Below are 45,396 nucleotides of genomic sequence, written 5' to 3'. Positions count from 1 at the left end.
GTTATCGGCTTATCAGGTAGGGCAACTACATTTCAAATCCTCTGCCTTGTATAAAGAACCCACAAACTGCTGCAAAAATCAGCTCAAAAGGTCAACAGACCCTAGTACCCTTGTGCCTTCGCCATCTTGATTGCGATTTGTGGCGCATTCCAAAGTGATGGCAACAGTATCAATGACACCGGAACCGCAGTAATCACGATAAAAGACTGCAATGCGGAGATCCCGCCAGAACCCAGTGAAATCAGAATCAGCGCCGTCACACCCATGGCGACACCCCAGAATGTACGCACGATGGCATTGGGCTCAGTTTCTCCGCTGATCACCACGCTGATGGTGTACGTCATGGAGTCACCGGTTGTAACGATGAAAATCGTTGTCAGGATAAGAAACAGCACCGACACCACCATAGGTAGCGGTAGTTGTTGAGTGACCGCCAAAAGTGCACCTGGCAGGTTGAAACCTTCGAAGGCTTTACTGACACTGCCCGGCTCGGCAATTTCAAATGCCAGACCTGTACCACCAACAATGGTGAACCAGAAACAAGTCGCCAGTGGTGCCACAATGCTAATGGTCGAGATTAACTGGCGGATACTGCGACCGCGGGAAATGCGCGCAATAAAGATCGCCATCATAGGTCCATAGCCAAGGAACCAGCCCCAGAAAAAGACCGTCCACCAGCTAAGCCAGCCTTCATCCCCACGATAGGTCGCCATTGGGATGAAGTTATCGAGCATGCTGCCCACACCCTGAATGTAGCCGTTGAAGATAAAGTTCGTTGGGCCAAATAGAAGAATGTAGATCATCAGAGCGATAGCCAAAATTACGTTGTAACGGCTAAGCATCTGCATTCCACGATTCAGACCACTCAGAGCGGACAAAGTATAAAGTGCGATGGCAAACAGAATAATGATTAGCTGAGTGGTAAAGCCGTCAGGAATATCAAACAATGCGTTTAACGCATAGCTAACCTGTAGACCTAGGAAGCCGATTGGGCCTATCGTCCCTGCAGCAACCGCGATGATGCAGCACGCATCAATGATCGCACCCGTATGACCTTTCAATGCACGTTCACCAAGAACCGGATAGAGAAGAATACGAGGTTTCAGCGGCAGACCTTTATCGTAATGCAGATGCATCACCACAATAGCGGTAAGGCTGCCAACAATGGCCCATGCAAGGAATCCCCAGTGCATAAAGGATTGCGACAGTGAGTTGACGGCTAACTGTTGAGGGTTATCTTGTGGGCCGTAGAGCGGTGGTGGGCTAACGTAATGAGCAATTGGCTCTGCCGCAGCCCAGAACACACCACCACCAGCGAGTAAGGTACAGAAGATGATCGCCGTCCAGCGGAAAGTGTCCATTTCGGGTTTGGTTGTGCCACCGAGTATCACCTTACCTGTTCGCCCTGCAGCGAGCCCAAGGCCAATAAGAAAGGTGAGAAGCAGTAGCAACTGCCAATAGGGACCAAACACTTTCACTGACCAGCCAAATCCTGCATTGACCAGATTAGACAGCAACTCGCCATCATAGAGCGCTAAAGCAACAAACAGAGCGATGAACCCACCGCTATACCAGAAAGCGGGATTGCTCAGCCCAAGCTTGTCAGGCGAATTTTCATTGGCAGACGTATTGTGCTTAGCCTGTGATTTGTCAGATGCCATGTTCATTGCGGCAGCTTTCATGCTATTGGTTAAATCAGACATATGCTGACTCCAGAAGTTTTTCGGTAGTGGCCATCAGGCCAGCTACACGAGTGTATTCAACGACCCACCTTGTTTTAGTTGTAGTGGTGGGCTGCTCCATGTTTGGGTTAAGGTTTATGAAATAGGCTCAAGTCCTTCTTTCAGGAAGTTAAACCAGTTATCACCCAGTATTTGTCCCGCCTCGGACTCACTGAATCCATGGCGAATTAATCCGTTGTAGATGTTCTCCATCCCTTTGCTTCCGCTAAACCACGGCAGCGCATCTGGCCAACCCGAATTGCTTGCGGAACCTTCGCCATAATCCATCGCTTTAGACCAGCGTCCATTGCGCATCCACTCCAACACTTGTTGTGGTTGGTTAAGGCAAAGATCGCTGCCAATACCAAGGTGTTCAACACCAAACAGTTCAGCCGTCTTCGCTACCATCTGGCAGAAGTCTTCTAGTGAACATTGGCTGCCGTTTGGCAAGTGAAATGGGTAGAGACTGAAGCCAATTAGGCCACCACGCTCGGTCAGCGCTTTAATCACTGTGTTGGATTTGTTACGAAGCGCATCGTGAGCAAAGCTCGGGTTCGCATGGCTAATGCAAATCGGGCGAGAAGAAAGGTCAATCGCTTCCAGCGTCGAGCGTTCCGCGCTGTGGGACATATCAATGATCATCCCCACTCGGTTCATTTCTGCGATGGCTTGCTTACCAAAGCGAGTAATGCCCGTATCGTTTGCCTCATAACACCCGGTCGCAAGCAAACTTTGGTTGTTGTAGGTTAGCTGCATAATCAGCAAACCTTGGCGGCGCATCACCTCAATCAGGCCAATTTCATCGTCAATTGGCGAGCAGTTTTGCGCACCAAAGAAGATGCCGACCTTGCCTTGTTGCTTAGCGGTTTCCACATCGGCCATTGAGTAGATGGGCATGATGAGATCGGAGTTTTGTTCAAAACGTAAATTCCACTCAGCAAATCGGCTCAGGGTTTCACGTGCATTTTCGTGATAAACAATGGTCGCATGTACTGCGGTGATTCCACTGGCCTTGAGAGTTTGGAAATACTCTCTGTCCCAGTTGCAGTACTGAAGTCCATCAATGATGATTCGTTGTTGGTACATAACCATTCCTCAATAATTCTTAGAACCGCTCTATGTCGGGCAGCGCAGCGGCTGCCCAATGCAGACTTAGTACGGGCGTTGATAAGCCGTTTTCACTACGGTGTAGAACTCTTTGGCGTATTGACCCTGCTCACGAGGACCAAAGCTAGACTCTTTACGGCCACCAAATGGAACGTGGTAGTCTGTCCCTGCTGTTGGTAGGTTGACCATCACACAGCCGGTTTGCGCTTGTTGTTTGAAGATGGCACTCGTGCGCAGGCTTTGCGTCACAATCCCGCCAGTCAGACCAAAGCGAGTATCGTTGGTGACAGCAATCGCTTCATCCAAGTCAGCAACTCGAATCACGCTCGCCATTGGCGCAAACACTTCTTCCTGATTCACTTCCCAGCTGTTTTGCGTGTTGAGGAATAACGTTGGCGCCATGTAGTAGCCATCATGCTTGAGGTTCAAACGCTCGCCACCAAACGCTAGTTCAGCACCGCTTTGACGTGCTTTCTCAATCCACTCGAAGTTTGCCTCTAGCTGATTTCCATCGACGACAGGGCCCATAAAGATGCCCTCTTCCAACGCATGGCCTACCTTAAGTTCGCTCATGCGTTTGATCAGCGCTTCTACGTAAGCGTCATGGATCCCGTCCATCACCACTAAGCGTGAAGACGCAGTACACTTCTGACCCGCGCCGGAGAATGAACCCGCGATCGTTGCTTCGACTGCAATTTGAATGTCTGCATCATCGGCAACCACTAGGGCGTTTTTGCTGCCCATTTCAAGCTGGCAGCGAACAAAGTTTGGTGCTGTTGCCGCTGCCACTTTGCGCCCTGTATCGACGGAGCCAGTAAAGCTCACGCCATTCACGTCTGTCGAATTAATCAGTGTGTTACCGACTTGAGAGCCGCTACCCAATACCAAGTTAAATGTGCCTGCCGGCAGCCCTTGGCGATGAATAATTTCAGTCAGTGCCACGGCACTGGCAGGCGTCAAGTTGGCAGGTTTCCAAACTACGCTGTTACCAAACGCCAGCGCTGGCGCAATCTTCCAAGCAGCAGTGGCAGTCGGGAAGTTCCAAGGAGAAATAATGGCGATAACGCCTACGGCTTCGCGAGTCACTTCAACAGAGACCCCTGGACGGACGGAGGCAGCGTTATCGCCAATCTGACGCAACACTTCAGCAGCAAAATATTGGAAGAACTGGCCTGCACGGTAGATTTCACCGCGACCTTCAGCAAACGGCTTGCCTTCTTCACTCGACAGCAACCTTCCTAACTCATCGCAACGGGCAATCAGTTCATCACCAATCGCTTGCAGTACCGCCTGTTTGCGCTCGATGGGTGTTTTTTCCCACTCAGGTTGAGCCTGCTTGGCCGCCTGAATAGCTTGTTGAACCTGAGCTTCGCTTGCCTGAGCAAAATCACCCAGATTCTCGCTGATGTCGGATGGGTTAATGTTGGCAACGGTATTGATGCCTGATTGCCATTCGCCGCCAATGTAGAGCGATTTTTCGGCCTGAACGTTGTTTAATGATGTCATGATTGCTTCCTTTGTTCTTGCTGACGGCCTAACTCGCCATCAGACCGTTATTCGTAATAAGGGGTTACTGGGTTTGGTTCGCAGAAGCGTAAACGACAAACTCCACCAACATCTCTTCTCTTGCCAGGCCAGCAACGACCATGGCAGCGCGATTTGGGTACGGCGCGTCAAAGTACTCGGCGTAAACTTGGTTAACCGTTTTGAGGTATTCGCGGTCAGTCACGTAAATCAGCACTTGCAGAACAGAGTCCAGTGACTCGCCTGCGCATTCTAGGGTGTGCACCAAGTTGTTAAATGTCTGACGGGTTTGCGCTTCAATACCCCCTTCCACAACAGCACCAGTGGCATCAATCGGGATTTGCGCGGTGTACAGGGTGCCATTGTTAACAATCGCCCATTCCAGTGGAGCCTTTGAGGCGAACAGTGATGTTTTGACTGGGTGTTTTTGAGTTTGAGTATTCACGTGCCTTCAACCTTTTGTAACCAAATCGTTTCGGAATAGTTAAATCCTGCACTTTGACAGACGATAAATCGAACGGTAAATTTCTTACATTCGATAAAAAAAACTTATCACCCTACTGAGACTATGGTGAATAAAGGGATGGCGAGGAGTCCGACTTGAGCATCAAATTTCAACAATTAAAGCATTTTGTGATGGTGGTCGAAGAAGGCGGTTTTCGCGCGGCGTCACATCGCGCCAACCGCTCTCAGGCCGCATTATCCACATCAATAAAAGAGCTGGAAAAGATATTGGGACAAGCATTATTCGAAGCAGGTAACAAAGCCAAATTAACCCCATTTGGCGAAATCTGTTTGCCGAAGATCATTCAGTTTCTCAATATCTATACGGCGCTAGACAATGATTTGCGTGCTGCCGCAGCCGGCCAGCAAGGAAGGGTAAAAATTGCCAGTGTGCCCTCTGTCGCCGCTAAACTCATTCCGAGCGTTTTAGGGGCATTCTGCGAGCAGCACCCAAACGTAGAAGTCAGTTTGATCGATGACAATGCCGCAGGGGTCGAAGCGAGATTACTCTCTGGCGAAGTTGATTTAGCGTTGGGAAACCCGTCTCATCTCGATGATGACAACATGACATTCACGCCATTATTGTCCGACCCGATTGGTGTGGTGTGTTTGAGTGATAATCCGATTGCGACTAGCCGAGAAGGCATTGAGTGGCAAACACTGCTCAAGCAACCATTTATTCGTAACGGGACCTGCACTTTGCTTGACCCGACGCCTGCCCGCGCTCTAAGTCAGCAAGCCCTTTACTCGGTAGAGAACATTACCTCGCTGTTTTCCGTATTAGAACTGGGCATCGGTGTTACAACCCTGCCGAAATTGGCCTTCCCTACCAATGAAACCAGATTGGTGTGGATACCGCTTATCGATCCACCGTTGGAAAGGCAAATCGGTATCTTCACGCTCAGCGACCGCACCATTTCTCCGCAGGCACAAGCGTTTCACGATTTATGTGTGGAGTACTTAAACTATCAGGATGATGACAGTCGGAATTGATTGGTCGATAAAAGAAACCCCGCCAAAATCAGCGGGGCCAGGACTAAAACCATTGTGGCTGATTGAGTGCCAGCCAGTCGGATACGCGCCGCGCTACAGCGTCCGGCAGCTCCATACTGGAGAGATGACCGCAGTTTGCTAATACGTGCAGCGTCACATCTGGGATGTGCTTGGCCATCAGTAGGTGATTGTCGATAGGACACAACAAATCGTCTTTGCCGGTAATGACGAGGGTTGGCACCGAGATGTCTGCCAAAAGTGGCTGGGCGTCGGGCCTTGTCGCCAAAGCATCAGCATGAGCTTGAAAAGCTTCTAGACCGACATTGAGCGCCATTTGCTCGATTCTCGCCGTCAGATCCAGCTCGTTAACACGACTCGGATGAATCAACACTGACATCAACACCTCAGGCGTAATCTGATCAAATTCACCTTTTAACGCTCTATTAACCAGTGCGTAGCGTTTCTCTGAGACTTCCGGTTTTTCATCCGCCGAGTTGGTATCCATCAGAATCAAACCTTTGACTCGCTCCGGCGCCTGACGATACACCTCAAACGCCAAAATACCCCCCATGGATAAACCACCAAGCACAAACTCTTGTGGGGCTTTAGCCAACACATCAGCCGCTAGTTGTTCCATGGTAGGCAAAGCACTCAGTGAAACGCACTCAGGCGCTACCCATTGAGGCAGTGCCTGATTCACATCTTCAAACAGTGCACCATCACACAGTAACCCGGGTAACCAGATCAAAGGCAGTGGTTGTGTCATGTTGCACTCCTTACAGTTTGGCTGGCTTGTCAGAGCCGAGTACACAGTATGTGAAGCTGTTACCACGCATGTTCGTCAGTGAGTATGAGGCACCTTCCGGTACGCTAAACACATCACCTCGGGTCAGGATCAGGCTGGCTTGTTCGCCTTGATGGGTCACAACCACTTCGGTATCACCATCAAAGTTAATCAGTACCTGCTTATCATCACGGCTATGCTGAGGAATGGAGCCACCCTCTGTGAGTTCATACGCCATGATGCTGACCTCATCTTCACTTTTTACGTGGAAATCGTAATCAGCCAGCGGATGACCAGTTAGCGCGTACTGTTTGACGTTTGGCGCTGAAAAGTCACTTTCAATCGGGCGGTAGTCGTTCTTTAGCGCCACGAAAGGCATCATCTGCTCAGCGGTGTAGCTATCAAACGAAGCCATCTCTTCTTTGGTTAGCAATGGCATCAGTTCAGACTCTTGTGGAACCGCATCACCGTCAATGGTATCGACCAAAGTGCCGTCCGCTTTTAAGTACAAGCCATAGCCCTGACTGTCTTTGATAACGTTAGGGTGCCAAATCACACCACCGCCTGAATCATCGCCACCCAGTACCGAGTACATGAAACCATAATCGCGGCCGACAACTTCAAAGCCACGGAAAAGGTTGGTCGGAATTGAAATCACATCTCCATGAGAGAGCACCGCTTCATGTTCACCATCATTACCCCAGTAAAAGCGGAATTGACCTTTAAACACGACGAACAGCTCAGCAGTACGGTGTGAATGGAGTGAATTTTTAATACCCGGCGGCTGACCTGCTGCGCCGATATTGAAGCCTGCTGTTTCGCGGATGTGAACATGCTGACGGCTGCTTTCAGCGACGCCTGCGCCTATGATGCAGAAGTTGTCTTTCAGGTCACTGCCCGGAGTACGCGCATCGATAAACGCACTGGTTCCCGGTATCAGCTCCATGTAACGAACAAGATTGTCGTTAATTCGATTTTGTAGAGTCATAGATAATCCTAATTGTTCTTTCTTTTCTTGGGTCTAGCCATTGACTTTGTTAGCGCTTTGCTTAGCTGGCTCTCATATCAATGAGATCAGGAACCAAGAGGTCTGCCACCGTCGACGGCAATCGTGTTGCCCGTTGAGAACGTCAGCACTTCCGCAGCGGCATAGACTGCACTTGCCACCTCGTCATCACTGGCAAGACGTTTGAGCGGTGTCGATTGCTCCTGCTGATTGCGCCAGCTGTCATCGAGCCCTTTAACAAACTCGGTGTCCACCAGCCCCGGAGCAACCGCAAGGACGCGAATGTCCGGTGAAAGCGCTCTTGCCAATGAGCGAGTCATATTCTCTGCGGCGGATTTACTCGCACAGTAAGCAATATTGCTGCCCATCGCGGTTTGCGCGGCGATGGAAGTAATGTTCACCACGCAACCTTTGGCCTCACGCAGTAAAGATTCACAGGCGCGAACCATGGCAAACGGCGCGCGAACATTGACTTGGAAGATTTGGTCAAACAGCTCGTCGTTCAAACCGCTCAAATCTGAATGCGCGACAAACTTTGTCATACCGGCGCAATTGACCAGCAAATCCAGTTGGCCGTTAATTTCATTGACCTGACTGGCTAACGAGTATATTGCTTGCGAATCCGACACATTGAGCTGAAAAGCTAAGTGACCTTCACCAGACAACTCTGACAATACTTTGTGCGCCGACTGTTGATTGCTGTTGTACGTTAAGACAACTCGGTAGCCGGAATCGGCCAGCTTGTGACATATGGCGGCCCCTAGACCGCCACTGCCGCCTGTAACTAAGGCAAGTTTCGACATATTAAGCCTCTTCTACTTTGCCTTTGTAACGGCGTACACGAATATCCGCTTGCTCTTTGTGCCCAGCAAAACCTTCCAGTGCACACAAGCGAGAACAGTATTCGCCCACCTTCAGAGATGCCGCTTCAGTGACACGCTGATACGTACAAGTCTTAATGAATTTACCTACCCACAGACCACCGGTGTAGCGAGCCGCTTTCTTTGTCGGAAGCGTATGGTTCGTACCGATACATTTGTCACCGTAAGAAACGTTGGTCTCGCGACCTAAGAACAGCGCACCATAGTTGGACATGTTGTCGAGGAAATACTTTGGATCTTCCGTCATCACCTGAACGTGTTCTGAGGCGATGTCATCTGCAACTTCAACCATTTCTTCATAGCTGTCACACACGATCACCTGACCGTAATCTGCCCATGCTTTGCCTGCGACTTCCGCCGTTGGCAGAATCGTCAACTGGCGCTCAATCTCTTTGATCGTTTCCTCGGCAAACGTCTCGCTGTTTGTTAGAAGAACAGCCGGAGAGTTGTAGCCATGCTCAGCCTGACCCAATAAGTCTGCTGCTGCCAGTTCTGGGTCACAGCCCTTTTCATCAGCAATAACCAGCGTTTCCGTTGGACCAGCAAACAAATCGATACCCACGCGACCAAACAACTGACGCTTAGCTTCAGCAACAAACGCGTTACCTGGGCCAACAATCATATCTACAGGGGCAATTGTCTCAGTACCCAGTGCCATTGCGCCTACTGCCTGAACGCCACCAAAACAGTAAATCTCATCAGCGCCAGCCATCGCCATCGCCGCAACGATTGCCACATTTGGCTGGCCATTAAATGGCGGAGCACAAGCGATCACTCGTTTTACGCCTGCCACTTTTGCAGTGAGTACACTCATGTGAGCAGACGCGACTAGCGGGTACTTACCGCCTGGGATATAACAACCTACGCTATTAACCGGAATATTCTTATGACCCAGAACCACACCCGGCATAGTTTCAACTTCAACATCTTTCATTGAATCGCGCTGAATTTGAGCAAAGTTACGTACTTGCTCCTGAGCGAATTCAATATCGTGGCGAGTTGACTCATCTAACGCGTCAACACATGCCTGAATCTGGTCTGGTGTTAAACGAAACTGCTCTGGTGACCAGTTATCAAATTTTTCTGAAAGCTCGCGTACGGCGCTGTCACCTTTCGATTCAATATCAGCAAGAATGTTCTCTACGATCTGACGCACTTTCGCGTCATTTGATGCTGATGCTTCTTCAGTGATTCCGTTCTTTAAAATGCGTGCCATGCGATTTTCTCCTTGAGGGTTTAGACTGACAATTGCTTATTTGTAGTTTTGGATACGAATGCAAAATTAGATTAAACACAATTTTAACAACTTTCAAGATAATCGTACGCAAGCCCAAAAAACTCTCTAATTACTTGTTTTAATAAGATTAAAAGACAGAACAAAGCATCATAGACACAATCAATCGATGATTTAATAATCAAAAATGGTATTTAGATCACATAAAATTCACTGATCATTTACATTTGTTCGTGCTAATTTTTGCATACCTTTGCAATGGAGTGTTTTCATGACTAATTTCAAATCTACGCTAACCCAGCCTTCCTTACTGGGAACATTTGTTAAAACCCCTCACCCCCACATTATCGAAGTGCTAGCACTGTCTGAATTGTCCTTCATCATTCTCGATGCCGAGCACGCTCCGTTTGACCGTCAGTCTCTCGACCTGTGTATCCTTGCTGCCCGTGCTAATCAGTTACCCTGTCTGGTTCGAGTTCAAGACAGCCAGCCTGCCACCATTCTTAATGCTTTGGATTGTGGTGCGACAGGTGTTCAGATCCCACATGTCTGCAATGCAGAACAGGCAGAGAAAATCGTTAAGATATGTCACTACGGTGAAGGGGGGCGCGGCTATGCAAGCTCCAGCCGCGCTGCAAGCTACGCAACCAAGCCTATGGCTCAACATCTGGCTGACAGTAAAGCGAATACTGTGGTCGTGGCTCAGATAGAAGATCCCGAAGGCGTCGACAATGTGGAAGCCATCGCTCGCGTCGATGGTATAGATGCCCTGTTTATTGGTCAGGTCGACCTCACCGTGGCGTATGGCGCTAAAAGCGTAAACGACGATCAGGTGCGAGAAGCAAGCATCAGAATTATTGAAGCCGCCAAAGCCAGTGGCAAGCCCGTCGGTATGTTCGTTGCCACAGCGCAACAAGCAAAAGACTGGGGCGAGCTTGGCGTCAACTTCTTTGGCGTGGGCTCGGAGCACAAAATGATCATCGATGGCTTCAGGCAAGAAAGAAATGTGATGAATTCCTGAGTTTTATCCGATATTTAATCGCTATCAATGCACAGCGCTAGACAGAGAAATCCCCTAACCCATACACTCTGGCAGATAAAAGGGTCAGCAAACCCACGGAAAGGAGTATCACCATTAAAGCGAAAGTAACTTCGATAGACGTCGCGAAAATGCTCGGCGTCTCTCAGTCGACCGTATCAAGAGCGTTCAGCCCGACCGCTAGCATCAGCGAGAAGAAACGTAAGATGGTGATGGATGCCGCCGCTAAGCTCGGTTACACCCCCAACGCTATTGCTCGTAGCCTGATCTCAAATCGCTCTGGTCTTGTTGCCATCGCGTTAGACAGTGAGTCAAACCCAATGTATGACTTGCAATCACGTGCGTTAGCAATGGAAATCCAAAAACGTGGCGGTCAGGTGGTTCTGTGTCCAATCGATAAAGACGACCTTGATCTGGCGATTTCCCGTGCGATTGAGTATCAGGTTGATGGCCTGATCATCGCCACCAGCCGTCTGACTTCACGAGCTTTTGCCCAGTGCGAAAAATTTGGCGTTCACCTAAGTCTTATCAACCGTTATACCAATGGCATCAATGCTAACTGTGCCGGTGTCGACAACCGTCAAGCCGGCCAAGAAGCGGCCGAGTATCTGGTGAAAAAAGGCTATAAACAACTGGCGTATGTCAGTGGCGATTCAGGCTCAATGACCAGCGAAGAGCGCTGGCTTGGATTTTCGTCAAAGCTCAAAGAGTTAGGTGTTCCAACCCCTGTATTTATTCAAGCTAAATACTGCTTCGATGCGGGGATGGAAGCCGCAACAGAGATTCAGTCACACGCGGTGAAACCGGAAGCGATTTTCTGCGCCAACGACATCATCGCTCTGGGTTTAATGGATGGACTAAGAAAATCAGGCGCATCGATACCGGAAGATTATGCGGTAATGGGCGTTGATAACATCCCGATGTCTGGCTGGCCAGCTTACGACTTAACCACGGTCGCCCAACCTGTCGACAAGATCGTAAGCCGCGCTGTCGAAGATTTGATGGATCGTATCAACAACAATACCGACGCGTCTGGCGACTACCTACTGTTATCGGCTTATCAGGTAGGGCAACTACATTTCAAATCCTCTGCCTTGTATAAAGAACCCACAAACTGCTGCAAAAATCAGCTCAAAAGGTCAACAGACCCTATTCAACTCCACTAAGCCTTGTCTCCATGACGAGGCTTTTTTATGTGACCCCCACTGTATTTTCGTCAGTTTTTACTGAATTCCGTATCAAGTTACGCATCTTGTTATTGACTTGTTAACTGCATGTTTTATTTTTGGATTCGTATGCAAAAGGATATGAATTGCTCTATACGTTAATAAAACAAACAAGCCTGTATGATCTTAAAAATGAATGCTCAAAGGTCATACCAGATACAAGGAAGAACAATGAAAAAAGCAATCATCACATCATTAACCGCTTTTGGCCTAACCATTAGTGGCATGAATACGTTTGCAAGCAATGTCATCCGTCTCGGCCATGACAGCCAGGAAACGTCACCTGTTCACCAAGCAATGCTCTACTTCGAACAAGAGCTGGAGTCTCGCTCAAACGGTGAACTGGAAGTAGAGATTTACCCTGCGCGCCAACTTGGTGATGTACGCGAAACAACAGAACTGGTTCAGCAAGGTAACCTGCAAATGACGTTTGGAGCCTCAGTTCTCCTTGCGCCTTATGTACCAGAATTCAACGTTCTTGATACCTTCTACCTGTTTGACAGTGAAGAGCAGGCACACCGAGCGCTAGACAGCGATAAAATCGGCCAGCCTCTGCTGAAAGCAATGGAGTCAAAAGGCTTTCACGGTTTAGGCTTTATGGAGCTAGGCTTCCGTAATGTCACCAACAACAAAGCCCCAATCAACACACTCGACGATCTTCAGGGCCTGAAAATTCGTTCAGCACCTAATCCAAGTCAAATCAACGCTTGGAAATCCATCGGTTCAGCGCCAACGCCACTGTCTTGGGGTGAGATTTTCACCTCGCTACAGCAGGGTCTGATCAATGCTCAGGAAAGCTCTATTTACTCCATTTATGCCGAGCGTTTTTATGAAGCGCAAAACTACTTGTCGCTAACCAACCACATCTACAGCAACTATGTGTTGTTTATGAATAAGTCCTTCTGGGATTCACTACCTGCAGACCAGCAAGCACTCATCAATGACATCACCAAAGAAACCATCGCTAAACAACGTGTTTTGGCGGCGCAGCAGAATCAGGATGTGATTGAAGACCTGAAAGCGAAAGGCATGACAGTGAATGAAGTACCAGAAGCCGTGCGCGAGCAGATGAAGAACAAAATGAACGCAGCGGTTTACCAAGACTTGCGCAGCAAGACAGGTGAACAGTTGTTTGACAGCGTTATCGCTGAAATTGACCGCCTGTAATTCTCACCCTGTGTTTCCGGGGAGCCGAGGCTCTTCGGAAACGAACTGCTTTGGGAGGTGAACATGAAGTGGTTTCGCTTACTGGATAAATATTTTGAACCTAGCCTGATTGTCATTGCCATTTCGACCATGACGGCTCTTCTCTGCTTGCAAATCGCTTTGCGCCTGTTTGACGCCACAATTGCTTGGGCTGAAGAGCTGTCACGATACCTGTTTGTGTGGGCGATGTACCTCAGCATCAGCTACTGCATCAAACATGACCGACATATCCGAATTCGCGTATTCGTCGATAAATTACCCGGGGGTTTGCCCAAAATCAGCCTGATCATTTCAGACGTCATCTATCTGGTATTCAGCAGTGTCGTGGCCTGGTTTGGTTTTAAGGTCATTAACCGCAGCCTTCAGCTTGGGCAGATTGCGCCAGCAATGGAGATCCCCGTGGCCTGCTTGTATGCCTCAGTGCTGGTGTGTGCGATTCTCAGTATCCTGCGTTTAATCGTCAGTATTTATCAGCGCCTCTGCGGGCTGTCGGCACCCTCTCAGCCAACGCGCTTTTGCAGTGATAGGTATCGCCAGTTAAAAGCGAAATACAAAGCATCTAATCGAATGCAGGAGCTTAACGCATGACATCTGCACTCTTATTCGGCAGCTTCGGACTGCTACTTTTAATCGGCGTACCGGTCGGCATTGCACTGGCAACCGCCAGTATGATTGCGATCATGAGCCTGCCTTTCCTGAACGTAGAGTTCTTAGTTCAAGGATTGGTTACTGGCCTAGACTCTTTCCCCCTACTGGCAGTGGTTCTGTTCACTCTGGCGGGTAACCTGATGAGTCAGGGCGGTATATCCAAACGTCTTCTTCATGTCGCCGAAGTCTTTTTCGGTCACTTCACCGGCGGGCTGGGTATTGTTGCCATTGTTGCCTGTATGCTCTTCGCATCGATTTCAGGTACCGGTTCCGCTACCGTTGCCGCCATCGGCCTGACGATGATCCCATCGATGGTAAAAAAAGGCTATGACCGCAGCTTCGCTGGTGCTCTGATTGCGTCTTCAGGAGGAATCGGGGTGATCATTCCACCTTCGGTTGTGATGATTGTTTACGCGATTACCGCGGAAGTTTCTGTCACCAAAATGTTCATGGCGGGAATTATCCCAGGTTTGGTGGTCGGGCTGGTCTTGATTGGCTACTGTGTGATGGTATCCAAAGTGCGCGGCTATTCGGGGAATGATAAGAAAGCCAGCTGGAGTGAACGGTTGTCAGCACTCAAAGACGCAAGCTGGGCCATGTTACTGCCTGTGATCATTCTGGGTGGCATCTACTCAGGTATCTTCACACCCACCGAATCAGCCGCTATTGGCGTGTTGTATGGCTTGTTCTTCGGCATGTTTGTTTACAAAGAGCTGAACGTCAAACAGGTCGTCAAAATCATCTTGGAATCTTCTCTGTTAGTGGGAGCTGTGTTGGTGATCGTCGGCGCCTCAGTAACCTTTGGTCGAATTCTGACCTTGGAGCGCCTGCCCACAGAAATCGCTCAGTTCATTCTGACCATTACCGAGAACAAGCTACTGATTTTACTGTGTATCAACATCCTGTTGCTGTTGGTTGGCACCTTTATGGAGACATTAGCGGCCATCGTGATTCTGACCCCTATCCTGCTGCCGATAACCTCCGCACTGGGTATGGATCCTGTTCACTTTGGTATTGTGATGATCGTTAACCTAGCGATTGGGTTTGTCACGCCACCACTCGGAGCCAACCTATTTATGGCCAGTCAGGTCGGCAAAGTACCGATTGAATCGTTATCCAAAGCCATCATTGGCTGGATTGGCGCAATGATTGTTGCACTCATGCTGATCACTTTCATACCCGCCATTTCCTTATCCTTGCCGGAATTGTTGTCATAGCAGCAGAGACATATTAAGCCACCTCGTGTTACCACTGGGTGGCTTTCTCAGCCCTCAAGGCATTCGTATGCAAGCACAATTCAATAAAAGATAGCAGCTCGTCACAGTGCTGAATTATTCGCCTAATTAACCCATTTCTACAATATGGTGATAAGTTTCTCTCGCTGACTTTTGACATTTCAATCATTAAGTAGCAAAACAATCCACCGACCTGTTATTGGCGTGATCTATCGTTGAACACGAGCCAGCTACCTCCTTTTTCAATCGCCAAGTTGAAATCAAATTGGCGTATTTACTCTGAACGCTTTTCGAACACTTGTTAAAAACCCGATCTTAAGCACGATATTAAAACATCACAGGAACAATCTATTGACAAAATTGCAACACAACTTCATTTTGGATACGTAACCAAAAATAAAGTAAACAAGAATTCAACTCAGGAGGTGATTTATGGCTATGGTTGGCTTTGACGAAAAATGGCGTGATTTTCCCGATTATATTTTGGGAATTACAAAAGAGATTTGGGAAGACCGTGGCCTAAATACCCTTGAGCACTATTACTCACCCGATATTGTTGTGCGTACACCTTTGTCTATTGTGCAAGGTAACGACGACGTCATCAGCGCGACCATGGCTACACTGGCTGAGTTCCCGGATCGTACGCTTTACGGAGAAGATGTCATCTGGTCTGGCTCACCTGAGCAAGGCATGTTGTCCTCTCACCGTATCATTTCGACTGCCACACACAGCAGTGATGGGTTCTATGGCAAAGCAACGAACAGCAAGTTACGTTTTCGCATCATCGCCGACTGCCATGCGATCAACAATCAGATTAACGATGAGTGGCTAGTGCGCGACCAAGCAGACATTGCCAGACAGCTCGGCATGACGTCCGAAGAGTTCGCCCGAAAACAAATTGATTTCGAAGGTGGCGTAGAAAAAGCCTCCTTCCCTTTTACTCCAGATGTCGATATGCAGGGCCCTTACACGGGTGTTGGCAATGACAATCAATATGGTCAGCAATACGAAGCCATTCTAAACAGCATCATGAATGCTGAGTTTTCCGCCATCCCACGTGAATACGACCGAGCCTGTATCGGTGAGTACAGCGGCGGCCGTACCGCCCTATCACACAGCGAAATTGATCATTTCTGGATTTCACTGCGCTCTTCATTCCCAAATGCCGAGTTCAAAGTCCACCATCGCATTGGTCGAGAAGATCCAAAGATGTCTCCACGCGCCGCCATTCGCTGGTCTCTACATGGTAAGCACGAAGGTTATGGCGCATTTGGTAAGCCGACAGGTAAAGACGTTTACATCATGGGCATCAGCCACGCTGAGTTTGGCCCATGGGGACTGCGTCGCGAGTTTACACTGATCGACGAAACCGCGATCTGGAAGCAGATTCTGCTTCAGCAAGGCTAAGCCGCCCAGTCATAAACCCACATTCAGTAAGGAAGCAAAATGTCACTCAATATCATTGAACAGTTCTACCAACAGTACTTCAACGCCGCGCTTAGTGAGCAGGCAAGTGTTGCCCAGCAAGCGTTGAACCCAGACGTCAAATGGTGTGTCGCGCACCCAGTCAATGACCTGAACGGCCCAGAGGCTGCACACACTTCGTTTCTATCACCTTTGGTAACGGCAATGCCTGATGTTGAGCGACGCCCGATGATCGTGATGAACGGCGAATTTGAAGGCCGTACTTGGTACAACTCAACGGGTTACTTTGTTGGCACTTTTGAGCAACCACTGTTCGGCATTCCAGCAACGGGAAAAACCCTGTATCTCAGATACACAGAGATGGTGTGCGTCGAAAATGATCAGATCACTGAATCTTACATGATCCCAGATTTTATCGATGCCATGAACCAATCACGTGTAAACCCTCTGCGCAAAAGCTTAGGTCACGACGGTTTAATCCTTTCACCCGCAACTGCAGATGGCATTCAAAACTCTGACGTATGTGAAGAACACAGCGCAAAGAGTGGTCAACTGGTGCATGACATGCTGGCATGTCTTGGTCGTTTTGATGGCAAAGATCTCTACTCAATGGATCTGGAAAACTACTGGCATAAAGACTTTATGTGGTATGGCCCAGCAGGTATCGGTACCACACGCGGTATCAAAGGTTTCCGCAACCACCACCAAGCTCCATTTGTCTTCGCCTTCCCCGATCGAAGTGTTGATATTGAGCTCAATTTTTTGGCTCAAAATGACTACGTATCCACTGGAGGTTGGCCTCACATGCATGGTACTCATACTGGTCACAGTGGCTGGTTAGGCCTTGCGCCAACAGGAAAAAACATAGAACTTCGCGTCATGGATATCTGGCGACGAGAAGGTGACTTGCTGAAAGAAAACTGGGTAGCAATTGATATCGTTCATATCTTGCTCCAACTTGGTTATGACGTTTTCGGCCAAATGAAAGAACAATTAGAAGGACCTAATTATGCATGAGTTTGGTGTACTTAACTGGACCATTCTTGGCGGTTACATTGCCCTCACCTTATTGTTGGGGGCTGTGGTCGGCAAGAAAGTGACCTCGGCGAGCCAGTTCGCTCTCGGTGATAAAAATATCCCATGGTGGGCAATCGGTATTTCTGTAGTCTGTACCTATGTCAGTGCGATGTCGTTCTTGGGCGGTCCGGCATGGTCATACAAAGAAGGCTTGTCGGTTATCGCAATTCACCTTAACTACCCGTTGGTGATCTTCTTCATCGTTGCTGTATTTATGCCATTCTTTTACAACAACGGTCTGACTTCTATCTACGAATATCAGGAAAGACGTTTCGGCAAAGCGTCACGTGTGACTTTATCATTCATTTTCCTGATTAAGCAGGCGTTAAGCTCTGCTGCAGTACTGTACGCGACAGCGATAATACTGGAGTTCATCACAGGTATAGACGTGGTGTACTGCATCATGATCGTTACTGCCATTGCGCTGATTTATACCGTCATGGGCGGCATCGCCGCCGTTATCTGGACTGATGTGATTCAAGCCGTGATTCTTTTCATTGGTGCCTTCATCATTATCGAAGCCGTGTGGAATGGCATGCCAGAGCCGATGACCGACGTGATGGCCGAGCTAAAAGCCAAAGGCATGACAGATGCTCTGCAAACCAGCATGGATTTGAGTCAGGTGACGACTATCTGGGCTGGGGTGATCGCCATGACGATGTTCCACACAACGGTCTACGGTGGCAGCCAGATGATGGTTCAACGCTGTATGGCAGCAAAAAGCATGGGTGATGCGAAGAAAGCCATGCTGATGATGGGTTACGTCGCCTTCTTCATCTACTTCGTGTTCATTCTACTTGGCGTTCTGTTCAATGCGTATTATGACGGTAAAGAGTTTGAAAACGGCAATACTATTATTCTTCACTACGCCAGTGAGTATGGTATGCCGGGTCTTATGGGCATCATTGCGGCAGCGATTCTGGCAGCAAGTATGTCGAGCCTTGATTCAGCATTCAACTCGATGGCAACGGTATCCGTAGCGGACTTTTACAAACGTTTTTACAAGCAGAACGAATCTGAAGAGCACTACCTGAAAGCATCTCGCGTCTTTACTGTCGCGTGGGCGATTCTGGTCATCATTCCCGCTCTGATGTTCGCGACCAGCACAGGCTCGGTGCTTGAAGTGTTGAGTAAAGCCGGTTCTTATTTCGTGGGTGCGAGCTTCTGTATGTTTGTGCTGGGATTCTACTCAAAGCACATCACTGAAAAAGGTCTGCTTATTGGTGTCGTCGCCAGCTTTATCGCCATCTGGTATGTCGCGGTAGCAACCGACATCTCTTGGCCTTGGTACTGTGTGATTGGTGTCGTCGTCAACGCTGTTGTGGCTTACGTTGCAAGCTTGCTTCTGACAGGAAAACAGGAAGAGATGCACCTATACACCATCAAAGGGCAACAAGCGGAATACGCTCGCCTGAACAAGCCTGTCAAAGAAGACGGCTGGTATGTTATCCCAGGAAAGATTGACGCACCATGCTATGGCTTGCTGGTCATGTTCGTCTTCTCACTGGTTCTACTGTGGGGTATCAACGCCTTCACCGATAACGCGCCAATGCTCATCAACTTTGTTCGTGGCTGTTCAATCGTGGTAGCAATCAGTGTTGTCGCTTACGCTGTCTATTCACTACGAGGCTCTAAAACGGCCAAACCGGATCAGGTTGAAACGGCTGAATAGTTCTGGGTTGTACCCAATTCAAGCAATCTGATAAACCAAAAGCCTTATTTTCTCTAGAGTAAGGCTTTTTCCTTTTATGACTACGTACCTATTTATGTTAGGCTTGCTGTGAATTTCTCACCAGAAGAACCATGGTCCATGAACTCAACTAAGCAGACGGTGACGTCGAAAGATGTCGCAAAACTCGCCGGCGTTTCTCAATCGACCGTTTCTCGCGTATTTATCTCTGGCAGTTCAGTGTCAGAGAAAACGAAGCAGAAAGTCTACGAAGCGGCGAAAGCGCTCAATTACCGCCCTAACGCGTTTGCACGTAGTCTGACAACCAACGAATCAAAACTGATTGGCTTGGTGTTTCCTGATGCCGATTATCCGATTCATATGAAAACCCTGCAGCTCATTTCGTCGGAACTGCAAAAACTGGGTTACTCGGCAGTTTTGATTCCGTGGCAGGTTGACGACAAAGAGAATCACTCTATTCCGAATATTTTCCAATATAGAGTGGATGGCGTGATTGCGGCTTCAGCCACATTCAACAAAAGCCTGTATGAAGAGTGTGAAGAGTTCAATATTCCCATTGTTCAGTACGCGCGTGTCGTAGAAGGAACCAAGAGCAGTTACGTGATCAGTGATAACTACGAAGCAGGTCAACAAGCTGCTCAGTTGTTAGCGGAATGTGATGTGAAGCATCCTGTTTATCTGACGGGGGAAGTACCTACTTTCACCAATGCTGAACGACAGAAGGGGTTCAGTAGTGAGTTTGAAGATTTGACAGGTACGCTCCCTCAGGTTGTTGAAGCCAACTACGACTATACCGCGGCGCTTGATGATATTCGTCAGCTACTAAAACGAAATGATCGCCCTGATGCGGTGTTCTGCGCAACCGACAATCTGGCGATGGCATTAATGGACGTGGCTCGCTACGAATTCAACTTACGTATTCCACAAGACTTACAGGTGATCGGTTTTGATAATATCCCTCAGACGGAATGGCTGAGTTATCAGTTAACAACGTTCAGGCAAGACTTCAAACGTCTGGCACGGGAAAGTGTCAAAATTGTGGTAGACCAAATCAACGAGCAAAACACCAGTATGGTGAAAATGATGGTGCCGGTGAAACGGATCGAGCGAAGCACCACCAGCCGTTAAACGAAAATCGAAAAGCGGGCACCTTTACTTCAACCAACTCACTTTCAGGGCATGTATGGACGCATTACTTCAGCAATTGAGTTTCTCACTGTCGATTACCGGCCCTATTTGTTTGATGCTGTTGTTAGGTGTATTTTTCAAACGAATCGGCCTGATTAACGACAACTTCATAGAAGTCGCCTCGAAATTAGTGTTTCAGGTGACCCTACCAACGATGTTGTTCCTCAGTATTGTCGTATCTGAACATAACTTCTCTGCTGCAAGCCGCTTCCTTGGATTTGGCGCGCTCACGAGCATTGCCTTTTTTATCTTTACTACGGTTTCCGTCGCGCTGTTATTTAAGTCTTCTCCCGACAAAGGCGTCATCACCCAAGGCGGCTATCGCGCCAACACAGGCATCATTGGCATTGCTTACGTGGCGAATGCGTTTGGAGAACAGGGCATCGCGCTCGCCGCACTTTATGTCGCCATCACCACTTTCATTTACAACGTTCAGGCCGTTATCTGTTTAGCGCCCAAAGGCGGAACCTCCCCTGCCGAAGCCGCTAAAGTTATGCTGAGAACGCTAACCAAAAATCCACTGATCATTGCCATTGTCTCTGGTGTGGTTTTCTATCTGCTTTCGATACCAGTCCCAACGGTCGCCGTCGATGCGGGTAACTATCTGGCGAAAATGACGCTACCACTGGCTTTGTTGTGCACTGGTGGCTCACTGGATTTAAGTAAAATGAGAAAAGAACAAGGGCCAGCTTGGTTTGCCAGTAGCTACAAGCTTGTACTGGCTCCTCTGCTGATCACCAGTGCCGCCTACTGGTATGGATTTAGAGGGCTAGAACTTGCGATCCTGTTTTTTATGAACGCCTCACCCGTTGCAGCGGCAAGCTATGTAATGACCCGCTCAATGGGAGGAAACTCAATACTCGCTGCTAACATTGTTGCCATGACGACGGTCATTTCCACCCTCACCTGTACCGCAGGACTAGTTCTACTTGTTAATATTGGGCTGATTTAAGTCAGCGTCATCAGGTAGAGAGAAATGTAATTCAACACGGCGACCTAAATCGGTTGCGCTATTGTCGTAATACCAACCGTACTGATTGATCAATCGCTCGGTTAGCTCAAGACCTAACCCAAAACCCAGCTCCTCTTCTCTGTCGCCTTGGGATACGTTGTGATTGGTGATAACCAGTCGACTTCCAGACTGCTCAATAATCACCTCACCCTGATAGGTATGCTGAAACGCATTACGAATCAAATTAGTAATGATGATTCGACACAGCCCATGTGGTAATGAATGCTGCGTGGCATCCACTTTGATACTCACTTTGACCTCTTTTCCTTGCAGTAGGTATTCGAGTTCATGATCGATCTGAGTAACGAGATCACCAATAGCGAGATCACTGAATGGCAGAGTTTTGTCTTCTTGTCGGTTGAGCCACAATAGAGTTTCAGTTAGATCTGTCATTGTGTACCCTGCCCGCTCAATGCGTTCCAAGACTTCAAGCTGCTTGTCCTCATCCAACTTCTTGATGATCATCTTTTTCAGTAGCTCAGAATTGGTACGGGTGACAGCAATCGGTGTTCTTAATTCATGACTGGCATAACCCAAAAAGCGCTGCTCTCGTTCAAGGCCTTCCTGTACACAGCTCAGACTGGATCTAATGATTTCTGCCAAGGTGTTGAGTTCACTGTAGTCAAACCCCGGAATCGGCTGGCTGAGCTTTTCTTTATCCAGAGATTTTGCCCAGTCTTTAAGCTCCTCTACGGGAGTTGAGACACTGCGAATAAAGGCAATAAGGATCAACGAAAACAATGCAATCGCGCCCAAAGCGATGAGCAAAATGTACATGAAATGCGGGACATCTTTCGGTGTAAACTCGTTTTTCTCCAGCAAGATAGACGCATAGCGAATTTTGCCTTTGTACTCAAACCTCATGGCAAAATAGCCCGCTTCAGGGGGCTCTATGATGGGAATCCCTTCGATTTTTCTCAGTAGTTCACCCGTGACCAGCTCATCAGGGTTGAGCTTCGTTTGAATTTTGGGAGGCAAATCTTGCCATCGGGTGGCGACAGTCAGCTCATTGATCTGCACTGGGTGGCCATCCGTGACTTCAATCTGGAGAGCTTGTGAACGCATAAAGCTGGACGTCACCATTTCCATCCCATAAAAGAAGTAACTTAATGCCAGCCCAGACATCGCCGATATCGTGATTGTCCCGGCCAGAAGCATGGCGATGAGAAAATGAAGCCTCAGGCTACGTCTAATTTTCATTGAGAAGCCTCATGTTTCAATGCAAAGCCGCGTCCCGTGATCGTATGAATCAATTTGGTTTCAAAGCTGCTATCGACCACTTTCCTCAGATTAAACATGTGCACTTTTAGGCTATTACTGTCTGGTTGTTCATCTCCCCACACACTCTGCATCAATTTTTCACGAGAGACAGTGTTGGGACTCGCCCTAACCAAAGTTTCAAGTAACTTGAAGCCAATTGGCGAGAGCTTTAATGACGTATTAGATCGGGTCGCTGTCTGAGTTTGCAGGTCCACTTCGAGATCGGATACAGAGAGCTTAGTGACTTGTCCGCTGCGCCGACGAGACAAAACCTGCGCTCGAATAATCAGCTCTTCCATAGCAAATGGCTTCACCAAATAGTCATCCGCTCCCTTCGAAAAGCCCGTTAACTTGTCATCAAGGGTATCTTTTGCCGTCAACATCAGAACAGGCACGTCAATCCCTTGCTCTCTAAGCCTTGCACACACTTCTAGGCCATTCATTTTTGGCAAATTCAAGTCTAGAATCACCGTGTCGTACTGGCCTTGTTGAATCAAGTTTAATCCGGACAATCCATTGGCAGCGTGGTCACACTGAATGTCTTCCAGAGCGAGGTAGTCAACGATCGCCTTAGCTAAATCCAGATCATCTTCGACCAGTAACAGCTGCAAGTTTTCCATGACTACCTCTTACTCTATGAAACTACTATTAATTTAGACGTTAAACACTCTGAGCGATCTTTTTCTCACCCAACACCGCCGCCTTCACTTTGTTAAGACCATTGTGAATATCACATTGGATTAATAATAGTGATGGGGTCAGCACCAATGTAATCATCGTCGCGAACAAAATACCGTAGCCTAATGCAGCGGCAGCTGGAATTAGGAACTGCGCTTGCATCGAGGTTTCGCTCAACAATGGTGCCAAACCAGCAAAGGTCGTGACTGATGTCAGCAACACGGCCCTGAGTCTACTGCTGCATGACTCAACAATCGCTTCACTCACCGGAACGTTATGCTTTCGCGTCAGTTCGTTGAAGCGTGATACCAGCAATAAGCTGTCATTGACCACGACACCACTCAAGGCAAGGATACCATTTAGCGACAGGATACTGATCGTCAGATCATTCAGCCAGTGACCTAAGATTGCGCCAACAATGCCAAACGGAATCGCCACCATAATGATGATTGGTTGAACGTAAGACTTTAACGGTATCGCCAGCAATGCAAAGATCACTATCAACGCCATAAGGAAGGTTGATTGCATAGATTCCGTCGACTCTTGCTGCTGCTCCGCTTCCCCAGTAAAGTCAATTTTTAGCATCGGGTATTCCGATTTAAGCTGCGGAACCAGTGTTTTCTCCAACTGAGCCACCAGCTCATTCGACGACACCACATCTTTATCCACCACCGCGGTTAAATAAACAGCACGTAAGTTGTCAATACGCGTAATTTCCGCTTGTTGATAGTCCGAATAGACATTCGCGACCGATAGCATTGGAACCACTGTACCATCTGGAGTGCGGACACTCGATTGTTGAATATCAGCCAGCGTTTGGCGATCACCTTCTGGATAGCGAACTCGAACTTTGACTTCATCTTTCCCACGCTGGAAGCGCTGAACAATGTCACCACCGAAGGATTGTAATACCTGCTTTGCTAGACTCGAAGTATCCATCCCTAGCGCACGCCCCTGCTCGGTCAGCACAAAACGGTATTGCGGCTCCCCAAGATCTAAGTTTTCATCAATACCACTCACACCTGGCGTTTGTTCCAGAGCTTGTTTAAATGTATTGCCTGCCTGAGTAAGAATCGTGTCGTCGCTGGCTTTGAGCTCCACTTTAAAGTTATCGACCATTTCCATCGACGAGAGAACCTTAAGCTTCTTCATCCCTTCCATCTGCCCGGACATCTGCAACCACAAGTCAGCAAACTCACCTGAGCTGTATGTCGCATCCGTAGAAAGTTCTACTTGGACGGTTCCAGTGCGGTCTTCATCGGCAATCACCTGAAGGCTAGTAATGTAAGATGTATTCTGATCGTTGCTCTCGCTACTCGCTCTCAACTGCTGATCAGCCTTAAGCGCATTGGCTTCCAATTCAAGAAGATTTGTTTGAGTCTGACCAAAGCTGGAATCGTTGTACATGCTGATTTCAGCACTGACCGTATCGCCTGCAATCTCAGGGAAGAAAGCGATTCTCACCGCTCCAGTTAATGGCATACCAATCACCAAAATAAACAGAGCGATAAAGGCCATGACCACAGCATAACGGAACTTTAACGCCTGCTTAATCACCTGTTTGTACACTTTATGATTGAACCATTCCAGCCCGTTGTCTGCACCTTGCTGGATGCGGTTCCAGATGCCTTTTTTCTCACTTCGATGCGTATTGATATGGGCAAGATGCGACGGAAGAATAAACTTGGATTCAACCAACGAAAGTAGCAAACAGATGGTAACCACAGTGGCAAACTGAGCATAAATCTGACCCATTTTTCCATCAACCGCTGCAATAGAAAGAAACGCCACGACGGTTGTCAGCACGCCAAACACGGTCGGTGCCGCCACCTTTAATGTTCCGACAATCGTGCTATTGAGCGAGTCTCCCTCTTTCCGTCGCGTCGAATAAATACTTTCCCCGACGACCACGGCGTCATCAACGACGATTCCCAGTGCCATGATAAAACCAAACGTGGTCATCTCATTGATGGTTAAGCCAACGAAGGAGTCGGTCATAAAGAACAATGTGCCGAAAAATACGAACGGTAAGCTCGCCGCAACCCAAAATGCGACACGAATGTTCAAAAACAGCGCCAGTACGATAAACACCAGAGCAATACCTGTGAGGGCATTTTTGGCAAGAAGAGACAATCGCTCTTTGATCAGCGTACTTTTGTCATACCAAGTCTCAACACTGACGTTGTCAGGCAACAGGTTACTGCTACGCCACTGTTCTACCACTTGTTTGGCTTGTTCTACGATTTGCACAACGTCGCTGTACTCATCCATGACAATCTGAATGCCCATCGCGTTGCTTTGGTTGTATCGTGACAGGCTGAAAGTGTCTTCCTCAAAAGTATCCGTGACACGGGCAATATCGCCTAGCGTAATTTGGCTGCCGTCGGAATGGGTAAGAACAGGGATCGCTTTAAAGTCTTCAATCTCGTAAGCCTGCTCAGAGACCTTAAGACGTACAGTTTTCTCATCATTGCGCAAACTGGTTGAAATACTAGTGGATGACTCCGCATTGATCGCATCCGATACATCGGTGAGCGTTAAGCCATAGGCTTGCAATCGACTTTCATTGACCTCGACCGAAATCATAGGATCAATTTCTGCTTTGATCTCCAGATCACGAATCGCACTTTCGGCAAGCAAATCGGCTTTTAGCTGCTCCGCTAAATCCTGCAATGTAGCGCGGTCTGAGTCACCATAAAGTTGAACCCACAAAGCGTGATCCTGCATCCGAGCCTTATCGATCACAGGATTGTCGGCTTCCGCAGGTAGATTGTTGATGGCGTCCACTTTGGTCTTCACGTCAGTCAGCAAAGTATCTAGACTGTAGTTGGTCTCTTTTTCGATGGAAACGTGGCTACCCGATGCGCTGGAAGTCGACGTAATGCGTTTTATGCCGGCGACCGTTTCCAGAGCTTCTTCAATCTTTATCGATATCCCCTCTTCTGCCTGAATAGGATCGCCACTGTCATAATTGACAGACACAGTCACGATGTCCGGTTCTAGACTTGGGAAGGCTTCCTTGCGTAATGAATTGACCGAAAACAAGCCGACAATAATCACCCCTAACATGAGCAGGTTAGCGGCAACCGGGTTTTGCGCGAACCAAGCGATCATGCCCTTTGGCGTTTTGGTTTGGTGCTCCATATTACCCCTCCTCCGTTGGCGTGACTTTCATACCTGGCTTGAAATTACTCAGCGGCCTGACAACCACTTGAGCCCTTTCTTCAGCCAAACTCGGAGTGACGTACACTTTGCCATCACGACCAAACAGTTTGCTGGCGTTCGATTTGTGCAGCAAACCTTGCTCATCTACCGTCCAGATTTCGCCCTGCTGAGATATCGCTGACGCCGGCACTTCCCAAAGGCCATTAACTTCAGCTCCGCTCAGTGTCGCTTTCACAAAGGTCCCCGGATAGAGAGGCGAGTCGGCTTCGAGAGGTTTATCTACAACCACAACCAGTGAGCGCTGGCGCGTGTCCTGAGTCACGTGTTGGAACTTTCTCTCAACCTGACCAAGCCATTGGTGAGCACCGCTACTGTCAGTCAATGTCACCTGCCAGTCCCCCATATCGTTGGAGGTTGGCAGATTTGCCCATTGCTGCTCTGACAGTGGCACTTCCACTTCGACACGTTCTATACTGTATAAAGTGGCGACTGCGCCGCCCGCACTCAAATAGCTCCCCGGCTGAACCTCTCTGCTCACGACTAGCGCCGTGAAAGGCGCACGTATTACCGTGTCTTTGAGGTCTTTTTCTGCTTTGTTTAATGCCTGTTTTGCATTGGCTAATTTTGCTTCAGTGCTGGCAAGTTGAGGCTCTCTAAGGACCAGTGGTGAATTCGGCTCGCCACTCAGGCCTGAACGCAGCCATTCCGATTTCGCCTGCTCTCCTTCTCGCTGCTCTTCCAACAACTCAAGCTCAGCCGTCGCGACATCAGATTTGGCCTGAGCCAACGCCTGCTGATATGACGTATCATCCAGCTTTGCCAGTATCGTACCTTTGGTGATGACTTTTCCTGTCTCAAAGTCATCAGATAGGCTGATCACTCGGCCACTGATCTCACTGGCATAGTTAAGCTGGTAACGCGATCGAGTTTCACCATAACCCACAACCTGAGCCTGATAGCTGGCACTGGTTGTCATCTGCACTGCAACTTGCTGGAGGTTTAAGCTTTCTTTCACCAATGGTGGCTGCAAAGTTTCCGTTGCTTGTTGCTCAGGTTGGCTATTCTCACTCGCTTGAGCCATATGGCTACCGTTATAGCCAATAGCGGCAAAGATGCTTCCGGCAGCGACAAGTGTCACCGCTAGGGTGATGGCATTTTTTTTCATGATGATACTCCCAAGCCCAGAGCTAGGCCTAAATCGATTCGGTTTAATAAACGTTGATAAGTGGCGTTAACCAGTTGTGCTTCGGTGTCGTAGGTCTGCTGCTGAACGGTCAGTAAATCAAAGATGTCGACCAGACCTTTTCGATATTTCTCTTCGTAACTGACAAAGCTACGCTTCGAACTTGTGAAGGCTTGATTAAGATGCAGTTGCTGCTTTTCAAGTGAATACTCCTGCCCGACAGCGTTTTCCACTTCATTGATCGCCGTCAGCAAGGTTTCCTGATAAGCCCAATAGCTTTGCTCTGTGGTGAGTTGAGCAATTTCAGCCTGGGATTTAAGCTTTCCGCCCTGAAAAAGCGGCGCTGATAGCTGTCCGAGTAGGCTCCACAATGGATCCGTTAGCAATGCTTCGCTGGGTGACTGGGCAATATCCGTCAAACTTGCCGTCAAGCTGAACGATGGCAACATGGCTTTGTAAGCTGCGTCGGTACGAAGAGCTTCAGCCTCGATATTGTAGAAAGCTTGCTGTAGATCTGGTCGGCCTGCCATATTCTGCTGGGCAAGAGAATCGAGAGGGTTGACGACTTGTGGAAACGCCATCGCTACCTCTGGCTGCTGCAACTCGGATTGCCATTGCCCGGTTAACAGTTGGAGGCTGCGTCTGCTCTGTTCTAGATTTTCTTCATACTCAGCGACAGTTGAGCGCGTCGATGCTGTGCTGGTTTTCGCGTTATCTAAGTCTTCCAGACTGCCTAGTCCCACTTGATAGCGCTCTAATACCAACACCTCATTGTTTTCCAACACATCCAGCCTTCTCAGCTCAATATCAAGTAATTGCTGATTGACGCTGATTTCTAACCAGTTGCGCATGATATTGGCCGCCAACAAATCTTTTGCTGATTGCAAGCTTGCCTGAGAGGCCGCAACATCTTTTCGTGCTGCCTCACTGCTATCTGCCAGTTTGTGCCACAGATCCAGCTCCCAACTCACGGTCACTTCGCCGGTATAGCTGTCGTCGGTATCTTCTTTGGATTGACCTGTATAGCTGGCATTCGCCGTAGGTAGCTGGTCTGCCACCGTGACTCCTTGCTGAGCATAAGCAATTTTCAGCGCGATCACGCTCTGCTGCAAACTAGGGCTATGAGCAAACGCGGCTTGTAAGTATTGCTCAAGCTCAGGGACAGAGATCAGATCCGTCAGTTGAGTCGGTTGGCTGATGTCGCCAGCCTCAAGTGAAAGTTGTCGCTCGGCTACCACCTGCGCCAGCAGTTGCTTAACAGACTGAGCACTATTCTGCTCAGCCTGTGTGGCAAATTCGGCATCGGTCCCCGTCGCACAGCCCATAACGCCTACCAGCGTCAGAGCAAGAATGGAATATCGCAATGTCATCGTTGTTATCTCCCGCTAATCTACAGGTACGGTAACAAACGAAGGGGTTAAGACAGGGTTAAAAGGAAATTATGATTCTTGTCGCAAAGTCATTCACAACATGAATGCAATGCAGATTGTGGAACTTCAAAGCTTGGAGCCCTGATGGATAAAGGCTCTAAGAAATCAATCTCAGAGCCTTTAAAGCAATGTCTCAATGAGAGCTATTCGCTACGCATCAGGCTAATCGAAAGCGAACCAGATTAGCCGCTCACACTAACTTATTTGTTATTTGACTGAAGCTTTCACTGACTTGATCAATATCCCCTCATCCTCTTTTTGGCTTGTCGAGATGAAATGAAGGTAACTCACACCATTTGGACTGACGTTACTGATGTTGATCTTTTCTACCTTCTTCCCATCTAGCAAGACTTTCGCGGTCGAGTTTTTCTTCACGCCCTTCCAGTGGATGCTAAGCGTGTACCAACGATTGGCTTCGAGTTCATGTTTGCCAAGCTTCTCGCCCGGTGCGACACTCAACGTATACACTGCATAATGCGCAATGGTTTCGTCTACAGCGTTGAACAGACGTTCCGTCAGACTGATTTGAGTTCCACCACTGTCTTCATTAAGCATAAAACGAATATCAACTTGGCCAGCCTTCCCGTTCGGGAAGTTCCACGTCGCGCCACCTTTCTCGTAATTGAGGTCGTTTTCGATATTGATGAGCTCAGCATCACGTACCCGCCGAACCTGAAGTGCTTTATGTCCCGGTTTATCAGCATGCTCTAGAAGTTGAGCTGAGGGTTTACGATTGTAGCTGACGTGCCCTTCCACCTCCGGGATATAGCTATGGATTGTCCAATTCTCAAGACCGTTCTCAAAGTGCTCACTTCGTTCTGTTTGATAAAGCCAGCGCGTATCCATCACCATCAAGCGGCGATGCTCTTTATGCTGCCCAACAGAGACAAGCACTCTATGTTCATCCAATTGAACAAGTTCACTTTGTTGCTTACCTCGGTCACCGGCGCCTTCAAACACGGCGTAATCACTTCTGTTGCGATGTTCATCTAGAATGATCTCGCGAAATCCAGTCCACGTTCTCCCGTCATCATCTGAGATCGCAGCATGGTGGGAATCACGATTAGTAAACACATCTTCCCACATGTCATCCTGCGTGCCTTTGTGTTCAGGTAAGGGCATGGTATTTGTCCAGAGAGCAAGAAGACGTCCATCTTTCAAGCGGCCAATGGTTGGCATGGTCAAAGTACCAAAAAAGCGTGAAGGCTGTGCCTCTGTCCATGTTTCGCCAAAGTCTGAAGAAAACGCTTCGTAAAGCTGATCTTGAGAAGTGCGGACAAGAATCCACAAGCGCCCGTCTCGCAGCTCGACAATCGAGCCTTCAACGCCACTATTTCGCCATCGAACACCTTGGTGTATTTCATCTTTTTCATGGGGAGGAGCAGAGATAATATCTTGCGATGTGCGCCAAGTCAGGCCGCCATCATCGGAAATATGAACGACCGTACCTTCACGCATTTCATGCGATGGAATCAAAATGCGTTGACCATTGTTCACAAAAGTCGGGCGACGCATAATACCGCCAAGAGTCAGGTAGTTCTCTTTGTCGGCGTGCTCCCAATCATAGTCAAGCTGACCATCTTTGGTCACCGCGGCCCATTCGCCATCAAGCCCTCCATTGGAAATAAACACATAACCATCGATAGGTTGTACCCGTATGTACTCCCCTGTCACAGGGTTAGGGACGATGGATGGCGACTCAATCTCAATCCCTCCAAAGTTAGGTGGATACGACGATGACGCCAAGCTGTCCTGCCACGTACGACCATTGTCATGACTGACCAGTATTTTACGTCCATCGTAACCTTCACCACCGCTATAGTGTCGGATTTCCGTCTCGCTTGCGCGTACCAAACCTCTTCCCGCATCAGCAGGAGGAACACCAACGACCTGTGGCGGCTGAATATCCTTAACCGCAGCCAAAGCAGCTTGCGGGAGCAACAGCGCCAGTATTATCACTTTATGCAACTTCATTTAATCTCCTTATCGCGAGAGAGCACCATGATTCAGACCGTCATGGCGTGACTGATTGCCTTGAAAATGCCACAAGTCAGTTATCCTTTTGACCGTCTTTGGTGAGTGTTTTCAATATTGATTCCCAATGAGCCCTTGGCTGCTAGCTATCCGGCGCGCTTTTCGCGCCGGATAGCAGCTGGCTTTCCTTAATGTATTTGGCTTTTGGGCATCATTCGCTGAGATTGGCTAACTCAGGCTTGCTGGCAGCGGATCAAATCACGATGAATCTTCACCACCACTTTTTTGATCGTGTGTGGCTCGGCGACAACGCAGCCCGGTTTATGTGGTTGTTCAGGGAAGAACACCACGAAGTCTCCACTTTTGAGCGCAACGCTCGAAGCACAAGCAAAGTCGTTGACCAATGCAAAGTCATCTTCTGTGTTGTACTCAGTCGCATATTGGTATTCGCCGTTTTCAAGGCCGTATACCACCTTCTCTTCACCCAAGACCAAGTATTGCAAATCGATGTATTCCTGATGGACTTCCGCTTTCTTCTCAGCCTCTTCAACGGTTGAGAAAGCCATCACATTGGCAAACATCTTGTCTCCCTCAAATTCGTAGCGGCCGGGAGCGAGCTGATCCAAGTCGTGCTGTGACAAGTATTGCAATGCGCGCGTCACCGCGGCAGGCAAAATAGAGGTATTGAGTGCATGTATCGAGCCCAATAACATTTCATGATTCCTATTCAGTTTAATCAGTTAAGCGAGTTATTTTTCAGAAGACGTTAATACAAACGATTTGCTAACATCTTTCGGCTCTTCTTTCAGTAGCAGGGCTACCAGATAACCAACAATCACAACAGTCATGGTGCCGATCGCACCGTAGAAGAAGAAGTTCAGGTCAGTAAAGTAGCGCGCCCATAGTGTTGCGATCACACTGACAATCACCCCGACAAGTGCGCTGCGTGCTGTCGCTTTACGGACAAACACACCCAGCATGAACAGCCCTGTCATTGGGCCACCCATTAGGCCAAGTAAGCTATTGAATGCATCCCAGATCTGACTCTCTTCAGAGAAGATAAGGTAAGTCGACGCTGCAACACCCAGTAGTCCTGCGATAACCGTGACAAAACGACCCGTTTTTAGCGCATTTTCGGTAGAACCACTGCGGCCTAAACGGTGGTAGATGTCCGTGGTGTAACATGCCGAAATACTGTTCAGACTACTTGAAATACTCGACTGAGACGCGGCAAAGATGGCAGCGATGATCAGCCCTGCAACACCTGCTGGTAGCTGAGTGATGACATAGAATGGAAGAATACCGCCAGTGTTAAAGTTCTCTGGCAATAGAGTCGGATTCTGTGTGTAGTAAGCGTACAGACCTGCGCCAACTGCAAAGAAGAAGATTGGAATGACAGCAACGAACTTAGCATTTGTGATCAGCGCTTTCTTAGTTTCTTCCACTGAGTCTGTGACTATGTAACGCTGCACCACATCCTGACTGGCTGTGAACTGTTGCAGTACCGAGAAGAAGAAACCAATCATCAGCACAGGGATCGTGGCATCTGACCAGCTCCAGCTAAACTGCTCCGCAGGAAAATACTTGTTGGCATCTGCTGACATCGAGAAGATTTCACTCATTCCGCCATCGACGTTAAAGCACAGCATGATGAAAATGCCGACAGCCGCCAAAGAGAGCATGATTCCTTGCATCACGTCTGTCCAGATCACCCCTTCAATACCACCTAGGAAGGTATAGATGATACACAAAACGCCAATCAGAAAGACGATGGTCAGCGGGTCCATGTCGATGAACGGCATCAGCGCTAACGCCGTTAGATAAGTCACGATCGCAATTCGGCCAACATGGAACAACATAAATGAAATACTGCCGAACAAACGCATTTTCAGATCAAAGCGCTTTTCCAGATACTCATAGACTGAGGTCAAATTCAGTCGGCGGAAAAATGGAATGTAATAGATAAACACAAACGGCAGAATCGCGATTGCAATGTATTGGCCAATTAAAAATGTCCAGTCATCGGTGTACGCTTTCGCTGGAATCGACATAAAAGTGATCGAGCTTAACGTAGTCGCGAAGACACTGATCCCTGCGGCCCAACCGGGTATGCGACCTCCCGCTTTGAAATAGTCGTCGCCAGATGTCTGGCGGCGCGCAAAATACACGCCCACACCCATGACCCCAGCGAGGTATAGGAAGAGCACTACATAGTTAAGGGTTCCAAAGGAAGTTGCTTCCATCGTTTATCGTCCTTTTAAAATTCGTTATTGAAATACTGTTGCGACCACAACGCAGCGCCGATCAAACCAGCATCATTGCCAGCTTGAGCCTGCGTGATAGTCGGGCGGTAGACTTCTGGATTGTTATTGATTTCTTTTTGGACTAGTTCCAGATAGCCATCCGCAAGCCCAACGCTGCCGCCTAGCACAACAACGTCGAGATCAAGTGAAATTCGTAAATCTGCAATCATTTGAGCCACGGCTTGTGCCGACTTTTCAAAGATTGCTAAGGCCTGTTTTGAGCCGTTTTGCCATTCGTCGTGGACACGCTTGCCACAGCAGTCCGTTCCCCAAAGTGCCTGACCCGCTTTGGCGATTGCTGTTCCTGAGGCAATTGCTTCGACGCAGCCAACTCGGCCACAGCCACATACTGGGCCGTTAGGATCCGCCTGAATATGACCGGCATGGCCAGCGATACCGCGACGACCTACCAGCAGTTGACCATTCAGCACAACCCCAGCACCAACACCGGTTGAAATGGTAATAAACGCCATGTCCAGCTTCTGTTCGGCGTATCTTTGATACTCTGACCAACACGCCGCCTGCGCATCATTGAGGACATAACAAGGTAACGACGTCAGCGTCTCAAGCGTGGCTTTGAGCGGATAATTGTTCAGCCCACCCAAATTATCTGGGTTTAAAGCCATCAGTACGCCATCGTTGATGATGCCCGTAGACGCCACTGCCACGTAATCTGCCCGTTCAAGTAACGGATGCACCAGCTCACTGAGTGCCGCGGTTAACTCTTGCGGTTGTTTGGATCCAGGCGTTGGCACTTGATGGCGCTCCACAAGCGTTGTCCCTTCAATCAGAGCCGCTGCTATTTTGGTACCGCCAATGTCAATCGCGAGACAAATCGTCATGCACTCTTCTCCAGTTCTTCTCTGCGTGCGGCTTGTACGGAGTCAGCAAACCACGAACAGATGTGCTCAATGCGGGTAATGGCCGAACCAACAGTGACTGATGCCGCGCCCGCTTCAATCGCTTGCTTAGCCAGTTGCGGCGTGTTGTAACGCCCTTCCGCCATCACAAAGCAGCCTGCCTGACTGAGTTGTGACACCAACTCCAGATCAGGTTCTATAGGTAAAGTATCGCCAGTGTAACCAGAAAGTGTCGAGCCGATGACTTCAACTCCTATCTGTTTGGCATACATGCCTTCACTAAAGTTGGAGCAATCCGCCATCGCAATACAGCCCAGTTGATGAATTGATTCCACTAAGGTTTGAATATCCACAGGGCGAGTTCGGTCCGATGCATCAATAGCGATGATGTCTGCGCCCGCAGCGTGGAGTGCCGCGACATCTTCAACAAACGGCGTAATTCGAACTGGTGAGTCTTCTAAATCACGTTTAACAATCCCGATGATCGGCACATCCACCGCTTTTCTGGCGGCTTTGAGGTTTTCCACGCCTTCAATGCGAAGCGCTATCGCTCCCCCATCAACACTTGCTTTTGCCATGGCAGCAACAATCTGTGGATGATCCATAGGGCCATCGTCCACAGGCTGACAAGAAGCGACAAAGCCACTTTGCAAAACTTTTAAAACAGTCGACGTCTCAGATTGCATAGAAACAAAACTCCAAAATAACTTTAAGTTTGAAATATAACTTCAATATGACAGAATGGAGTTTTACTTCAACTGATAACTTTAATATTTGCTGACAGACGTCACAAACTCGCACAGGATTGCAGATAATCGACGTTTTCAGCGACCAAATCACGAATTATCGAGTTATTCTCGTCTAAATTAGATACAACACAGATATTTTTTGGAGTTATACTCCTTTACTTATAAAGAGCGTCCCTATGTCACCAGCTACGCCTCCTCAGCCATATGCCTTAATCAACATCAACGTTTTTACCGGTGAAGAAACGCTTCACCATCATGCAATCGTCATCGACAATAATCAGATCGTTTCCGTCACTCCAATGGAGGCGTTACCTGATGGCCTGACAACCATTGATGGTCAGGGGCAATTGGCTTGCCCGGGTTTTATAGATTTGCAGTTAAATGGGTGTGGAGGCGTGCTGTTCAACACAGACATTCGCTATCAAACGCTCGCGACAATGAACCGAACTAACCTGCGCTCTGGCACTACGCAGTTTTTGCCGACACTGATCACCAGTGAAGCCAGTCACATGAAGAAAGCAGTAGAAACCTTGAACTCAGCGTCACAAGCAGAGAATGATGGTATTCTCGGGCTCCACCTTGAAGGTCCTTTCATCAATGCTGAGAAAAAAGGCGCACACAATCAATCGCACATTCGCGAACTCGACGAATCAACGCTGGCTTACTTGCTTGAAAATCAGCAGCACATCCGTTTGATTACCTTGGCGCCAGAGTGCAACACCACTGACGTCACCGATCGTCTGGCACAAGCCGGAATGCATGTTGCTTTGGGCCACACCAACGCCACCTATCAGCAACTGGCCAAGCACCCAAATGTCACCATGGCCACTCACCTGTACAATGCGATGAGTCCACTCAACTCGCGTGAGCCCGGCGCGGTCGGTTATGTCCTAGATAATGCACTTCATGCTGGGATCATCGTGGATGGCATTCATTGTGATTACGTCAATGTGCGACTCGCGCACAGGCTACTGCAAGAGAAGTTGTTCCTCGTCACTGACGCCGTTACGCCTGCGGGAACGGATATGACAGAGTTTGATATGGCGGGAACGCCAGCATTTGTTACCGATGGCCGCTGTCACTACCAAGATGGCACGATTGCTGGAGCGGCAATCACCATGATTGAAGGTGTAAGAAACTTAGTGCGGCATGTTGGCTTACCGCTAGATACGGCCTTGAAAATGGCGTCTCGCTACCCAGCAGAAGCGATAGGTATTGATGATCGTTACGGCAGATTGGAAGCCGGATACTTTGCCAACATTGCCTTACTGGACGATAAGCTGGAGGTGAACGCCACCATTCAAATGGGTGAAATGAAATATCAATCAGGAGATTAAAATTGAAAATGCGGGTTTGATAACCCGCATTAATTTGTTATTTGATGCTCAGTGCTTGAGTCGTTTTCAGCTTATTAGCATGGGCACCGGACTCATCCGCCTGAACCAGCAGGCAGTAGATCATATCCAAAACAAAAAGTTGTGAGATCTTGGTACCAATCGAATCCCCTTGTAGCTGCCCCTGACGGTTACCATTCACCAGAACATAATCCGCATAATCACAAATTGATGAGCGCGGATTATGGGTAATCGCCACTGTCATCGCGCCAGATTGTTTGGCAACTTTCAGTGCCTTGACGGTCTCCGGCGAATTACCCGAATGGCTGATACCAATAGCAATATCACCTTCAGACAGCAAAGCGGCCTTCATATACATATAGTGGTTAGTCGTTAGTGCATCGACATTAAGACCGATGCGCATATAGCGATACTTGGCATTCTCCGCCGAAATTCCAGATGATCCGACGCCTAAGAAGTACACCGATTTGGCTTCCTGTATCGCCTGACAAACTTCAGCCAAGCAACCATAGTCGAGCAAGTTTAGCGTTTCATACAGAACGTTATCGATGGTTTTACGCAATTTTTTACCAATCAGTTCAGGGTTGTCCTCTAACGTGACATCCGTATCGAAGATGCTCTCTTCGTTCTCCTGCTTAGACAATTCAATCGCGAGCGCCATTTTGAATTCGTGGAAACCCTTGGCTCCTAGCGCTCGACAGAAACGAATGATTGAAGCATCACCTGCCGATACTACTTGTGACAGCTCTGCTATCGATAGTTTGCAAACCTCTTCCGGTTTTTCCAGAACAAACCCTGCAATACGTTTTGATGCTGGCGTAAAGCTATCGTATAAGCTGCCAATCGTATCAAGTATTTTACCGGCCTGAATGGCTTCGGAGCTTTCCGCCATCGTTACTGTTTCCTTATCATTATTCATGATTGCAAAGCTATTAACCTGTTTCAGCACAAGTTCCCAAACCAAGCATATGCATCTGTCATTATTCTCCAGATTATAATCATGATCTGGCGCACAACTCCACAAAAAACTCCACTAACATTAAAAACAGCCATATACAAAGGAGTAAAACTCCATAAAATAAAAACCAGTAGAGTTAGACGCCATTAAAGGCCGTCTTTGATATATAAAAGTGGATGCATTATGACAAAGCTAGCAGGCTTGATTGCCGCCCCTCATACGCCTTTCGATGGTAACAATGAGGTTAATTACAACGAGATAGATAAGATTGCGCAGCACCTGATCCGAGACGGAGTTACAGGCGCTTACATCTGTGGTACCACAGGGGAAGGCATTCATTGCAGTGTTGAAGAACGTAAAGCCATCGCGGAGCGCTGGGTGACGGCAGCTAAAGGCCAGTTGAGCCTGATCATTCATACGGGCGCACTGAGTATTGCTGACACACTTGAGCTCACACGTCATGCAGAGACTCTGGACATTCTGGCAACGTCTGCCATTGGTCCGTGTTTCTTTAAACCTGCTAACGTAGACAGCTTGGTCGAGTACTGTGCCACAGTGGCTGCTGCCGCCCCGTCTAAAGGTTTCTACTACTACCACTCAGGTATGTCAGGTGTAAACGTCGATATGGAACAATTCCTACTGGCTGCGGATAAGAAAATTCCAAACCTATCAGGTCTGAAATTCAACAGCCCTGATTTGTACGAATACCAACGCTGTCTGCGTGTTTGCGATGGTAAATACGATATTCCATTTGGCGTGGATGAATTTCTTCCAGCGGCATTAGCTCTAGGCGCAACAAGTGCTGTCGGTAGTACGTACAATTACGCCGCTCCTCACTTCCAACAAATCATTCAGGACTTTAACAATGGTGACCTGGAGAAAGTGAACCGCGGAATGGACAACGTCATTGACCTGATTCGTGTATTGGTCGAATTTGGTGGCGTAGCGGCTGGTAAAGCTGCCATGGCATTGCATGATATTGATGCAGGCGACCCGCGCCTACCGATTACGCCGCTCAGCGAAGAGCAAAAAGAAACGGTCATTGAGCGCATGCGCAAGGCAGACTTTCTAAAATAATTGCTCATATTGTGGTGGGCGTTCTCGCCCGCCAATTTATCGATTCTCCATCCTTATGCCAACCCTATTTGGCTTTATTCTAGGCCGACCACTCAACGCTCACTCCTTTACCCACGACTCCGTTGCGGTCACATCAACGCTAACTACCACAAAAAGCGCAATTTTTGCTCTATTCTTACTTTGACATTGCTTCAAAAATGATGTGCAACTAGATTTATAAAAAGAATGAACTCACGGAAGGTACTAAGTACCTGTAAGAGTGGACATAAAATGGAAAAGAAAACGTTATTGTGGATAGGGCTCTTTATTACGGCTGCCTCTATTGGTCTTCTACTCTATGAAGGCTTCAGCTCATCACATTCAAAACACAATGACGCAGAGCATGATCACGCCTCAGAACCCGACCACCATGACTCACACCAGCACGACCATAAACACAGTCAAACAGAACAAAACAAACGCTACGGCTTGGTCTCTCCCATTCCAGAACACCCAGAGTTTGACCGTACTCAAGCCAAGATCGGTTGGGTGCTTTTTCGTGATCCTAACCTTTCATCTAACAAAAAGGTCAGTTGCGAGAGCTGCCATAATCTACGCACTAACGGCGCTGAAACGACGGCGGTTTCTACTGGAGTAGAAGGCCTTGGAACCCGTAACTCCCCTACCGTATTTAATGCGAGCCTGAATTATCGTTTTTTCTGGGATGGTCGGGTAAACAGCCTCCATGATCAGCTTGATGGCCCCATTCATGACCCAGTTGAGATGGACTCAAATTGGTCAAAAATTACCGAATACGTCAGCCAGTCTCCTATCTACCAACAGTATTTTTTGCAGGCAGAGCTTCCTATTACAGAGCACAACATTAAAACAGCTCTGGTTGAGTTCATGAATGCCCTCAACACACCAAACTCCCCGTTTGATCAGTATTTAGCAGGCAATGAAAACGCACTCAGCCCTGAAGCGGAACTCGGGTGGCAAACCTTTCAGAAAGAAGGGTGTGTTCGTTGTCATCAGGGCAGCAACATCGGCGGCGGTATGGTCATGCGATTTGGCTACTTTGGCCAGTCGACTACTGGAGAAAATCGCAGCTCCGATAAAGGACGGTTCAACACTACTCAGGATGAAAACGATCTTTACCTCTTTCGTGTCGCCAGCCTAAGAAACGTCGCCCTGACGCCCCCCTACTTCCACGATGGAAAGACACAGCACCTTTCAGAAGCAATTAAAATCATGGGTGAAAGCCAGTTAGGAAAAACGTTTGACGACGAAACCATAGCCCATCTCGAAGCTTTCCTGAATTCGTTAAGTGGAGATAGACCAGCCATCTTGCAGGAGTTTGAAAATGAATAAAATCAGGCTCGCCTTTGCAGCATTTATTCTCATTTTTATCGCCATGTGTTCATACGTCTATATGGCCTATGGCGAATTGAACAAATTGGCCAAATACGATGAGCAAGTGCGAACCATGGGACATGAAGTGATTGAACTGCGTGATGAACTAATTGGTGCTTCCATCCGCGGTATTTCTGACCCTTATCAAATGGCCAATCAACTTGTGGAACTCGAAAGAGAACTGACGGAATTTCAGAAAAGACATCAACAAGCAGACTTGCATTCAACGCTTTTTCAGAACTTGCCTACCCAAACGCTACTCAATAATTTCCATTCATCTGCCATGAGTTTGGCGGGCACACTCGATCAAACAATCGGCTTAATCGTTGCTCGCGAATTTGTTTTACACTCCCTAAAGAACAAATTGATGGATGGAGGCGGGTTTAGATCCGACAACCAATCACGTGAGCAAATTATTTCCCATATGCTGGATGAAAACGCAATCGGTGCCGATGAAGAAGTCACGCGATTTGCTCAAACTTTTGTTCAGGTCAATGCACAACGAGAGCGGCTGTTATCCACCTTGCTGTCACACGACAGTGTTGTGTTTCTTGAACAAGCGGAGTTCGGCCTCACTGCGACATCAGCTCGACTTAGAGACACTATCTCCCAAGTCTTGATTGGTGCTGCCATACTGTTTGTTGCTTTGGCAACGCTTGGCTTTATTGCCCGCATCGCCGAACTCAACCGTAACAATAATGCCTATCAGGTCGCCACTGAAAACGCAGAAAAAGCTAATGAGGCGAAGTCTATTTTCCTCGCGACCATGAGCCACGAGCTGCGAACACCCATGAACGGTGTATTAGGTATCGCACAAATCATCAAAGATGAATCTCAAGAGCTGGAAACCAAGAAGCAGGCACAGATCCTTATCGATTCAGGTCAGCACCTGATGACCATACTCAATGACATACTTGATTTCTCTAAAGTCGAGCAAGGAAAATTGGAGCTTGAGATTCATCCGTTCTCCATAGGCGAATTAGTACTCAGCCTAGAAAAAACATTAGGTCCTCAAGCGGCAAACAAAGGTTTGAAGTTTGTCACCCAGAATAAAGTCCCCGCCAATATCGAGCTGCATGGTGACCCTGCACGAACCCGGCAGATTCTATTTAACCTAGTCGGCAACGCGATCAAATTTACCCAAACGGGTAAGATTGAAATCGAATTCGCACTCGACACGTCGGCGCCGCCCAATGTCTGTATTAGCGTCACCGATAGCGGCATAGGAATAGAACGAGAGAAGCTCGACACCATTTTTACTCCATTTGAGCAAGCTGAACTCTCCACGACACGTAAATTTGGTGGTACTGGGCTGGGTCTGTCTATCGTTAAACGTCTGGTAGAAATAATGGGGGGAAAAGTGTCCGTTTTCAGCCAGCCGAATGTTGGAACCCAATTCACCCTCACTATCCCATTTGAACTCAAAGAGTTGGAAATGAGTGAAGTGCAAGTGAAGTCCTCAGATGAGCTTTCCTTACTTGATAACTTCACCGTCCTACTGGTCGAAGACAACCGAGTCAATGCCATGGTTGCGAGGAAGTTTTGCGAGTCCATGGGGCTATTGGTTGATCATGCTAATGATGGTTTAGAGGCAATCAGTCGTCTTAAGCATTCCAATTATGATCTGATCATCATGGATAATCACATGCCCAACATGAATGGTCTGGATGCGATTGAGCATATACGCACCAAACTCAAGCTAAGTACTGTCATCTTTGCTTGTACTGCCGACGTTTTCAAAGAAGCCCACGATGAATTCATCGCCCGAGGCGCCGATTTTGTCCTGACTAAGCCTCTGCAAAAGAGCAGCTTACAGAACGCATTAAGTCAGTTTTCACGACAGTTTTCCACCCACAGGGAAGTGGTTGAAGCCGTTAAGCATTTACCTCAAAACGCCAGCAACAATATATCAACGCTTATCCGCTTCCCAGTTGATAAGTTGCCGCTCACTGAAGAGGAAGTCTCACAAAGCCCACTGCTCAACCAACTTGAGCTTCAGGATAGAGAGAAAGTTGAATTACTCGAATCGTTGATATTTGAGCTGGACACGAAAACCGACTCTCTGATCGAGCTGCATTCCAATACCACGCCAACCGAACTTCACGCGATTTTGCACGCTATCAAAGGCATCGCGCTCGAGTTCTCGATGGGAGAAGTTTTACTGCTAACGAAAAAGACGGAAGACATTGCGAGACAAGGGGAGATTCCTGAAATCGAGCTGCTGCAAAAACTAGTCAACCGACTGATGGTGAATAGCCATGAAGCCAGCCGATTGATAACCCGATTAAATCCACACAACAAGACTGGCTAAGGTAAAGCAACGTTATGAAATGGACCTTCACAACAAGTCAATACAAGCTACACGCTGCTCTCACACTACTCGCAGGATTGTTCTTCTATCTTGATTTGATCATGCCAGCAGAGGTGGCTTCAGGCGTCCCTTACATCGCCATCATCCTGATCTCCATGGCATTTAGAAACCAACCCTCCACCATTGCTTGGGCGATTATCTGCACCTTACTTACACTCGCGGGCCATTACGTTGTTTCAACTGAAAACGCGGCTTGGGGCGTCATTGCCAATCGTCTGCTCGCAATTTTTGCCATATGGGTTGTCGCAATCGTATCGCTGGCGATCAAGGATCGAGAAAAGAAGTTATCAAAGCTTGAAACCGATCTGGTTGTTTCTGACTTCCGTTCAACACAGGGATTTGTCGCAGAATATGCCCGTGATGCTATTGTAGTGACCGACCCCGAGGGTTACACCACATGGGTCAATGAAGGTTTTGTGCAACTGACGGGTTACCAACTGGACGAGATAAAAGGCAAAAAGCCAGGCGATATTCTTCAGGGATCCAACACCAACATTAAACAAGTCCAAGCACTGTCAGAAGCCATCAAACAAGCGAAACAAATCGATTGTGAGCTGATTAATTACAGCAAGGATGGCACCGAATACTGGATAGACATGTCAATCGTCCCTGTATTCAAGGACGGTACACTCACCCGCTTCGTGGCTGTCGAACGAGATATCACTGAACGAAAACAGCTGGAAGAGCAACTTAAGAAAGAGGTTCAACTGGCGAAGTCAGCCATCGAGAACAAGTCACGTTTCATGCGACTGATTAACCATGAACTCAAAGTCTACAGCAACAGTGTCGTTATGCCGTTGAAACAAATCGAACGTAGCGACGACATTTCACAGATCAAATCACTAGCCACTCGACTCAAGCATTCCGGTGATTTACTCCACGCTTCGATCAAACATATTCTCACCCTGTCGGCGACGGATGTGGATTCACTAACAAGCGAAGCGAAAGAGATTAAATTGGCCGAACACTTGCAATCATTGGGCAATAAGTTGGCACCACTCGCCAACGGCAACGACGTCAACTTCTCTACTCAATTTAATATCAACGACAGCAAACAGTATTTGCTTGATGGGAACTTACTAAACCAAACCGTATGCTTTTTCGCCCTCACGACAATTAACCAAGCCCCCGGAGGCGACGTCGAAATCAGTGCGAAAGTGGTTGACGAAGGAGACTCGGAATCTCTCATTGTACAGATTCGCTCGACCGACAAAGGGGCATGCTGCCGCTTAATGTCTGAACTGCCAGGAAGCGCCTCACATCGCCATGGTTTAATGGAAGGCATCTGCGCTGGTTTCCACAAAATAGAAGCGCTCATTTGCCAGAATGGCGGAAACATCCAATTAAGTTACACCCCTGAAGGACATTCACTTATCTCAGCCAGAGTGCCACTGACACATACAGAGACAAACACACCAGATCAGGTTTCGAACGGTACTCGTATTCTGATCGCCGAAGATAACCAAGTGAACGCACTGATTTTATCTAAGTTTCTCAAAGGATTAGGTTATTTCAACATCGACTGGGCAAAAGACGGCCAAGAAGCCGTAGAGATGGCACTGGCAGGCCATTACGAATACATCTTTATGGATAATCACATGCCACGACTAACTGGTTTGGAAGCAACCAAACTGATTGTTGAATTTCACAACATTCCAACCACAGTCATCGCCTGTACGGCTGACACAACCAACACCGCAAGACAACAGTTCTATCAGTACGGAGCGAAAGAAGTACTGCTCAAACCTGTTAAGAAAGATGCACTTTATGCGGCGCTGGAGACTTCCTCCCAATCAAAAGACCAAAGTGTTGGAAATGGTTAGGTGTAAAACTTCAGGCGTGAGCTACGGCTATGAGACTAAAGCGGCTTATTAAATTTCTTGCGTGCCTCTGTTGCTTTGTGTCTGAACTCGCAGTGTTCAGCATGATCATTGACTAGACCCATAGCTTGTAAAAAAGCATAAACAGTAGTTGGCCCAACAAATTTCCACCCTCGTTTCTTTAACTCCTTCGAGATAGCGATAGACTCCGCACTTGTCGATACAGTTTGTGGGTTTGATATTGGCTTATCAGGTTCATAGCGCCAAAAAAATGCGGCAAGCGAGCCTTCTTGCTTCACCATCTCTTGGGCTCTTTTAGCGTTATTAATGGTTGCTTCTATCTTTCCTCGATGGCGCACAATACTTTCATCTTGAAGTAACCTTTCGACATCGTTTTCAGTAAATTTAGCTACTTTGTTAAAATCAAACTGCTTGAATGCTCTACGAAAATTTTCTCGTTTAGCTAGTATTGTTCTCCAACTCAGTCCCGACTGGAAACCTTCAAGGCAAATCTTTTCAAAAAGCCGCTGGTCATCGCTAACAGGGTAGCCCCATTCATCATCATGATAGGCAATATATTCATTGCTACTTGTACCCCACTTACAGCGAAGCTTTCCATCTCCGCATTTAACTGTGTTGCTCATTTATCTAACCCACCAAAAATTTGAGTTTATCATTGGCCATTGACGGCGTTATTTCATTAATTTCAGCAGTTACAATATCTTCAATAACAAACGGATCTTGATTCACTCTTAATTCAATACTTTCTCTATCAACATTACTCGCGAGAATACAGCCGCCCAAATTAGGCTTCAGGCTCCCAACTAGATGAAATACTTCATCATCAATGCCTTGCTTTATCCACGCCTTATGTCCTGACATAAACTCTTTTGCCTTGTCTTTATTGTCAGAAAAACGTAGAAAAATGATAAACATAATTCTTTCTCCCTAATTTTATTAGCTATAGGTTTCCAACCATTCATTCAAAATATCAACTTCTGTATATAGAAACTTTTCATCCTGAAAAGCACTGGCTAAGGTTGCAATGCCCTGGCTTCGAGCAAGTAAATGCAAAGCCAATTCTTTTGCATTCTCTTTATGGCCTAATTCTATAAATTGCTTTTCTAGCCAGTCAGAAAACAGTGAAAATACTTTATTTGCGCCAATGAGTGACGGGTGCTCCAATTTGGCTAATTCCGTCGCTAGAGTCCCTACAGGGCACCCATAACGCTTTATCTTCGCTCGATTAAAAATAAGGATATTGATGAAACATTTAATTCTTTCTGAGGCTGTTTGAACTTCTAGTTGCCAGTCTCTCAAC

38 protein-coding genes (1 of these 38 running past the window's edge) are annotated in these 45,396 nt (G+C 47.9%); 16 read left to right on the top strand and 22 right to left on the bottom strand.

What is annotated here, in order from left to right:
- Positions 1 to 101: 101 nt before the first annotated feature.
- The 4 genes from F0265_RS14885 to F0265_RS14870 all read right to left on the bottom strand — a co-directional run bounded on the left by F0265_RS14885 (position 102) and on the right by F0265_RS14870 (position 4,797).
- On the bottom strand, positions 102 to 1,703 hold the full coding sequence (locus F0265_RS14885; RefSeq protein ID WP_171749476.1) for a BCCT family transporter: 1,602 nt from the start codon (positions 1,701 to 1,703) through the stop codon (positions 102 to 104).
- A gap of 114 nt (positions 1,704 to 1,817) precedes the next feature.
- Complete coding sequence (locus F0265_RS14880; protein WP_171347776.1) at positions 1,818 to 2,807, bottom strand: membrane dipeptidase; 990 nt, start codon at positions 2,805 to 2,807, stop codon at positions 1,818 to 1,820.
- A 66-nt stretch (positions 2,808 to 2,873) separates the two neighbouring features.
- The gene (locus F0265_RS14875) at positions 2,874 to 4,334 is read right to left on the bottom strand and encodes an aldehyde dehydrogenase family protein (protein ID WP_171749475.1); all 1,461 of its coding nucleotides are present in this window, start codon (positions 4,332 to 4,334) and stop codon (positions 2,874 to 2,876) included.
- Positions 4,335 to 4,398: 64 nt separating this feature from the next.
- Positions 4,399 to 4,797 (bottom strand): Rid family hydrolase, encoded by a 399-nt coding sequence (locus tag F0265_RS14870; RefSeq protein ID WP_171749474.1) that lies wholly within the window; start codon positions 4,795 to 4,797, stop codon positions 4,399 to 4,401.
- Positions 4,798 to 4,952: 155 nt separating this feature from the next.
- Between F0265_RS14870 and F0265_RS14865 the strand changes: the two genes are divergently transcribed.
- Positions 4,953 to 5,849: a LysR family transcriptional regulator gene (locus tag F0265_RS14865; RefSeq protein ID WP_171749473.1), complete on the top strand. Its 897-nt coding sequence runs from the start codon at positions 4,953 to 4,955 to the stop codon at positions 5,847 to 5,849.
- 43 nt (positions 5,850 to 5,892) lie between these two features.
- On the opposite strand, the gene F0265_RS14860 is transcribed toward F0265_RS14865, so the two are convergent.
- The 4 genes from F0265_RS14860 to hisD all read right to left on the bottom strand — a co-directional run bounded on the left by F0265_RS14860 (position 5,893) and on the right by hisD (position 9,736).
- A complete protein-coding gene (locus F0265_RS14860) occupies positions 5,893 to 6,615 on the bottom strand; it encodes an alpha/beta hydrolase (RefSeq protein ID WP_171749472.1) in 723 nt (240 codons plus the stop codon).
- Positions 6,616 to 6,625: 10 nt separating this feature from the next.
- Entirely contained in the window at positions 6,626 to 7,621 is a 996-nt protein-coding gene (locus F0265_RS14855) for a cupin domain-containing protein (protein WP_171749471.1), read from the bottom strand.
- Positions 7,622 to 7,707: 86 nt separating this feature from the next.
- On the bottom strand, positions 7,708 to 8,442 hold the full coding sequence (locus F0265_RS14850; protein WP_171749470.1) for an SDR family oxidoreductase: 735 nt from the start codon (positions 8,440 to 8,442) through the stop codon (positions 7,708 to 7,710).
- Position 8,443: 1 nt separating this feature from the next.
- Entirely contained in the window at positions 8,444 to 9,736 is a 1,293-nt protein-coding gene (hisD, locus tag F0265_RS14845) for a histidinol dehydrogenase (protein WP_019277691.1), read from the bottom strand.
- A 289-nt stretch (positions 9,737 to 10,025) separates the two neighbouring features.
- Here hisD and F0265_RS14840 point away from each other — a divergent pair, with 289 nt between their 5' ends.
- The 10 genes from F0265_RS14840 (at position 10,026) to F0265_RS14795 (ending at position 21,440) form a co-directional block, all read left to right on the top strand.
- Positions 10,026 to 10,775 (top strand): aldolase/citrate lyase family protein, encoded by a 750-nt coding sequence (locus F0265_RS14840; protein WP_171749469.1) that lies wholly within the window; start codon positions 10,026 to 10,028, stop codon positions 10,773 to 10,775.
- Between the two features lie 149 nt (positions 10,776 to 10,924).
- Positions 10,925 to 11,959, top strand: a complete 1,035-nt coding sequence (locus F0265_RS14835; protein ID WP_253809466.1) for a substrate-binding domain-containing protein — start codon at positions 10,925 to 10,927, stop codon at positions 11,957 to 11,959.
- 231 nt (positions 11,960 to 12,190) lie between these two features.
- A complete protein-coding gene (locus F0265_RS14830) occupies positions 12,191 to 13,186 on the top strand; it encodes a TRAP transporter substrate-binding protein (protein WP_171749468.1) in 996 nt (331 codons plus the stop codon).
- 63 nt (positions 13,187 to 13,249) lie between these two features.
- Complete coding sequence (locus F0265_RS14825; RefSeq protein ID WP_171749467.1) at positions 13,250 to 13,813, top strand: TRAP transporter small permease; 564 nt, start codon at positions 13,250 to 13,252, stop codon at positions 13,811 to 13,813.
- A complete protein-coding gene (locus tag F0265_RS14820; protein WP_171749466.1) occupies positions 13,810 to 15,090 on the top strand; it encodes a TRAP transporter large permease in 1,281 nt (426 codons plus the stop codon). Before F0265_RS14825 ends, F0265_RS14820 begins: the two co-directional genes overlap by 4 nt.
- A 450-nt stretch (positions 15,091 to 15,540) precedes the next feature.
- A complete protein-coding gene (locus tag F0265_RS14815; protein WP_152472239.1) occupies positions 15,541 to 16,515 on the top strand; it encodes an ester cyclase in 975 nt (324 codons plus the stop codon).
- Between the two features lie 39 nt (positions 16,516 to 16,554).
- Positions 16,555 to 17,550: an ester cyclase gene (locus tag F0265_RS14810; protein WP_171749465.1), complete on the top strand. Its 996-nt coding sequence runs from the start codon at positions 16,555 to 16,557 to the stop codon at positions 17,548 to 17,550.
- Positions 17,543 to 19,282, top strand: coding sequence for a sodium/solute symporter (locus F0265_RS14805; protein WP_171749464.1), 1,740 nt, complete (start codon positions 17,543 to 17,545; stop codon positions 19,280 to 19,282). The genes F0265_RS14810 and F0265_RS14805 overlap by 8 nt, the downstream gene beginning before the upstream one ends.
- A 138-nt stretch (positions 19,283 to 19,420) precedes the next feature.
- Positions 19,421 to 20,428 carry a LacI family DNA-binding transcriptional regulator gene (locus F0265_RS14800; protein ID WP_171749463.1) on the top strand — a complete coding sequence of 336 codons (1,008 nt, stop codon included), beginning with the start codon at positions 19,421 to 19,423 and terminating at the stop codon, positions 20,426 to 20,428.
- A gap of 55 nt (positions 20,429 to 20,483) precedes the next feature.
- Positions 20,484 to 21,440, top strand: a complete 957-nt coding sequence (locus tag F0265_RS14795; RefSeq protein ID WP_171749462.1) for an AEC family transporter — start codon at positions 20,484 to 20,486, stop codon at positions 21,438 to 21,440.
- Here the strand turns inward: F0265_RS14795 and F0265_RS14790 are convergent.
- The 10 genes from F0265_RS14790 to F0265_RS14745 form a co-directional block, all read right to left on the bottom strand.
- Positions 21,414 to 22,700: a HAMP domain-containing sensor histidine kinase gene (locus F0265_RS14790; RefSeq protein ID WP_171749461.1), complete on the bottom strand. Its 1,287-nt coding sequence runs from the start codon at positions 22,698 to 22,700 to the stop codon at positions 21,414 to 21,416. The genes F0265_RS14795 and F0265_RS14790 overlap by 27 nt on opposite strands.
- Positions 22,697 to 23,380, bottom strand: a complete 684-nt coding sequence (locus F0265_RS14785; protein ID WP_171749460.1) for a response regulator transcription factor — start codon at positions 23,378 to 23,380, stop codon at positions 22,697 to 22,699. Before F0265_RS14785 ends, F0265_RS14790 begins: the two co-directional genes overlap by 4 nt.
- Before the next feature lie 40 nt (positions 23,381 to 23,420).
- Entirely contained in the window at positions 23,421 to 26,582 is a 3,162-nt protein-coding gene (locus F0265_RS14780) for an efflux RND transporter permease subunit (protein WP_171749459.1), read from the bottom strand.
- Position 26,583: 1 nt separating this feature from the next.
- The gene (locus F0265_RS14775; RefSeq protein WP_171749458.1) at positions 26,584 to 27,768 is read right to left on the bottom strand and encodes an efflux RND transporter periplasmic adaptor subunit; all 1,185 of its coding nucleotides are present in this window, start codon (positions 27,766 to 27,768) and stop codon (positions 26,584 to 26,586) included.
- Positions 27,765 to 29,156, bottom strand: coding sequence for a TolC family protein (locus F0265_RS14770; RefSeq protein WP_171749457.1), 1,392 nt, complete (start codon positions 29,154 to 29,156; stop codon positions 27,765 to 27,767). Before F0265_RS14770 ends, F0265_RS14775 begins: the two co-directional genes overlap by 4 nt.
- Before the next feature lie 267 nt (positions 29,157 to 29,423).
- The gene (locus tag F0265_RS14765) at positions 29,424 to 31,190 is read right to left on the bottom strand and encodes a sialidase family protein (protein WP_171749456.1); all 1,767 of its coding nucleotides are present in this window, start codon (positions 31,188 to 31,190) and stop codon (positions 29,424 to 29,426) included.
- Between the two features lie 233 nt (positions 31,191 to 31,423).
- The gene (nanQ, locus tag F0265_RS14760) at positions 31,424 to 31,903 is read right to left on the bottom strand and encodes an N-acetylneuraminate anomerase (protein ID WP_171749455.1); all 480 of its coding nucleotides are present in this window, start codon (positions 31,901 to 31,903) and stop codon (positions 31,424 to 31,426) included.
- A gap of 36 nt (positions 31,904 to 31,939) precedes the next feature.
- Entirely contained in the window at positions 31,940 to 33,433 is a 1,494-nt protein-coding gene (locus F0265_RS14755) for a sodium:solute symporter (protein WP_065741605.1), read from the bottom strand.
- 14 nt (positions 33,434 to 33,447) lie between these two features.
- Positions 33,448 to 34,335: an N-acetylmannosamine kinase gene (locus F0265_RS14750; RefSeq protein WP_171749454.1), complete on the bottom strand. Its 888-nt coding sequence runs from the start codon at positions 34,333 to 34,335 to the stop codon at positions 33,448 to 33,450.
- Positions 34,332 to 35,039 carry an N-acetylmannosamine-6-phosphate 2-epimerase gene (locus F0265_RS14745; RefSeq protein WP_171749453.1) on the bottom strand — a complete coding sequence of 236 codons (708 nt, stop codon included), beginning with the start codon at positions 35,037 to 35,039 and terminating at the stop codon, positions 34,332 to 34,334. The genes F0265_RS14750 and F0265_RS14745 overlap by 4 nt, the downstream gene beginning before the upstream one ends.
- A gap of 239 nt (positions 35,040 to 35,278) precedes the next feature.
- Between F0265_RS14745 and nagA the strand changes: the two genes are divergently transcribed.
- Positions 35,279 to 36,439: an N-acetylglucosamine-6-phosphate deacetylase gene (gene nagA, locus F0265_RS14740; protein WP_171749452.1), complete on the top strand. Its 1,161-nt coding sequence runs from the start codon at positions 35,279 to 35,281 to the stop codon at positions 36,437 to 36,439.
- Positions 36,440 to 36,476: 37 nt separating this feature from the next.
- On the opposite strand, the gene F0265_RS14735 is transcribed toward nagA, so the two are convergent.
- Positions 36,477 to 37,376 carry a MurR/RpiR family transcriptional regulator gene (locus F0265_RS14735; protein WP_253809464.1) on the bottom strand — a complete coding sequence of 300 codons (900 nt, stop codon included), beginning with the start codon at positions 37,374 to 37,376 and terminating at the stop codon, positions 36,477 to 36,479.
- A gap of 222 nt (positions 37,377 to 37,598) precedes the next feature.
- Between F0265_RS14735 and F0265_RS14730 the strand changes: the two genes are divergently transcribed.
- The 4 genes from F0265_RS14730 (at position 37,599) to F0265_RS14715 (ending at position 44,078) form a co-directional block, all read left to right on the top strand.
- The gene (locus tag F0265_RS14730; protein ID WP_171749451.1) at positions 37,599 to 38,492 is read left to right on the top strand and encodes a dihydrodipicolinate synthase family protein; all 894 of its coding nucleotides are present in this window, start codon (positions 37,599 to 37,601) and stop codon (positions 38,490 to 38,492) included.
- Between the two features lie 270 nt (positions 38,493 to 38,762).
- A complete protein-coding gene (locus F0265_RS14725; protein ID WP_171749450.1) occupies positions 38,763 to 39,842 on the top strand; it encodes a cytochrome c peroxidase in 1,080 nt (359 codons plus the stop codon).
- Positions 39,835 to 42,195: an ATP-binding protein gene (locus tag F0265_RS14720; RefSeq protein WP_171749449.1), complete on the top strand. Its 2,361-nt coding sequence runs from the start codon at positions 39,835 to 39,837 to the stop codon at positions 42,193 to 42,195. The genes F0265_RS14725 and F0265_RS14720 overlap by 8 nt, the downstream gene beginning before the upstream one ends.
- Positions 42,196 to 42,209: 14 nt before the next feature.
- Positions 42,210 to 44,078 carry a response regulator gene (locus tag F0265_RS14715; protein WP_171749448.1) on the top strand — a complete coding sequence of 623 codons (1,869 nt, stop codon included), beginning with the start codon at positions 42,210 to 42,212 and terminating at the stop codon, positions 44,076 to 44,078.
- Positions 44,079 to 44,113: 35 nt separating this feature from the next.
- Here F0265_RS14715 and F0265_RS14710 read toward each other — a convergent pair whose 3' ends face one another.
- The 3 genes in view from F0265_RS14710 to F0265_RS14700 are tightly spaced (at most 21 nt apart) and all read right to left on the bottom strand, a layout consistent with a single transcriptional unit that may run on beyond the window.
- Positions 44,114 to 44,719, bottom strand: a complete 606-nt coding sequence (locus F0265_RS14710) for a DNA-3-methyladenine glycosylase I (protein ID WP_171749447.1) — start codon at positions 44,717 to 44,719, stop codon at positions 44,114 to 44,116.
- Between the two features lie 4 nt (positions 44,720 to 44,723).
- Positions 44,724 to 45,011, bottom strand: coding sequence for a hypothetical protein (locus F0265_RS14705; RefSeq protein WP_171749446.1), 288 nt, complete (start codon positions 45,009 to 45,011; stop codon positions 44,724 to 44,726).
- A 21-nt stretch (positions 45,012 to 45,032) separates the two neighbouring features.
- A protein-coding gene (locus F0265_RS14700) for a TetR/AcrR family transcriptional regulator (RefSeq protein WP_171749445.1) crosses the window boundary here: on the bottom strand, positions 45,033 to 45,396 show its 3' portion. 200 nt of this gene lie beyond the right edge of the window; 364 of the gene's 564 nt are visible here — the last part of the coding sequence; its start codon lies beyond the right edge, outside the window — the gene reads right to left on this strand; the stop codon is at positions 45,033 to 45,035.

The organism is Vibrio sp. RE88, from assembly GCF_013113835.1.
In the GTDB taxonomy this organism is placed as follows: Bacteria; Pseudomonadota; Gammaproteobacteria; order Enterobacterales; family Vibrionaceae; genus Vibrio.
The sequence above is the reverse complement of the archived record's forward strand: the minus strand, read 5'-3'. Positions and strand labels throughout refer to the sequence as shown.

What these genes read in the sequence shown, in the direction of transcription:
- F0265_RS14745 (WP_171749453.1), bottom strand. Translation starts at nt 35,039, where the DNA reads ATGCAATCTGAGACGTCGACTGTTTTAAAAGTTTTGCAAAGTGGCTTT.
- F0265_RS14800 (WP_171749463.1), top strand. Translation starts at nt 19,421, where the DNA reads ATGAACTCAACTAAGCAGACGGTGACGTCGAAAGATGTCGCAAAACTC.
- F0265_RS14725 (WP_171749450.1), top strand. Translation starts at nt 38,763, where the DNA reads ATGGAAAAGAAAACGTTATTGTGGATAGGGCTCTTTATTACGGCTGCC.
- hisD (WP_019277691.1), bottom strand. Translation starts at nt 9,736, where the DNA reads ATGGCACGCATTTTAAAGAACGGAATCACTGAAGAAGCATCAGCATCA.
- F0265_RS14805 (WP_171749464.1), top strand. Translation starts at nt 17,543, where the DNA reads ATGCATGAGTTTGGTGTACTTAACTGGACCATTCTTGGCGGTTACATT.
- F0265_RS14735 (WP_253809464.1), bottom strand. Translation starts at nt 37,376, where the DNA reads ATGAATAATGATAAGGAAACAGTAACGATGGCGGAAAGCTCCGAAGCC.
- F0265_RS14770 (WP_171749457.1), bottom strand. Translation starts at nt 29,156, where the DNA reads ATGACATTGCGATATTCCATTCTTGCTCTGACGCTGGTAGGCGTTATG.
- F0265_RS14835 (WP_253809466.1), top strand. Translation starts at nt 10,925, where the DNA reads ATGCTCGGCGTCTCTCAGTCGACCGTATCAAGAGCGTTCAGCCCGACC.
- F0265_RS14720 (WP_171749449.1), top strand. Translation starts at nt 39,835, where the DNA reads ATGAATAAAATCAGGCTCGCCTTTGCAGCATTTATTCTCATTTTTATC.
- F0265_RS14880 (WP_171347776.1), bottom strand. Translation starts at nt 2,807, where the DNA reads ATGTACCAACAACGAATCATCATTGATGGACTTCAGTACTGCAACTGG.
- F0265_RS14820 (WP_171749466.1), top strand. Translation starts at nt 13,810, where the DNA reads ATGACATCTGCACTCTTATTCGGCAGCTTCGGACTGCTACTTTTAATC.
- F0265_RS14825 (WP_171749467.1), top strand. Translation starts at nt 13,250, where the DNA reads ATGAAGTGGTTTCGCTTACTGGATAAATATTTTGAACCTAGCCTGATT.
- F0265_RS14810 (WP_171749465.1), top strand. Translation starts at nt 16,555, where the DNA reads ATGTCACTCAATATCATTGAACAGTTCTACCAACAGTACTTCAACGCC.
- F0265_RS14830 (WP_171749468.1), top strand. Translation starts at nt 12,191, where the DNA reads ATGAAAAAAGCAATCATCACATCATTAACCGCTTTTGGCCTAACCATT.
- nagA (WP_171749452.1), top strand. Translation starts at nt 35,279, where the DNA reads ATGTCACCAGCTACGCCTCCTCAGCCATATGCCTTAATCAACATCAAC.
- F0265_RS14840 (WP_171749469.1), top strand. Translation starts at nt 10,026, where the DNA reads ATGACTAATTTCAAATCTACGCTAACCCAGCCTTCCTTACTGGGAACA.
- F0265_RS14780 (WP_171749459.1), bottom strand. Translation starts at nt 26,582, where the DNA reads ATGGAGCACCAAACCAAAACGCCAAAGGGCATGATCGCTTGGTTCGCG.
- F0265_RS14795 (WP_171749462.1), top strand. Translation starts at nt 20,484, where the DNA reads ATGGACGCATTACTTCAGCAATTGAGTTTCTCACTGTCGATTACCGGC.
- F0265_RS14710 (WP_171749447.1), bottom strand. Translation starts at nt 44,719, where the DNA reads ATGAGCAACACAGTTAAATGCGGAGATGGAAAGCTTCGCTGTAAGTGG.
- nanQ (WP_171749455.1), bottom strand. Translation starts at nt 31,903, where the DNA reads ATGTTATTGGGCTCGATACATGCACTCAATACCTCTATTTTGCCTGCC.
- F0265_RS14775 (WP_171749458.1), bottom strand. Translation starts at nt 27,768, where the DNA reads ATGAAAAAAAATGCCATCACCCTAGCGGTGACACTTGTCGCTGCCGGA.
- F0265_RS14705 (WP_171749446.1), bottom strand. Translation starts at nt 45,011, where the DNA reads ATGTTTATCATTTTTCTACGTTTTTCTGACAATAAAGACAAGGCAAAA.
- F0265_RS14815 (WP_152472239.1), top strand. Translation starts at nt 15,541, where the DNA reads ATGGCTATGGTTGGCTTTGACGAAAAATGGCGTGATTTTCCCGATTAT.
- F0265_RS14765 (WP_171749456.1), bottom strand. Translation starts at nt 31,190, where the DNA reads ATGAAGTTGCATAAAGTGATAATACTGGCGCTGTTGCTCCCGCAAGCT.
- F0265_RS14885 (WP_171749476.1), bottom strand. Translation starts at nt 1,703, where the DNA reads ATGTCTGATTTAACCAATAGCATGAAAGCTGCCGCAATGAACATGGCA.
- F0265_RS14750 (WP_171749454.1), bottom strand. Translation starts at nt 34,335, where the DNA reads ATGACGATTTGTCTCGCGATTGACATTGGCGGTACCAAAATAGCAGCG.
- F0265_RS14785 (WP_171749460.1), bottom strand. Translation starts at nt 23,380, where the DNA reads ATGGAAAACTTGCAGCTGTTACTGGTCGAAGATGATCTGGATTTAGCT.
- F0265_RS14860 (WP_171749472.1), bottom strand. Translation starts at nt 6,615, where the DNA reads ATGACACAACCACTGCCTTTGATCTGGTTACCCGGGTTACTGTGTGAT.
- F0265_RS14850 (WP_171749470.1), bottom strand. Translation starts at nt 8,442, where the DNA reads ATGTCGAAACTTGCCTTAGTTACAGGCGGCAGTGGCGGTCTAGGGGCC.
- F0265_RS14790 (WP_171749461.1), bottom strand. Translation starts at nt 22,700, where the DNA reads ATGAAAATTAGACGTAGCCTGAGGCTTCATTTTCTCATCGCCATGCTT.
- F0265_RS14715 (WP_171749448.1), top strand. Translation starts at nt 42,210, where the DNA reads ATGAAATGGACCTTCACAACAAGTCAATACAAGCTACACGCTGCTCTC.
- F0265_RS14855 (WP_171749471.1), bottom strand. Translation starts at nt 7,621, where the DNA reads ATGACTCTACAAAATCGAATTAACGACAATCTTGTTCGTTACATGGAG.
- F0265_RS14755 (WP_065741605.1), bottom strand. Translation starts at nt 33,433, where the DNA reads ATGGAAGCAACTTCCTTTGGAACCCTTAACTATGTAGTGCTCTTCCTA.
- F0265_RS14730 (WP_171749451.1), top strand. Translation starts at nt 37,599, where the DNA reads ATGACAAAGCTAGCAGGCTTGATTGCCGCCCCTCATACGCCTTTCGAT.
- F0265_RS14875 (WP_171749475.1), bottom strand. Translation starts at nt 4,334, where the DNA reads ATGACATCATTAAACAACGTTCAGGCCGAAAAATCGCTCTACATTGGC.